Annotated in this window: 56 protein-coding genes and 1 other RNA gene (1 of these 57 running past the window's edge); 21 read left to right on the top strand and 36 right to left on the bottom strand. The window is 48.9% G+C overall.

Annotation, left to right across the window (positions count from 1 at the left end):
• Positions 1 to 31 precede the first annotated feature (31 nt).
• Together ectB and ectA are read right to left on the bottom strand one after the other, a co-directional pair.
• Positions 32 to 1351: a diaminobutyrate--2-oxoglutarate transaminase gene (ectB, locus tag FJM67_RS10495; protein ID WP_140589089.1), complete on the bottom strand. Its 1320-nt coding sequence runs from the start codon at positions 1349 to 1351 to the stop codon at positions 32 to 34.
• A gap of 46 nt (positions 1352 to 1397) precedes the next feature.
• A complete protein-coding gene (gene ectA / locus FJM67_RS10500; RefSeq protein ID WP_140589091.1) occupies positions 1398 to 1880 on the bottom strand; it encodes a diaminobutyrate acetyltransferase in 483 nt (160 codons plus the stop codon).
• Between the two features lie 534 nt (positions 1881 to 2414).
• Here ectA and FJM67_RS10505 point away from each other — a divergent pair.
• Positions 2415 to 3761 carry a sodium-dependent transporter gene (locus tag FJM67_RS10505; RefSeq protein ID WP_140589092.1) on the top strand — a complete coding sequence of 449 codons (1347 nt, stop codon included), beginning with the start codon at positions 2415 to 2417 and terminating at the stop codon, positions 3759 to 3761.
• A 50-nt stretch (positions 3762 to 3811) separates the two neighbouring features.
• Here FJM67_RS10505 and FJM67_RS10510 read toward each other — a convergent pair whose 3' ends face one another.
• Positions 3812 to 4042: a DUF2061 domain-containing protein gene (locus FJM67_RS10510; protein ID WP_140589094.1), complete on the bottom strand. Its 231-nt coding sequence runs from the start codon at positions 4040 to 4042 to the stop codon at positions 3812 to 3814.
• Between the two features lie 178 nt (positions 4043 to 4220).
• On the opposite strand from FJM67_RS10510, the gene FJM67_RS10515 reads away from it, so the two are divergent.
• The 9 genes from FJM67_RS10515 (at position 4221) to FJM67_RS10555 (ending at position 13496) form a co-directional block, all read left to right on the top strand.
• The gene (locus FJM67_RS10515) at positions 4221 to 5198 is read left to right on the top strand and encodes an NAD(P)/FAD-dependent oxidoreductase (protein ID WP_140589096.1); all 978 of its coding nucleotides are present in this window, start codon (positions 4221 to 4223) and stop codon (positions 5196 to 5198) included.
• Positions 5199 to 5216: 18 nt separating this feature from the next.
• Complete coding sequence (locus tag FJM67_RS10520) at positions 5217 to 6194, top strand: YbgA family protein (protein WP_140589098.1); 978 nt, start codon at positions 5217 to 5219, stop codon at positions 6192 to 6194.
• Between the two features lie 5 nt (positions 6195 to 6199).
• Positions 6200 to 7591: a cryptochrome/photolyase family protein gene (locus tag FJM67_RS10525; RefSeq protein WP_140589100.1), complete on the top strand. Its 1392-nt coding sequence runs from the start codon at positions 6200 to 6202 to the stop codon at positions 7589 to 7591.
• A gap of 114 nt (positions 7592 to 7705) precedes the next feature.
• A complete protein-coding gene (locus FJM67_RS10530; protein ID WP_140589101.1) occupies positions 7706 to 8185 on the top strand; it encodes a MarR family winged helix-turn-helix transcriptional regulator in 480 nt (159 codons plus the stop codon).
• A gap of 237 nt (positions 8186 to 8422) precedes the next feature.
• Positions 8423 to 9421: an ABC transporter substrate-binding protein gene (locus FJM67_RS10535; RefSeq protein WP_140589103.1), complete on the top strand. Its 999-nt coding sequence runs from the start codon at positions 8423 to 8425 to the stop codon at positions 9419 to 9421.
• Between the two features lie 82 nt (positions 9422 to 9503).
• Positions 9504 to 10403 carry an ABC transporter permease gene (locus tag FJM67_RS10540; RefSeq protein WP_140589105.1) on the top strand — a complete coding sequence of 300 codons (900 nt, stop codon included), beginning with the start codon at positions 9504 to 9506 and terminating at the stop codon, positions 10401 to 10403.
• Positions 10396 to 11580, top strand: a complete 1185-nt coding sequence (locus FJM67_RS10545; protein WP_140589106.1) for a quaternary amine ABC transporter ATP-binding protein — start codon at positions 10396 to 10398, stop codon at positions 11578 to 11580. Before FJM67_RS10540 ends, FJM67_RS10545 begins: the two co-directional genes overlap by 8 nt.
• A gap of 106 nt (positions 11581 to 11686) precedes the next feature.
• Complete coding sequence (locus tag FJM67_RS10550) at positions 11687 to 12937, top strand: ATP-binding protein (RefSeq protein WP_140589108.1); 1251 nt, start codon at positions 11687 to 11689, stop codon at positions 12935 to 12937.
• 13 nt (positions 12938 to 12950) lie between these two features.
• Positions 12951 to 13496, top strand: coding sequence for a response regulator transcription factor (locus tag FJM67_RS10555; RefSeq protein ID WP_140589110.1), 546 nt, complete (start codon positions 12951 to 12953; stop codon positions 13494 to 13496).
• A gap of 68 nt (positions 13497 to 13564) precedes the next feature.
• Here the strand turns inward: FJM67_RS10555 and dapB are convergent, their stop codons facing one another.
• The 3 genes from dapB to pomA form a co-directional block, all read right to left on the bottom strand.
• Positions 13565 to 14365: a 4-hydroxy-tetrahydrodipicolinate reductase gene (dapB, locus tag FJM67_RS10560; RefSeq protein ID WP_140589112.1), complete on the bottom strand. Its 801-nt coding sequence runs from the start codon at positions 14363 to 14365 to the stop codon at positions 13565 to 13567.
• Between the two features lie 117 nt (positions 14366 to 14482).
• Positions 14483 to 15490 carry a flagellar motor protein MotB gene (locus FJM67_RS10565; RefSeq protein ID WP_140589113.1) on the bottom strand — a complete coding sequence of 336 codons (1008 nt, stop codon included), beginning with the start codon at positions 15488 to 15490 and terminating at the stop codon, positions 14483 to 14485.
• Between the two features lie 57 nt (positions 15491 to 15547).
• Entirely contained in the window at positions 15548 to 16303 is a 756-nt protein-coding gene (pomA, locus tag FJM67_RS10570) for a flagellar motor protein PomA (protein WP_140589115.1), read from the bottom strand.
• A 175-nt stretch (positions 16304 to 16478) separates the two neighbouring features.
• On the opposite strand from pomA, the gene xseB reads away from it, so the two are divergent.
• Genes xseB through dxs form a run of 3 tightly spaced genes read left to right on the top strand, consistent with a single transcriptional unit; the run spans position 16479 to position 19535 of the window.
• Positions 16479 to 16718: an exodeoxyribonuclease VII small subunit gene (gene xseB, locus FJM67_RS10575; RefSeq protein WP_140589117.1), complete on the top strand. Its 240-nt coding sequence runs from the start codon at positions 16479 to 16481 to the stop codon at positions 16716 to 16718.
• Positions 16718 to 17599, top strand: coding sequence for a (2E,6E)-farnesyl diphosphate synthase (gene ispA, locus FJM67_RS10580; protein WP_140589118.1), 882 nt, complete (start codon positions 16718 to 16720; stop codon positions 17597 to 17599). The genes xseB and ispA overlap by 1 nt, the downstream gene beginning before the upstream one ends.
• A gap of 49 nt (positions 17600 to 17648) precedes the next feature.
• The gene (gene dxs, locus FJM67_RS10585) at positions 17649 to 19535 is read left to right on the top strand and encodes a 1-deoxy-D-xylulose-5-phosphate synthase (RefSeq protein ID WP_140589120.1); all 1887 of its coding nucleotides are present in this window, start codon (positions 17649 to 17651) and stop codon (positions 19533 to 19535) included.
• Here dxs and FJM67_RS10590 read toward each other — a convergent pair.
• The 4 genes from FJM67_RS10590 to prfB all read right to left on the bottom strand — a co-directional run bounded on the left by FJM67_RS10590 (position 19532) and on the right by prfB (position 24681).
• Positions 19532 to 20443, bottom strand: a complete 912-nt coding sequence (locus tag FJM67_RS10590; protein WP_328591930.1) for a LysR family transcriptional regulator — start codon at positions 20441 to 20443, stop codon at positions 19532 to 19534. The genes dxs and FJM67_RS10590 overlap by 4 nt on opposite strands.
• Positions 20444 to 20889: 446 nt before the next feature.
• Entirely contained in the window at positions 20890 to 21939 is a 1050-nt protein-coding gene (gene hisC, locus FJM67_RS10595) for a histidinol-phosphate transaminase (RefSeq protein ID WP_140589124.1), read from the bottom strand.
• Between the two features lie 115 nt (positions 21940 to 22054).
• Entirely contained in the window at positions 22055 to 23557 is a 1503-nt protein-coding gene (lysS, locus tag FJM67_RS10600; RefSeq protein ID WP_140589126.1) for a lysine--tRNA ligase, read from the bottom strand.
• 28 nt (positions 23558 to 23585) lie between these two features.
• A protein-coding gene (gene prfB, locus FJM67_RS10605) for a peptide chain release factor 2 (RefSeq protein WP_140589128.1) occupies positions 23586 to 24681 on the bottom strand; the annotation gives its coding sequence in 2 pieces (ribosomal slippage) (positions 23586 to 24608 and positions 24610 to 24681; 1095 coding nt in all).
• Positions 24682 to 24824: 143 nt separating this feature from the next.
• Between prfB and FJM67_RS10610 the strand changes: the two genes are divergently transcribed.
• The 3 genes from FJM67_RS10610 (at position 24825) to FJM67_RS10620 (ending at position 26007) form a co-directional block, all read left to right on the top strand.
• On the top strand, positions 24825 to 25118 hold the full coding sequence (locus FJM67_RS10610; protein WP_140589129.1) for a cell division protein ZapA: 294 nt from the start codon (positions 24825 to 24827) through the stop codon (positions 25116 to 25118).
• A 134-nt stretch (positions 25119 to 25252) separates the two neighbouring features.
• A non-coding RNA gene (gene ssrS, locus FJM67_RS10615) (6S RNA) lies at positions 25253 to 25430 on the top strand.
• Positions 25431 to 25434: 4 nt separating this feature from the next.
• Complete coding sequence (locus tag FJM67_RS10620) at positions 25435 to 26007, top strand: 5-formyltetrahydrofolate cyclo-ligase (RefSeq protein ID WP_140589131.1); 573 nt, start codon at positions 25435 to 25437, stop codon at positions 26005 to 26007.
• A 6-nt stretch (positions 26008 to 26013) separates the two neighbouring features.
• Here the strand turns inward: FJM67_RS10620 and gspM are convergent, their stop codons facing one another.
• From gspM to astE, 21 genes are all read right to left on the bottom strand, one after another.
• Positions 26014 to 26532 (bottom strand): type II secretion system protein GspM, encoded by a 519-nt coding sequence (gspM, locus tag FJM67_RS10625; protein WP_140589133.1) that lies wholly within the window; start codon positions 26530 to 26532, stop codon positions 26014 to 26016.
• Positions 26529 to 27668 (bottom strand): type II secretion system protein GspL, encoded by a 1140-nt coding sequence (gspL, locus tag FJM67_RS10630; RefSeq protein ID WP_140589135.1) that lies wholly within the window; start codon positions 27666 to 27668, stop codon positions 26529 to 26531. The genes gspM and gspL overlap by 4 nt, the downstream gene beginning before the upstream one ends.
• A gap of 11 nt (positions 27669 to 27679) precedes the next feature.
• The gene (gspK, locus tag FJM67_RS10635; RefSeq protein WP_140589137.1) at positions 27680 to 28678 is read right to left on the bottom strand and encodes a type II secretion system minor pseudopilin GspK; all 999 of its coding nucleotides are present in this window, start codon (positions 28676 to 28678) and stop codon (positions 27680 to 27682) included.
• The gene (gene gspJ / locus FJM67_RS10640) at positions 28668 to 29306 is read right to left on the bottom strand and encodes a type II secretion system minor pseudopilin GspJ (RefSeq protein WP_181161477.1); all 639 of its coding nucleotides are present in this window, start codon (positions 29304 to 29306) and stop codon (positions 28668 to 28670) included. The genes gspK and gspJ overlap by 11 nt, the downstream gene beginning before the upstream one ends.
• Entirely contained in the window at positions 29299 to 29700 is a 402-nt protein-coding gene (gene gspI, locus FJM67_RS10645; RefSeq protein WP_181161478.1) for a type II secretion system minor pseudopilin GspI, read from the bottom strand. Before gspI ends, gspJ begins: the two co-directional genes overlap by 8 nt.
• Positions 29681 to 30166, bottom strand: coding sequence for a pilus assembly FimT family protein (locus FJM67_RS10650; RefSeq protein WP_140589142.1), 486 nt, complete (start codon positions 30164 to 30166; stop codon positions 29681 to 29683). The genes gspI and FJM67_RS10650 overlap by 20 nt, the downstream gene beginning before the upstream one ends.
• 8 nt (positions 30167 to 30174) lie before the next feature.
• Complete coding sequence (gspG, locus tag FJM67_RS10655) at positions 30175 to 30645, bottom strand: type II secretion system major pseudopilin GspG (RefSeq protein ID WP_140589144.1); 471 nt, start codon at positions 30643 to 30645, stop codon at positions 30175 to 30177.
• Between the two features lie 37 nt (positions 30646 to 30682).
• Positions 30683 to 31885, bottom strand: coding sequence for a type II secretion system inner membrane protein GspF (gene gspF, locus FJM67_RS10660; RefSeq protein WP_140589145.1), 1203 nt, complete (start codon positions 31883 to 31885; stop codon positions 30683 to 30685).
• Between the two features lie 3 nt (positions 31886 to 31888).
• Positions 31889 to 33385, bottom strand: a complete 1497-nt coding sequence (gene gspE, locus FJM67_RS10665; protein WP_140589147.1) for a type II secretion system ATPase GspE — start codon at positions 33383 to 33385, stop codon at positions 31889 to 31891.
• A 49-nt stretch (positions 33386 to 33434) separates the two neighbouring features.
• On the bottom strand, positions 33435 to 34373 hold the full coding sequence (locus tag FJM67_RS10670) for a hypothetical protein (RefSeq protein WP_140589149.1): 939 nt from the start codon (positions 34371 to 34373) through the stop codon (positions 33435 to 33437).
• A gap of 105 nt (positions 34374 to 34478) precedes the next feature.
• The gene (locus FJM67_RS10675; protein ID WP_140589151.1) at positions 34479 to 36377 is read right to left on the bottom strand and encodes a hypothetical protein; all 1899 of its coding nucleotides are present in this window, start codon (positions 36375 to 36377) and stop codon (positions 34479 to 34481) included.
• A gap of 12 nt (positions 36378 to 36389) precedes the next feature.
• Positions 36390 to 37706 carry a conjugal transfer protein TraF gene (locus tag FJM67_RS10680; RefSeq protein ID WP_140589153.1) on the bottom strand — a complete coding sequence of 439 codons (1317 nt, stop codon included), beginning with the start codon at positions 37704 to 37706 and terminating at the stop codon, positions 36390 to 36392.
• 244 nt (positions 37707 to 37950) lie between these two features.
• A complete protein-coding gene (gene gspD / locus FJM67_RS10685) occupies positions 37951 to 39828 on the bottom strand; it encodes a type II secretion system secretin GspD (RefSeq protein ID WP_140589154.1) in 1878 nt (625 codons plus the stop codon).
• A gap of 15 nt (positions 39829 to 39843) precedes the next feature.
• Complete coding sequence (locus FJM67_RS10690) at positions 39844 to 40782, bottom strand: type II secretion system protein N (protein WP_140589156.1); 939 nt, start codon at positions 40780 to 40782, stop codon at positions 39844 to 39846.
• Between the two features lie 43 nt (positions 40783 to 40825).
• Entirely contained in the window at positions 40826 to 41563 is a 738-nt protein-coding gene (locus FJM67_RS10695) for a hypothetical protein (RefSeq protein WP_140589158.1), read from the bottom strand.
• Between the two features lie 21 nt (positions 41564 to 41584).
• A complete protein-coding gene (kdsB, locus tag FJM67_RS10700) occupies positions 41585 to 42355 on the bottom strand; it encodes a 3-deoxy-manno-octulosonate cytidylyltransferase (protein WP_140589160.1) in 771 nt (256 codons plus the stop codon).
• A gap of 4 nt (positions 42356 to 42359) precedes the next feature.
• Positions 42360 to 42953: a KdsC family phosphatase gene (locus tag FJM67_RS10705; RefSeq protein WP_140589161.1), complete on the bottom strand. Its 594-nt coding sequence runs from the start codon at positions 42951 to 42953 to the stop codon at positions 42360 to 42362.
• A complete protein-coding gene (kdsA, locus tag FJM67_RS10710) occupies positions 42953 to 43810 on the bottom strand; it encodes a 3-deoxy-8-phosphooctulonate synthase (RefSeq protein ID WP_140589166.1) in 858 nt (285 codons plus the stop codon). Before kdsA ends, FJM67_RS10705 begins: the two co-directional genes overlap by 1 nt.
• Before the next feature lie 26 nt (positions 43811 to 43836).
• On the bottom strand, positions 43837 to 44805 hold the full coding sequence (locus tag FJM67_RS10715; RefSeq protein WP_140589168.1) for a KpsF/GutQ family sugar-phosphate isomerase: 969 nt from the start codon (positions 44803 to 44805) through the stop codon (positions 43837 to 43839).
• Between the two features lie 116 nt (positions 44806 to 44921).
• On the bottom strand, positions 44922 to 46022 hold the full coding sequence (znuA, locus tag FJM67_RS10720) for a zinc ABC transporter substrate-binding protein ZnuA (protein WP_140589170.1): 1101 nt from the start codon (positions 46020 to 46022) through the stop codon (positions 44922 to 44924).
• A 101-nt stretch (positions 46023 to 46123) separates the two neighbouring features.
• Entirely contained in the window at positions 46124 to 47137 is a 1014-nt protein-coding gene (gene astE, locus FJM67_RS10725) for a succinylglutamate desuccinylase (RefSeq protein WP_235890036.1), read from the bottom strand.
• A 188-nt stretch (positions 47138 to 47325) separates the two neighbouring features.
• Here astE and FJM67_RS10730 point away from each other — a divergent pair, with 188 nt between their 5' ends.
• From FJM67_RS10730 to glnK, 4 genes are all read left to right on the top strand, one after another.
• A complete protein-coding gene (locus FJM67_RS10730) occupies positions 47326 to 47853 on the top strand; it encodes an NUDIX hydrolase (RefSeq protein WP_140589172.1) in 528 nt (175 codons plus the stop codon).
• Complete coding sequence (locus FJM67_RS10735; protein WP_235890037.1) at positions 47837 to 48619, top strand: DUF2927 domain-containing protein; 783 nt, start codon at positions 47837 to 47839, stop codon at positions 48617 to 48619. Before FJM67_RS10730 ends, FJM67_RS10735 begins: the two co-directional genes overlap by 17 nt.
• 137 nt (positions 48620 to 48756) lie before the next feature.
• The gene (gene hemE / locus FJM67_RS10740; protein ID WP_140589176.1) at positions 48757 to 49872 is read left to right on the top strand and encodes a uroporphyrinogen decarboxylase; all 1116 of its coding nucleotides are present in this window, start codon (positions 48757 to 48759) and stop codon (positions 49870 to 49872) included.
• Positions 49873 to 50056: 184 nt separating this feature from the next.
• Positions 50057 to 50395, top strand: coding sequence for a P-II family nitrogen regulator (gene glnK / locus FJM67_RS10745; RefSeq protein ID WP_140589178.1), 339 nt, complete (start codon positions 50057 to 50059; stop codon positions 50393 to 50395).
• Positions 50396 to 50477: 82 nt separating this feature from the next.
• Here glnK and FJM67_RS10750 read toward each other — a convergent pair whose 3' ends face one another.
• The 5 genes from FJM67_RS10750 to FJM67_RS10770 form a co-directional block, all read right to left on the bottom strand.
• Complete coding sequence (locus FJM67_RS10750; RefSeq protein WP_140589180.1) at positions 50478 to 51188, bottom strand: ABC transporter permease; 711 nt, start codon at positions 51186 to 51188, stop codon at positions 50478 to 50480.
• A gap of 3 nt (positions 51189 to 51191) precedes the next feature.
• Positions 51192 to 51881 (bottom strand): ABC transporter permease, encoded by a 690-nt coding sequence (locus FJM67_RS10755; protein ID WP_219845956.1) that lies wholly within the window; start codon positions 51879 to 51881, stop codon positions 51192 to 51194.
• Positions 51882 to 51932: 51 nt separating this feature from the next.
• Positions 51933 to 52688 carry a transporter substrate-binding domain-containing protein gene (locus tag FJM67_RS10760; protein ID WP_140589184.1) on the bottom strand — a complete coding sequence of 252 codons (756 nt, stop codon included), beginning with the start codon at positions 52686 to 52688 and terminating at the stop codon, positions 51933 to 51935.
• A gap of 87 nt (positions 52689 to 52775) precedes the next feature.
• Positions 52776 to 53543 carry an ABC transporter ATP-binding protein gene (locus FJM67_RS10765; protein ID WP_140589186.1) on the bottom strand — a complete coding sequence of 256 codons (768 nt, stop codon included), beginning with the start codon at positions 53541 to 53543 and terminating at the stop codon, positions 52776 to 52778.
• A 133-nt stretch (positions 53544 to 53676) separates the two neighbouring features.
• Positions 53677 to 54696, bottom strand: coding sequence for a GlxA family transcriptional regulator (locus FJM67_RS10770; RefSeq protein ID WP_140589213.1), 1020 nt, complete (start codon positions 54694 to 54696; stop codon positions 53677 to 53679).
• 296 nt (positions 54697 to 54992) lie between these two features.
• On the opposite strand from FJM67_RS10770, the gene FJM67_RS10775 reads away from it, so the two are divergent.
• Positions 54993 to 57671, top strand: partial view of an NAD-glutamate dehydrogenase gene (locus tag FJM67_RS10775; protein WP_140589188.1) — the 5' portion only. It continues 2148 nt past the right edge of the window; only the first 2679 of its 4827 coding nucleotides appear in the window; its start codon is at positions 54993 to 54995; its stop codon lies off the right edge, out of view.

Genomic DNA, 57671 nt, shown 5'->3' on the forward strand with positions numbered 1-57671 from the left:
GGGTAAGTGCCCGAGCGTAAGCTTGGAGCACTCACAGCCGGGAACACTGTTCGCCCGGCGATATGGAATATTTTTCCATACAACTAGGAACGGTATCTTCACCCTTACACACTAAGCGGATGGCACTTTCGACAATATCCAGACCGTGACGTAATTCGTCATCACTAATCGTGAGCGGACAGAGGAATTTCACCACCTGATCGTCGGCACCAGAGGTTTCAATAATAAGATTATGCTTGAAACACTCTCGGGTAATCTTCGACGCCAGCTCACCACTGATGCAGTTAATACCACGCATCATGCCACGGCCACGCACACTGAAATTGCCCTCGCCTAACTCTGCCGCCATGTCATTCAAACGAGCTTCGATATACGCGCCTTTGCGTTGAATTTCTTTGGCGAAACTATCATCTCGCCAGTAGGTTTCGAGGGCGACTTTGGCGGTGACAAAGGCAAGGTTATTACCACGGAAGGTGCCGTTATGCTCGCCTGGTTTCCATTGGTCTAACTCTGGGCGGAAGAGTACCACAGCAAAAGGTAAGCCATAGCCACTTAAGGATTTGGACATGGTGACAATATCTGGGTTAATTCCAGCCGGTTCAAAGCTAAAAAAGGTACCGGTACGGCCACAACCCGCTTGGATATCGTCCACTATTAATAGGATTTCATGTTTTTTACACACCAATTCGAGGTTTTTCAGCCACGACATGCTAGCAGCGTTGATTCCCCCCTCTCCTTGCACGGTCTCTACTAAGACTGCCGCTGGGTGATCAACACCGCTGGAGGAGTCAGACAGCACTTTATCCAAGTACTCGGTGGTCTCGATACCATCCCCCAAATAACCATCAAATGGCACCCGACTGATACCACCAAGGCCAGTCCCTGCAGCCCCGCGGTGGTGAGAATTACCTGTAGCGGCCAAAGCACCTAAGCTACAACCATGGAAACCGTTAGTGAAGGTGATGATGTTTTCACGGCCAGTGACATTACGCGCCAATTTCATCGCCGCTTCCACCGCATTGGTTCCCGTGGGACCGGTGAACTGCATCACGTATTCCAATCCCCGCGGCTCTAGGATGTATTGCTTGAATGCCTCAAGAAACTCCCCCTTTGCCTTAGTATGCAGATCCAAGCCGTGGGTAATGCCGTCGTCCATGATGTATTCCACCAACTTTTTCTTTAACACTGGATTGTTGTGACCGTAGTTCAAAGTGCCAGCGCCAGCTAGAAAATCCAGATAGCGATTACCTTCTTCATCAAACAGGTAGGAACCCTGAGCTTTGTTAAAAACACGTGGGAAAGCGCGGGCATAGGATTGCACTTCAGATTCAATTTCTTCAAAAATTTTCATAGTAAATTTCTCTCAATCAAATAATGGGGAATAGCGGTAGTGTGGATTAGGACAGTGGCCCGATACGAACTAAGTACTCACTGTCATGGCGGTCGTGAAAGTGGACTTGTCGTTCAAACCAGAGCTCTGAATGTAATGGGGCATTCAAATCTTTGGCTAAGCGCTCGAATAAGCGCCAAGAGGCTTGGTTATCGCGGGTAATGGTGGTTTCTAGATAGCGTACTTCAGGGAGTTGCTCCAATTTATGATGCAGCATGCGTTTGGCGATTCCTTGGCCACGTAGCTGGCTATCTACGGCGACTTGCAACACAAACCAAGTCGGCTCATTACGCTCAGGAACCAGATAGCCGGACACAAACCCCATCAGCCTACCGTCATATTCTGCCGCCACGCCAGTGGTCGAAAAATGACTCGCTTGCAGTAAATTACAATAAACTGAATTGGTATCTAGCGGAGTGCACCGCTTTACTAACTCATTTAATTCCGGGCCATCTGTCGTTTTCGGCGCACGGAAAGACACAGCATCCATTTTATTTCGTCCTCTAATCACTTAACCCTTGTCTCAGTAGCACAGATACAACAAGGAAGATTTAAAAATCAAAACCAAGGCGACAAACCTGACTAAATAGCCAGAAAAAACAGCCAATTAATTAGTTTTATGTCTAAATATATTAAGCGTAGGAGATAATAATTCAAGCATTTATTTTGAGCTGTAATATTTCCTCCTCAAATCAGTAGCATCTATTGCATAAAAATCATCCACCAATAACCCGTCCTATATCAGTTAATTACTCGGGTTTTACTTGCATCAAGCGGGTAAAATTTGCAAAATCGCCGCCGTTTCGAATTGATCCTCTTTTGCACAATCTGTTCTTGATAGGCAAAACAGGTGTTTGTTGTGGGAAGCACATCTGAATAGAGCTCAATTCGACCGCTGTCCAACTTTAAACATACAACCCGTGTAACCGGAGGAATGACGCTAAGCGTTGCTTACCAAGACTCCGCATTTGGTCACTTCCTTATCCAGGAGGTTGGCTTTGTTACACCTAGCTTTGAGATAACTATGCAAGAAAAACAATCAATTCATGGCTCCTGGGCGAGTCGTTGGATCTTTATCCTTGCCGCGACTGGTTCGGCGGTTGGCTTAGGTAACATCTGGAAGTTTCCCTACATCACTGGCGAGAACGGTGGTGGTGCCTTTGTACTGGTTTACTTGATCTGTATCGCCTTTGTTGGCATCCCCATCATGATCGCTGAAGTGTATGTCGGTCGTCGCGCTCGCCAAAGCCCCATTAATGCCCTCGAAACCGTAGCGGAAGAGTCTGGCAGTAGTAAGAGCTGGGGACTTATCGGTTTGATGGGAATGTTAGCCGGTGTCTTTATTTTCTCCTTCTACTCTGTGGTTGCTGGTTGGGTACTACAGTACATCCAGTTAATGGCGTCTGGTGCTTTGAACGGCATCAGTGCAGAAGAGGCTGGCAATACCTTTAACGGCCTACTGGGTAATCCTGGCACCTTACTACTATGGCACACTGCTTTCAGTATCATGGTGATCTTCGTGGTTGCGGCTGGTGTGAATGCCGGTATTGAGCGTGCGACTCGCGTTATGATGCCAGCTCTGTTCGTCATTTTGCTGGTCTTACTTGGTTACGCCATGAGCACCGATGGTTTTGGTCAAGCATGGAGCTTCATGTTTGATTTTGACTTCAGCAAGTTGTCTTGGGATGCTGTTCTCGTTGCTATGGGCCACTCGTTCTTCACCCTTTCTTTGGGTATGGGCACTATCATGGCCTACGGCTCTTACATGCCGAAAAAGGCTTCTATCGGTTCAACCGTGCTGTCTATCGCAGCGTTGGATACCATTGTTGCCTTGATCACCGGTCTCGCGATCTTCCCAATCATTTTCTCTAACGGGATGGATCCAGCAGCAGGACCAGGTTTGATGTTTATCTCCCTACCTGTTGCCTTTGGTCAGATGGCGGGCGGCCAATTCTTTGGCTTCTTGTTCTTCGTATTGGTGGGCGTTGCCGCTTGGACTTCAGCAATCTCTTTGATGGAGCCGACAGTTGCGCACTTGGTTGAGCGCTTTGGTTGGGGCCGAACTAAAGCAACCGTGACTTTGGGTGTGCTTGTTTGGGCGCTAGGTATCGCGTGTCTTGGCTCGTTCAACTTTATGTCTGACTTCCATATCTTTGGCAAAAACACCTTTGACTTCCTTGACTACCTAACTGCTAACATTATGTTGCCTCTAGGCGGTATCTTCATCGCCGTATTTGCGGCTTGGGCTGTCAAAGCGAAATACGCCAAAGAAGAGATTCAAGTCTCTGATACAGCGTTCGCACTATGGCGTTTCGTTACCCGCTTTATTGCGCCGGTAGCCGTTGCCATTGTATTTGTGTTGAACCTGTAATACTCCCTGTGCTTCCCCCAAGACCTTCAGCCAAGTGGCTGAAGGTCTTTTTAACGTAATGCCTGACTCTCTGCTAATCCCATCATCGTATCGGCTAACTGTTGACGATCAGCCTGACTGAAGCGCTGCCAGAATTTTTCGTGGAAGTAATAGGCCACCGTGTTAATAGCAGGTTCCACCATAGCTACCAACCCACCAACCAATACATCTCCTGTAATCAAGTAAGCAACGGAAAAAGCCACAGTAAAGTGCATAGCGGCAAAGGTGATGGTTTTGATCATGATACTTTCCTCCCAAGACAAGTTATAAGTTCATCCTAGGTGGAAGTAGTTGAAATAAAAAATTAATTGATAAAATAGATCCTATAGTAATAAGCAATAAATAGAGCTGATATAGATCTCATCCAATTAACTAATTCAATCGTAAAATCAATAAATTAACCAAACCCATTGAGTCCTTATGCCGTCCCCACATTCTTCTGATATCCCGTTTTATGACTTAGTTATCATTGGCGCTGGCCTGTCTGGTTGTGCGTTCGCCGATCAGCTAAGACACACCTCTCTGTCGATACTAGTGGTCGATAAAAGTCGCGGCACCGGTGGGCGTGCTAGTAGCAAACGTTTGGAACACGGCTCCTGTGAGCTTGGTGCGGTGCAAATAAAGCTGGAACACAAAACCCTTGAAGAGTTAAAGGCAAGGTTACTCGCAAACGGAACGATCGCCCCATGGCAGCAGGGTTTTGTAGGTGTTCCCCGCATGAGTACGGTCTGCCGGGATTTACTTGGGGATACAGCCATACAAACAGGCGCTAGGATTCATCATCTTGAGCGCAATGAGCAAGGTGACTGGCTTATTCGAGATGATAACTACCACCCGATTGCCCGTTGTCGCTATTTAGTACTTGCTACACCAGCCACACAGGCGGCCATGCTACTCGCCACTACGCAAGGTCAAGCCGAGCTGTTACAAGCAGCCTACGACGCCAGTGCGCTGACAGTGCCACAATGGGCGATGTGGTTCACTATGCCGAAAAAAATCCAGCAGCCTGTGCTGCAAGAATTTGCTGATCATAGACTGTTACAACGTCTAGTTTGTGATAGCAGCAAGCCGGGGCGATCCGCCCTTGATGGTGAGCAAATTTGGGTAGCACAAACTAGGGCGGATTGGTCAAAAGCCCACCTCAATAGCCCTCGTGACACCATCAAGCAAGCTATTATCAACGGGGTACAAGATCACTTTGGCACAGAAATATTCGCTGCTGGTGAGCCACACCGCTGGCTTTTAGGGCAGCAAAGCGGCGTTGTTAGCGACCAACCCTATTTAGTCAACGATACAAAAAACCTCTGGTTAATTGGCGATTGGTTGTGTCAAGGTGATGGTGAAGGGGCGTTAGTCAGCGCCACATTCGCAGCACAAGAGTTTCTGGCCAGTCTATAACAGGAAGAGGAATAGCCGATGTACGAAACATTTCATCCTGACCAACTCGATCATAAGATACCGGTGGGCATCAGTGCCTGTCTGCTCGGGGAAAATGTGCGTTTTAATGGCGGACATAGTCGTTCCGTCTACTGTCTAGGACCATTGGCAGACTATTTCGACTACGCTCGCTTTTGCCCGGAGATGGCGGCAGGGTTCGGCACCCCAAGACCTACCCTACGCTTGGAAGGCGATCCAACGGCTCCGCGCCTAGCCTATTCCAATAAACCGGGTACTGACGTTTCCGAACACTTGATTAACGCCAACGCCACTTATCTCGCAGTGATGCCGCCGGTGGATGGCTACATTTTAATGAAGAATTCTCCAAGTTGTGGCCTCTCGCGCATCAAGGTTTACCAAGAGAATGGTCATCCCCATATGCAGCGCGTAGCAGGCTTATTTACCCAAGCCCTGCAACAGCAGTACCCCAACCTACCAGTGGAAGAAGAAGGCCGCTTACACGACCCGAATCTGCGAGAAAATTTTTTGCTGCGGGTATTTGCTCACCATGAGTTTCGCCTTACGGTGATCGAGCAACCTTCCATGAAAACCCTATTGGATTTCCATAGTCGCTATAAATACATAGTGATGGCACACAGCCAAACGGCTTATAAGGCCATTGGGCGGATGCTATCGGGCCAGGATAAGCGTCCCCTAGAGGAGCTTATCGATCTTTACTTCACCACCTTTATGACGGCACTAGGCAAACCAGCAAAACGTAAAAATCACTGCAATGTGCTGATGCATCTAGTTGGCTATTTGAAGAAAACCGTTGAGGGCAATATTCGCAATGAGATTCTCGATGTGATCGAGCAGTATCGCCGTGGCGAAGTAAATCTAGCTACTCCGGTGACCTTGTTGCATCACTACCTGAAGCTCTACGGCAGTGACTATGTACAACAGCAGCGCTATTTTGCCCCCTATCCGCGGGCTCTTGGTATTCGTAATACGGTGTAATGACGATGGCAGCAACACAGTTAGTTTGGTTACGTAATGATCTGCGTTTAGAAGATCACCCAGGGATTTATCAAGCACGGCAGCAGGGCGATATCGCTATCGTTTTCATTGCTACGATGCAGCAGTTGCAAGAACACAACGAAGCGCCCGCGAAATTGGCACTAAAGTCTGCCCTACTGCAGGATATGGCCAAACGCCTCCATGGGCTGGCCATTCCCTTACATGTTCTTGAGGCGGAGCGTTTTAGCCAATGTCCTCAGCTGTTAGTGGACTTGTGCCAACGTCATGGTTACCAACAAGTATGGTGGCAAAATGAATTACCCTTACACGAAGCCAAGCGCGATGCTACGGTAGCACAACAGCTCACTACCGCAGGAGTTGGGTGTCAGCGATTGGCTCCAGATCTGATTGTTTCTGGTCAAGTGCTAAACCAGCAGGGTACGCCCTTTAAGGTTTTCACCCCGTTTTATCGACGCTGGCTGGCTATGCTACAACAGCAATTACAAAATGCTTACCCTGCACCTGAGCCACAAACAGGCGATGTTGAACTGGCACGAATCCCCCAATGGGGTGCGGATTTACGAGAAGATTTATGGCCAACGACCCAGGAATTAATCCAGGCTCGTCTCTGGTCGTTTTGCAAAAAACGAGAAGCCAGCTACGGCGAGCAACGGGATTTACCCGCCACTCCTGGGACGAGCACCCTATCTCCTTATTTAGCACTAGGTGCCATTGGCCCACGCCAATGTCTAGATGCCTTGCGTTATTGCTGCGAAGAATCTGGTCGTGCCTGGCAAGACAGTATCTGGCTCAAAGAAATGGCTTGGCGTGATTTTTATCGGCAGTTAATGGGCTTCTTCCCAGAGTTATCTCGCTTGGAGCCATTCAAGCCGGAAACCAACGCCGTACAGTGGCGCGATGATGAAGCCGGCTTTCAAGCATGGTGCGAAGGCCGTACCGGCTTTCCCATCGTCGATGCTGCCATGCGCCAGTTGAATCAAACCGGCTGGATGCATAATAGACTACGTATGATTGCCGCCAGTTTCTTGACGAAATTGCTACTGATTGACTGGCGCAAGGGCGAAGCTTATTTCATGTCCAAGCTAATCGACGGGGAATTTGCCGCCAATAATGGTGGCTGGCAATGGAGCGCTTCCACTGGCTGTGATGCCGTACCCTATTTCCGTGTATTTAACCCCCTACGCCAATCTGAAAAATTTGACCCAGCAGGAGATTTTATCCGTCGCTTTGTTCCTGAACTGCAAAGATTAGACAGCAAACAAATTCATGACCCGAGTGAGCGGTTACGACAAGTCTGTCAATACCCAACCCCAATTGTGGATTATAAAAGTGCCCGTCAGCGCGCCATCGATGCATTCGCGTCACTTAAGTCATGATTTCGCCTTTCAGCTCGAATCAAAAGAGCTGAAATGATTTGAACACAAGATAGAATTGCCTATAATGCGCGGCAAACCTAATGACTTAACTTTTAACCTGGCTGTCACTTTTTTATGACCGAAACTCCTCATCTACACGACGTACTGGTGCATTTGCGACGTATCATTCGCGCCACTGATCTGCAGTCCAAACGCGTCGTCAAAGCCTGTGGTTTGACTATTCCACAGATTATGGTGTTGCGTTCTATCGAGGAGCTGGGCGATGTTACCGTACGCCGTATTTCCGGCAATGTCTCCCTCAGTCAAGCGACAGTAACCACTATCCTGAACCGTTTAGAGGAGCGCGGCTTAGTCGAGCGGGTTCGCGCACAACGGGATAAACGTATTGTTAATGCACGTTTAACCGAATCTGGACGTGAGATTCTTGCTACCACGCCACCGCTATTACACGAAAAATTCATTACCGAATTTGAAGCCTTAGCGGGCTGGGAACAAACGCAAATCTTGTCTTCGTTACAGCGTGTTGCCGTGATGATGGATGCTGAAAACTTAGATGCAGCACCATTGCTCGATATTAATTCCCCCGATCTATGATCTAAAAACGACATACCTAAAGAGCCCATCTGGGCTCTTTTTTTTGCCCTATCTCCTCTGAAAGCCATACTCAGACTGGGTCTTGCCTTACATTTTGTGACTTATCGCTACAAGAATACTGCTATCTTGTGTAAATTTTTGAGTTATACCTATTTGATAACAAACATTTAGATGTGTAAATTAAATAGAGATAACACATTTGATATCACCTACAACAACGAACAAAAGGAACTCCCCATGCTGAAGAAAACACTTCTCGCCAGCACAATTGCCTTAACGTCACTTTCTGCTGCAGCGGCCGATTGTGGCAAAGTGACTATCGCTGATATGAACTGGAACTCTGCCACACTGATGGCGAATGTGGATGCCTTTATCCTGAAACATGGCTTTGGCTGTGATACAGAAATCGTCCCCGGTGACACCATGCCTACGGGCACCTCTATGATTGAGAAAGGCGAGCCGGACATTGCTCCGGAAATGTGGACGAACTCCATGAAAGCGGCCCTAGAACGGGGCGCAGAGGAAGGTCGTTTGCGTATTGCTGGCAAATCCCTATCAGACGGTGGTGAAGAAGGTTTTTGGGTACCCCAATACCTAGTAGATCAATACCCCGAAATGAAAACCATCGAAGGGGTAATGCAGCATGTTGATCTGTTCTCTCACCCAGAAAATCCTGATATGGCTGGTTTCTACGGCTGTCCAGCCGGATGGAACTGCCAAATCACCGCAGCGAATCTCTTCAAGGCGCTTAAGTTAGATGAAGCAGGCTTTGATCTAGTGGATCCCGGTTCCGGTGCGGGTTTATCAGGCTCTATCGCGAAAGCATACGAACGTGAAGAGGGTTGGTTCGGCTATTACTGGGCGCCAACTGCGGTGTTAGGTAAGTACAAAATGGTGAAAGTTGACTTTGGTAGCGGTGTCGACGAAGAACACTATTTGAACTGCATCTCTAAAGACACTTGTTTAGAGCCCAAAGTGACCATGTATCCGCCTTCCCCGGTGTACTCAGTTACGACCGAGTCTTTCGCTAGCAAAGCGCCCGCTGCCTATGACTACATCACCAAGCGCTCCTTTACTAATGCTGATATGAACAGTCTGCTCGCGTGGATGGAAGAAAACCAAGCCGATGGCGCCTACGCAGCGGAGAACTTCCTCTTCGAACATGAGGACATCTGGAGCCAATGGGTAGATAGCGCTACCCAAGCCAAAATCAGCGCAGCACTAGATAACCTTTAGGTCATCCGTGCCTCCTGACGTATAACGCGTCCCACCGGTGGGACTCCCCACCGGTTGCTTTACCAGTATAGGCGAACATCCTATGGCAGAATCTTCTTGGTTAACTGAATTCCCCGATATGAGCCGGCGTGACCTGCTGGCTATCCGCAAAACACTCGATGGTATGTACCGTGACTTTTCCCGGGAATACGGGGATACCATCGAATCTTTATTTGACCCACTTTTAACTTTTTTAGTCTGGTTTGAAGACTTTCTGATTAGCACCCCGTGGTGGATCATTCTCGCCGCCATTACTGGGATTGTGTACTTGGCTACGCGCTCTTGGAAACTCAGTGTCGGGGTGATTGTCTCGATGCTACTCATCGGCTACTTCGGGATGTGGGAAGACACCATGCGCACCCTGAGTATCATTACGGTGTGTACTTTCCTATCCATTATCCTCGGTATACCTATTGGTATTTTAATGGCACGCTCCGATAGGGCTCAATCTATTGTCACTCCCCTGCTGGATATCATGCAGACTATGCCGGCCTTTGTGTATTTGATTCCGGTCGTTATGCTACTCGGTATCGGCAAAATCCCTGGGGTTATTGCGGTGGTCATTTACGCTATCCCTCCGGTGATCCGCTTAACAAACTTAGGAATTCGCCTAGTCAATAAAGAAACCCTAGAGGCCGCCACTGCCTATGGCGCTACCCCCACGCAACGCCTGTTTGGGGTACAGCTACCCTTGGCGATGCCAACTATCATGGCGGGTATCAACCAAACTATTATGATGGCACTGGCGATGGTGGTGATTGCTTCCATGATCGGTGTGAAAGGCCTCGGCCAACCGGTACTTAAATCCATTACCAACCAGTACTTCACCCTTGGCTTGCTAAATGGTTTAGCCATTGTTGCGCTCGCTATTATTTTTGACCGAGTGTCACAGACCTATGCGAAACGCTCACAACGTCACTTAGAAGGAGGCGATCATGGCTAATACGGAAACTACCCCATTGATTGCTATCGAAGGTTTGTACCAAATCTTCGGCGATGACGCAGCAAAAGTGCTACCCAAGGTAAAAGCAGGTGCGAGTAAAGAAGACATCTTGGCAGAGACGGGCCATACAGTGGGTCTGCAAGACATCAACTTGACCGTAGAACGAGGAGAAATCTTCGTCATTATGGGGCTTTCTGGCTCCGGCAAGTCTACCCTAATTCGTCACTTCAACCGTCTTATCGACCCCACAGCGGGGGAAATCAAGGTAGAAGGTCATGACATTATGACCTTGTCACTAAAGGAATTAACTGAGTTTCGTCGCCACAAAATGTCGATGGTATTTCAACACTTTGGCCTTATGCCCCACCGCACCGTAATTGAAAACGTGGGATACGGCTTGGCGATTAAGGGAATGAAAAGACCAGAGTGGGAACCGAAAGCTATCGAATGGTTACAGACAGTGGGACTTGCTGGGTACGAAGAACAATACCCATCCCAGCTATCCGGCGGCCAACAGCAGCGTGTTGGTTTGGCTCGTGCCCTGTGTACTGACGCCGAGATTTTGCTGATGGATGAAGCTTTTTCCGCCCTTGATCCATTAATTCGCTTTGAAATGCAAACTCAGCTAATCGACCTGCAAGAGAACCTACACAAAACCATTATCTTTATTACTCACGATTTGGATGAAGCCTTACGTTTAGGGGATCGTATCGCCGTTTTGAAAGACGGTAAGCTGGTTCAAGTAGGCAAGCCCGTTGATATCATCCTTAACCCGGCGGATGAATACGTCCGAGCCTTCGCCAAGGACGTGAACCGTGCCAAAGCCCTACGGGTGAAAAACATCATGGCGGAAGCAGTCAATCTATGTGAGGGCGATACTCTGGGAGCAGTGCGCTCGCAAATTAGTGACCCAGAACAGCCGATTATCTGGCTACAGCAAGGTGTCTATCGAGGCGTTCTACCCGTATCAGCCTTGGCCGGAAATGATGAGTCAGCAATTAACGAAGCGGATCTGCTCACCACCGCCGCACTTCCCCACAAAGCGGCTTTGCAAGCTGCCTTACCAGTTATGCTAAGCGAGCACCATTCGCTACCTGTCCTGAATAAGGAGAACAAAGTGGTAGGACTTTTGAGCCATGAGGCGTTAGCCTCGGCATTAACCGTTCCAGAAGTTTAATCTACTTTCTAGGCGTGTTGTGACTTTCCCCCATGACACGCTTCTCTTCTTTTCTCAGTGAGATCTGTTTACCATGCGGTTATCTAATTTTTTCTGAGAGCCCCCCATGGTCAACCCGGCATTGGAACCTCGACATAACTGGCGTTTGCTACTGCAACTGCGCACCATCACCATTGTCGGTCAAGCAGCGGCAGCTTTTGCCTTATTCTCTTTGTTCGAAAATACACCGGCGCTACCTTTTATTGCGGCGATCATCGCCATTTATGCGCTAATCAACGGCTTACTTTGGATCCAACTGCGCAATCCTGAACTGCCGGGACATCGCTCCTACTTTATGCAGTTGCTCTTGGATTTAATGCAGTTTTCCTTCCTGTTTTACTTTGCTGGCGGTATCAACAATCCCTTTGTTTATTATTACTTAGTCCCGATTGCCATCGCCGCGGTAGTGTTACCGATTCGCTACGCTATGGTACTGACCGGGACAACCATTGTTAGTTATAGCCTATTGATTTACTGGCACTTGCCATTACCTAGCTATAATGATCAGATTCTTCAGGTCACCCTTTCCCAATGGGCACGATGGATTAACTTTGTGGTATGTAGTGCGTTTATTTGCTGCTTCCTCAACCATATGGTGACTTACGTGCGCCAGCAACAAGAATGGTTGTCCACCAACCGGGAACAGTTACTACAGGACGAACAAATTCTCGCCATTGCCACCTATGCGGCTGGTACGGCTCATGAATTGGGTACACCGATTACCAGCGCTCAACTTATCTGCGAAGAGCTGCTGGCAGATCTACCGCCGGAATCCACCCAATCTGAAGATGTAAAAGCCATCAGCCAGCAATTGAGTATTTGCTCGCAAACCCTAAGAAAGCTCGCACAAAAAGCTAAGCTCACCGGTGAATGGGAAAGCACCTTCATCAATGTCAGTAACTACATGGACGGTATTATTGATAACTGGCACTTGCTACGCGCTCAGGTTACGTCAGAACTGCATGTACAAAAGGGCAATGCTCCCACCATCAAAGTTGACCCAACGCTGGATCAAGCATTAATTAACCTACTCAATAATGCCGCGGATGCGAACCCCAAACAGATTCGTATTGATCTGTCTTGGACCGCTTCCCATGTCAACATCACCATTTATGATCGGGGCCCCGGCATTCCCCAGCGGGTACTAGAGCGTCTAGGCCAAACCGTGACCACCAGCAAAGATGGTATGGGCATTGGCTTCTTTCTATCTAATGCTTCAGTTGCGCGACTCGGCGGCACGGTCGCCTTGTATCCACTGGAGCTTGGTGGCACCATGACCCAAATTGTTTTACCCATTCATTACGCCAATCAGGTTTAGAAGTAGTCACCTTATGAGCGAACGTTTATTGATCGTCGACGATGACGAAGTACTCACCCGAACTCTAAAGCGGGCCATGGAGCGACGGGGCCTGACCGTAGCGATCGCCCGTAATCGCGCCGAAGTCATCGAGCAATTGAATCAAGCAAGGTTTCGCTATGCCACCTTGGATCTACGCTTGGAGAAAGACTCAGGTTTAAACCTAATAGAACCTATGATCGCCCTGCAACCCCATCTTCATATTGTGGTTCTGACGGGTTATGCCAGCATCCCAACAACGGTTGAAGCGATAAAATTGGGAGCACAAGATTACCTATGCAAACCCGCCTCTGGAGATGAAATCTACGCGGCGCTAACCGGACAACGGGCAGAAGAAATTGAAGTACCAGATCGCCCGCTTTCGGTGGATCAGATGGAGTGGGAACATATTCAACGGGTGATGGCCGAACACGATGGTAATATTTCCGCAACGGCTCGCGCTTTGAATATGCACCGTCGCACCCTACAACGCAAGCTACAAAAGCATGCCCCCGGTATCGCGCCTGATATCAACGAATAATTTCTCCCCCCTTTAAAAACACAAAAGCCGGAACGCGGTTCCGGCTTTTAATGGGATAAGTTCAGAGCTTATTTTAGATCTAGCACATCTTGCATGTCATAAAGGCCCGCTGGTTTACCCGCTAACCAAGCTGCCGCGCGGATTGCCCCTTTCGCAAACGTCATACGACTGCTAGCCTTATGAACAATCTCGATACGCTCACCCTCAGTTGCAAACCACACACTGTGCTCGCCAACCACGTCACCGGCACGGATAGTTTCAAAGCCAATTTCTTTTTGAGTACGTGGGCCAATCTGACCCTCGCGACCATAAACGGCACACTCTTTTAAATCGCGACCTAAGGCTTCGGCAACCACTTCACCCATCCGCAACGCCGTACCAGATGGAGAATCCACTTTGTGACGGTGGTGGGCTTCTACTACTTCCACGTCGTAGTCATCGCCTAAAATCTTTGCGGCGGTAGCCAATAGCTTAAGGGTTAAATTCACACCCACGCTCATATTTGGCGCAAATACGATGGGGGTTTGCTCAGAGGCTGCTTTAAGAGCAGCTTTTTCGTCATCATTTAGGCCAGTGGTACCGACCACATGGGCTTTGCCATGGGCGACACAAAATTGAGCATTTTCAAGGGTCAAAGCCGGCGTGGTGAAGTCGATCAACACATCAAAATCGTCGACACAGTCTTTTAGGTACTCGACTGCCGAGACACCAATTTTACCCACCCCTGCAATTTCACCTGCATCGGCTCCTAACAAAGAGCTGCCAGGTTGCACAATCGCTGCGCCAAGGGTAACGCCCTCGGTTTCTGTTGCTGCTTGTACCAAAAATTTACCCATGCGCCCTGACGCGCCAATCACTGCAATCCGCATGTTAGATATCCTCTTTCTGAATTGTGGGCACCTTACCAAAAAGTACTCATAAACGCACCCAAAGGCCGAAAAAAAGCGGCACTTTGGCCGCTTTTCTATCAGTTTAATGCAACTCGGTTAGAAGATTTCGTCTGGTGCCAATTCAAAACCACCATCGCCATTAGTAAATAGATCTGCTGTATCTTCCGCACCTTGCTCAGGCTGATTAAATACTGGCGTAATCACATTGGTGCGAGCAAAGTCATTTTGACGGATCACAATTTCGACACGGCGGTTATTGGCACGATTGGCGGGGGTATCATTCGGCACTAAGGGTCTAGTATCGGCGAAACCCGTCACCGAAAAGCGGTTTTGATCCAACTGCCCGGTTGAAAATAACTCTTCCGCCACCGCAATAGCACGGGCTGATGACAACTGCCAATTGGATTTGAAACGGGGGCTATCGATTGGAATGTTATCCGTATGCCCCTCGACTGCAATCACCCCTTTAATACCGATTAATACATCGCGCACCATATCGATTACCGGGATAAAGTCATAATTTAACTCCGCCGACCCCGACTCAAATGAGCCCTTATCTTTCAAACGGATAGTAATGGTCTGCTCCTGGGTTTCGACTTCCACCGTACCCTTAGAAATTTCCTCACGCATAACCGAAGCAATCTGTTGAGCATCTTGCTCCGTTTGCTGAATCTGTTTTTCCCGCTCTAGGTCCGCTTGAGATTTATCCACAAAAGTAGACGGTGATGGCTGACCTGCTCCGTCTTGCTCGTTGAGGGAAGCAGTTTCCGGTTTACACTGTACCTCTAAGGTATTCTCTGGTACGTCATCCGCTTTTTGTCGCACCTCATTGATGGGTGTCGGCTCCGGACGACCAGGGCTAAACTCTTGGGCAATGATAGAGGTACCCATTGGAATCGCTTCCGCTGTGACTTGCTTTTGTACACCAAAAGCTTCACGCATGGAGCCAGCTAATTGCTTAAACTTCAATACGTCCATTTCCGCGAAGGACAGCAGCAACACGAAGAAACACATCAGCAACGACATTAAGTCGGCGAATGTCCCCATATACGCCGGGAGGCCCTCCACACATTCGGGGCAGTCGTTTTCGTCTTCGTCACTCATTGGTTATTCACTTCCACTAAAACTGCTGTACTACATGATGACAAGAATGGCAGAGCACTATTCGCGCTCGGTACGTTTGCTTTCGGCAAGATAGGTTTTCAATGATCCATCTAGAACTCTCGGGTTCTGACCGGCCTGAATCGCCAATAATGCGTCTAATATCATCTTTTGGCACAACAGTTCTTCATTGGCACGATTCATAAGTTTCGCTTGCAATGGCAAGCACACCATGTTCGCCAACACGGCACCATAAAGTGTGGTTAACAGCGCTAGGGCCATTGCCGGGCCGATTGCCTTTGGGTCATCCATGTTCGCGAGCATCTGCACCAGACCAACCAGCGTACCTATCATGCCCATGGCGGGTCCAACATCACCGAAGGCTTTAAACACCTTCGCACCAGCATCATGGCGAGCATAGGCTTGGTTCATATCTCGGGACATTTGCGACTTGACCACATTGCTATCATGGCCATCCACTAACATTTGGATACCTTTTGATAAAAATGGATGCCCCACTTCCTTACCCTCTAGGGACAACAAGCCGCCTTTACGAGCCTCATCAGCTAAACCAAAAATTTCATCGATAAGAGTATCTAGTGGAACGCTTTTGAACATAAAGGCTTTCGCTGCAATCTTACCAGCGCCAAGGAACTGCCCCAGTGGGTATTGCATCAATACAACAAAGGTAGAACCAATGATTACGATCAAGATGGACGCAGGGTCGATAAACATCCCTGCCGAACCACCAAGAAAAATCGCTATGATAACGATGGCAAATGAGCCGACCAGACCAAGTAACGTAGCGATATCCACACACGTCTCCTACCAAAAAAGCTATAATGCGTCCGAGTTTGCCTAATTTTAAACGAAGAAACCATCCACCGCTTGATTGAACCCGTATTATTTTACAAGCAAGCGTGACTTCTCTCGTAGATTGTCGCAAATTCTGTTAAAAAATGTAGCATTATATTAGCCAAAGCAGGTATTCATGTCTCGTAAAAGCAGTGTCCGTCAGTTTGAAGACAACATCACTGAGCTGGAAACCATTGTCGCGCAACTGGAATCCAACGAATTGTCCTTAGAAGATGCGCTGAAAGCCTTCGAAAAAGGGATTAAACTCAGCCACGATTGCCAACAGGTACTTACCCAAGCAGAACAAAAAGTGCAGATTCTGCTCGAAAAAAACGATGGGGAGCGCCTCGAACCTTTTGACCCGGAAGCAAACTAGTGAACCTAGAGCAATTTTCGTCGTATGCTCGTAATCGCGTTGATCAGCATTTAGAACATACTCTAAGCCCATACTCCCATGCGGATGGCCTCCATGCTGCCATGCGTTATAGCCTCTTCAATGGCGGCAAACGGGTTCGCCCAATGCTGGTTTATGCCACCGCCTCGTTGTTTGGTGACGCCAACCCGCTGACCGATGCTTGTGCCGCGGCTATCGAAGCCATCCACGCCTACTCCCTAGTGCATGACGACCTTCCAGCCATGGATGATGATGACCTACGACGCGGCAAACCCACTTGTCATATACAGTTTGACGAGGCCACTGCTATCCTTGCGGGAGACGCTCTGCAAACCTTTGCGTTTGAGCTTATCAGTGCCGAAGGCTTAGGGGACGCTACTCTGCAATTACGCTTGGTCAAAGAATTGGCCCAAGCCTCTGGTCGTTTCGGCATGGTCACTGGACAAATGATTGACCTGAGCAATGTGGGGCTTGATATGCTGGTGGCGGATCTGGAAACCATGCATCGCCACAAAACCGGAGCATTGATCCGTGCTAGTGTGCGCATGGGTGCCCTGAGTGTCGGCATGACTAACGAAGATACTTTGACCAAGCTCGACCAATACGCTGCTGCCATTGGACTTGCCTTTCAAGTGCAAGACGATATTTTGGACATTATCAGTGACACGGCCACATTGGGGAAAACCCAATTTGCCGATGAGCATGCCAATAAACCCACCTATCCAAAACTTTTGGGTCTGGAAGGCGCTAAAACCTTGGCACAATCACTTACCGACCAAGCAATTAGCTCAATTGAGACATTTGGTGAGCCCGCACAGCCACTTGTCGAGTTAGCTAACTATATTATTGGGCGCAACCACTGATATACTAGCGCGCTTGAAAAACACAGAATGAGTTGACCTAACGGTGCCAATGTTCGAAACCATACCAACAACCCGCCCGGAAACCCCGCTTCTGGATGCCATTAACGCGCCTGCTGATTTACGGGCTCTGGATAAGCAGCAATTGCCCCAGCTCGTAAGAGAGCTTAGGGAGTTTATGCTGTATAGCGTCGGTCAGACAGGTGGACATTTCGGTGCTGGCCTCGGAGTTGTCGAACTCACCGTTGCTCTGCATTATCTCTACAACACCCCAGAAGATCGCATTGTTTGGGATGTAGGCCACCAAGCGTACCCCCATAAAATTCTTACTGGCCGCCGGGAAGCACTGCTAACAATCCGTCAAGAGAATGGGATTTCTGGTTTTCCAAAACGGGAAGAAAGCGAATACGACACCTTTGGCGTGGGTCACTCTAGTACATCTATCGGTGCTGCCCTAGGCATGTCGTTAGCAGCCCGAGCACTTGGTACTAACCGCAAAGCGGTCGCCGTTATTGGCGATGGGGCTATGTCCGCTGGTATGGCGTTCGAGGCACTCAATCATGCCGGTGACGTAGAAGCCGATATGCTGGTGATTCTAAATGACAACGAAATGTCTATTTCCAAACCGGTTGGCGCTCTATCAAGCTATTTTGCCCGCATCTGGGCCAGTAAAACCTACGCCAACCTACGGGAAGGTGGTCGTAAAGTATTCTCCGGTTTACCGTCGGCGCTAGAATTAGCGCGCAAAGCTGAAGAACACATGAAAGGTATGGTGGCCCCCGGCACCCTGTTTGAAGAACTAGGCTTCAACTATATCGGCCCCATTGATGGCCATGATATGGAGCTACTCCTAACCACTTTGTCGAATCTGAAAGATCGCAAAGGGCCGCAGTTTTTACATGTCATTACTAAAAAAGGTAAAGGCTTTGAGCCTGCTGAAGGGGACCCAATTGGCTATCACGCCATCAATAAAGTGGAGCCTGAATCCGAGCCAGTTACCAAAGAAAAGCAGCCGAGCCTGCCGAAATACAGCAATATTTTTGGTCAGTGGGTATGCGATGCCGCCGAGCAAGATCCGCGCTTAGTCGCTATCACCCCAGCAATGAAAGAAGGCTCAGATTTAATTGCTTTTGCGGAGCGTTTTCCTAAGCGCTACTTCGATGTGGCAATCGCGGAACAGCACGCGGTCACCTTGGCGGCAGGAATGGCTTGTGATGGTTTAAAACCGGTTGTCGCCATTTACTCGACCTTCCTACAACGTGCCTACGACCAGCTAATCCATGATGTGGCTCTACAAAATCTGGACGTATTGTTTGCCATCGACCGTGCCGGATTAGTCGGTGAAGATGGACCCACCCACGCCGGTGCCTATGATTTAAGCTATATGCGCTGCATTCCAAAGATGGTGATTATGACCCCATCGGACGAAGACGAATGCCGCAAGCTACTTCACACCGGCTATGAGTACAAAGGCCCCGCTGCAGTGCGCTATCCACGAGGTACAGGTCGGGGGATCGCTATTGAACCGACCCTCGAAACCATCGAAATTGGTAAATCTCGAATTCTGCGCACCGGTAGTTCTGGCATTGTTATCTGCGGCTTTGGTCGCCCAACCTATGACGCGCTACTGGCCGCGGATAAGCTAGATGCAACCTTGCTTGATATGCGTTTTGTGAAACCCATCGATGAGCAGGCACTACTTTCGCACCGGGACGCTAAGCTGTTTGTCACGGTAGAAGAAAATGCCATTATGGGTGGTGCTGGCTCTGCGGTGAGTGAGTTCTTACTTGCAAATCATATCCAAGTGCCAGTACTCCAGTTAGGTTTACCTGATCGCTATGAAGAGCATGCCAGTCACGGTGCGATGCTAAAACGGGTCGGTCTAGATGCAGATGGTATTCTTAAGGCAATCAAAGGAAAGCTAGAACAGCTAAACTAGTGTTCTAGCAGCCATTTCGCGATCACATCAAATACTTGGCGCAAGCGGGGGTTGGTATGCAACTCCCGATGAGTCACCAGCCATAAAGGTATGGTCATAGGCGGCCCAAAATGCTCAAACGCTTTTACTAAGCCTGTCTGTTCACCAATCTTTTCTGGGAAAAAGCCTAGCCCAGCACCTCGTTTCACTAGCTGCCATTGCAAGCCTTGAAATAGAGTCACAATCGGAAAATTCTGCTGAGTTAATTGCCAACCTTGCACCGCTAGCTGCTCGATTAGCCTCCCGCCTCGCTCAAAGCCAATAATTTCTACCGCGCCAACTTGATCTGGCCTAGCCGGCAAGCCATAGGATTCCACCAGTTCCTTGGTGCCATAAAACCAAATCGGCTCATCGGCAATTTTACGGGTAATCAGATCCGGCTCTTGAGGGCGAAAACTACGCAGTGCAATATCACTTTCACGACGCTTTAAGTCACTAACCTGATTGCTCACCTGCACATCGATTTGCACATGGGGGAGCACCTGACGTAAATGCACCAGCAAATCTGGCAGACGAAACAGGGCGTCAATCTCGCTCACGGACAAAGTCACCGGGGATTCGGTAGCCGTCGTTAGTCCAGCAATGGCCAAAGCCACTTGCTCCGCGTTAGCTGACATAGGACGAGCAAATCTTAGCAAATGCTCACCACTGGCTGTTAATACCAAACCGGTGCTTAGACGTTCGAACAAAGTCACCCCTAAATGCTGCTCTAGGGCGTAGATTTGTCGACTCAAGGTGGGTTGCGTTACGCCCAGCCGCAAGGCTGCTTGCGAAAATGATCCCGCATCGGCACACATTATAAAGGCTTGCAGCCCGTTCCAGTCTAGTGTGTTCAGTGTCTGTCTCCCGGCTATTGGTTTAACAGCTATCCAAGCCTTGCCAGATTAATCAAAATTAACAACATTGGGAGTAGCCCCTCATGCAATTCGGACACTCCTCCGTGTACGGTTGCCATCTTCCCCCGCGCCCAAATAGGATCAGGGCTTACTATAGTATTTCACACGCTTCCTCGGTGGATTTCCTGCGTTTCTTCGGCGCTGACGGTCGAGGTACGAGACAATACGCAAGCCGAAGGAATTGCAGGAAAGCCGCCTGCGCAACCGGGCAACGCGCTGCACCCACACCCCATTTGGACGCTCCTCCGTGTACGGTTGCCATCTTCCCCCGCGCCCAAATGGGATCTGGGCTTACTTTAGTATTTCACACACTTCCACGGTGGATTTCCTGCGTTGCTTCGGCGCTGACGGTCGAGGCACGAGACAATACGCAAGCCGAAGGAATTGCAGGAAAGCCACACCTCTAATTGAAGGACGCGCTACAATGCTGCGATTAGCGCAGCCATTTCCTCGTCAGTACCGATGGTAATGCGCAGATAGTCCCCAATACGAGGCTTTTTACCAAAGTAACGTACCAAAATCCCCTGCTCCTTCAAACTCAAGTATAGGGACTCCGCATCCCGCTCTGGGTGCGTAACAAACACAAAATTCGTCGCAGAGGGCAGTACCACAAAACCAAGCTTTTCAAGCTCCGCCACCGTCCACTCCCGGGTAGCGATGGTTTTATCGCAAATCTCGGCAAGGTACTCAGCATCTTGCACCGCCGCAGTGGCACCGACTAAGGCGATACGGTCAATCGGGTAGGAATTGAACGAGTTCTTCAAGCGCTCCAAACCTTCAATCAAATCTGGGTGCCCTAGCGCGTAACCAACACGAATCCCTGCCAAAGCTCGGGATTTAGACATGGTTTGCACCACCAATAGATTTGGATACTGATTGACCAAAGTGGCGGCACTTTGGGCACCGAAATCCACATAGGCCTCATCCACCAGCACTACCACATCTTGGTTCGCATTGAGGATGTGCTCGATATCACTCAAAGGCAGGGCCTTGCCAGTAGGAGCGTTAGGGTTTGTCACCACGACACCCGATACGTCAAGGTTGTCGTAATCACTTGGCACAATATCAAAGTCATCATTTAACGGAATGATATTCGGCGTGATGCCGTACAGGTTGGCATACACCTTATAGAAACTGTACGTAATATCCGCAAACGCCAAGGGTTTGTCACCGACAAAGTAGCCCATAAAGGCCAACGCCAGCACTTCGTCAGAGCCGTTTCCTACAAATACCTGATTGGCCTGTAGACCATAGGCGTCAGCCAAGGCATTTTTCAGCATCTGACCATTTGGGTCTGGGTATAAACGTAAACGCTCTCCCACTTCGGCCTGCATCGCGGCAATAGCTTTTGGGGAAGGCGGGTAAGGACTCTCGTTGGTATTGAGTTTGATGTACTTCTTATCCTGTGGTTGTTCCCCCGGTACATATGGATCTAGGGAAGCAATTCTATCGGTCCAAAAACGGCTCATGCGCTGCTCCAATAATATGGGGGTCAGACCCCTTTTTCGCTGCATTAAAAACAAAAATAAGGCCTCGAATGAGGCCTTATTGAAACTGATAAAGTTATACCCGAACGCCTCGGTATTAGTCCAGTGGGCGCATATGAGGGAACAACAAAACATCGCGGATCGAAGGTGAGTCCGTGAATAGCATCACCAAACGGTCGATACCAATACCTTCACCTGCAGTTGGCGGTAGGCCATATTCCAACGCATTGATGTAGTCCGCATCGTAGTGCATCGCTTCATCATCACCGGCGTCTTTTTCTTCCACCTGACGACGGAAACGTTCTGCTTGGTCTTCCGAATCGTTAAGCTCCGAGAAACCATTAGCGATTTCACGGCCACCAACGAAGAACTCAAAGCGGTCAGTGATAAATGGATTATCGTCGTTACGACGTGCCAATGGGGATACTTCTGCTGGGTATTCGGTAATGAATGTTGGCTGAATTAACTTACTTTCTGCTGTTTCTTCGAAGATTTCTGTCCAAATCTTGCCCAACCCCCAAATTGGCTGCACATCAATATGCAGTTTCTTCGCTACCGCAGTCGCTTTTTCGATGGTATCCAAATCTTCGGCAGTCAACTCTGGGTTGTATTGTAAGATCGCATCCAACATGCTTAGACGAGCAAACGGCGCACCAAAGTCAAATTCTTCACCTTGGTAAGGCACGATGGTAGTACCCAATACTTGCTCCGCGATGGTTCGCAGCATGTCTTCAGTAAGATCCATCAAGTCTTTGTAATCCGCATAGGCTTGGTAGAATTCAATCATGGTGAATTCTGGGTTATGACGAGTAGAAACCCCTTCGTTACGGAAGTTACGATTGATCTCGAATACCCGCTCAAAGCCACCCACAACCAAACGCTTCAAGTAAAGCTCAGGCGCGATACGCAAGTACATGTCCATATCCATTGCATTGTGATGGGTAATAAATGGACGAGCAGATGCGCCACCTGGGATGGTCTGTAACATCGGCGTTTCTACTTCCATGAAACGGCGATCTTCAAGGAAACGACGAATGGTGGAAATAATTTTCGAACGCACTTCAAAAGTCTTACGAGAGTCCTGATTCACGATCAGATCCACGTAACGCTGACGGTAACGCATTTCCATATCCGCTAGGCCGTGGTGTTTGTCTGGCAGCGGACGCAAAGATTTTGTCAGTAGCTCAACTTGCTGCATATCCACATACAAGTCGCCTTTACCGGATTTGTGCACTGGACCAGTGACACCAATGATGTCACCCAAGTCCCAAGTTTTGATTTCCGCTAGGGTTTCTGGGCTTAGGGCTTGACGGTTAACGTAAGCCTGAATCTGACCACTCATATCCTGCAGCAACATGAAAGCACCACGGTTACGCACGATACGACCGGCAATGCTCACAACGTGGTTTTTCTGTTCTAGCTCTGGCTTTTCTAATGCCGCAAATTCCGCTTGTAGATCACCGGCGTAGGCATTACGACGAAAGGTATTCGGGAACGCATTACGCTCGGCGCGGATAGTATTCAACTTAGCACGACGTTCAGCCACTAAACGGTTGTCTTCAGCGCTTTGCAATTGCTCGGTTTGATTTTCGTTAGACATGTTCTGTTTATACTCTCGTAGTAAGGGCTTACAAACCTTGTTTTAGGCTCGCCACGATAAATTGATCTAGGTTGCCGTCTAGTACGGCGCCAGTATTAGAAGTTTCCACGCCAGTACGCAGGTCTTTAATACGGGAAGAGTCCAATACGTAGGAGCGAATTTGACTGCCCCAGCCGATATCGGACTTGGTTTCTTCCAAGGCCTGAGCCGCTTCGGTGCGCTTCATCATTTCCATCTCGTACAACTTGGCACGTAATTGTTTCATGGCGAAGTCACGGTTAGCGTGTTGGGAGCGCTGACTTTGACATTGCACCACAATGCCAGAAGGTACGTGGGTAATACGAACAGCAGAATCTGTGGTGTTAACGTGCTGACCACCGGCACCAGAAGAGCGGTAGGTATCCACGCGTAGATCCGCTGGATTAATATCAATCTCCACGTTGTCATCGATCTCTGGAGAGACAAACACCGACGAGAAAGAGGTATGGCGGCGGTTGCCGGAGTCAAATGGGGATTTGCGCACCAAACGATGAACCCCAGTTTCGGTGCGTAGCCAGCCAAATGCGTATTCACCTTCAAAGCGCACGGTAGCCGATTTGATGCCCGCCACTTCCCCAGCAGACACCTCAACCAACTCTACTTTAAAGCCTTTATCCTCACCCCAACGTAAATACATGCGCAACAACATGTTGGCCCAATCCTGTGCCTCCGTACCACCAGAGCCCGCTTGAATATCCAGATAAGCGTTGTTTGGATCCATTTCACCGGAAAACATGCGACGAAACTCTAATTCCGCCAGTTGCTTATCAAGATCAGTTAGTTCTAACTCTACTGCATCGACGGAATCTTGGTCGTTTTCTTCTACCGCCATATCCAACAGCTCAGAGCTGTCGGTTACGCCCGCTTCAAGGTTTTCGATGGTGGTGACGACCAATTCCAGAGAAGCCCGTTCTCGGCCAAGTTTTTGGGCGTATTCTGGGTCATTCCAGACGTTCGAGTCTTCTAATTCGCGGTTAACTTCTTCGAGGCGTTCTTTTTTGACTTCATAGTCAAAGATACCCCCTAAGAACACGGGTGCGTTCTGCGAGGTCTTTTATCTTATTAAGGAGGGGATTGATTTCCATATTGGCGTCGATTTGCTATATATTCATGTGGATAAAGAGAATCGCTGATTGTAACGAATTTGGTCGCGTTCTAAAATGATATTTGCTGTTAAATAGCGTTCTTCGCACCCATTCTGATTATTTTGCCCGTTGCTGGAGACACCATGGAAAAACCGACCGTTGCCGTTAACATTCTCGGCCAGTCCTACAAGATCAACTGCCCCAAGGGTCACGAGGCCGAATTGAAGGAAGCAGCCGAGTATCTAGACAGTCAAATGCGGGAAATCCGCGCCAGTGGCCGTATCATTGGTCTTGAAAAAATTGCCATTATCGCGGCTTTAAATATCACCCATGATTTGTTAGACAATCGCCGTTACGCCCGCGCCAATGAGCAGCAATTACGGGAACTGACGTCGCAATTAGACAGTGCGTTGAACCAACAGACGAAAGTTGGATAAGTTTTGCTTAGGATTTGCTGTTAGGGTTGAGACTGGAAATAGCAATAGTCAGTAACAAGAATTTTATTCATAGCTCTAATTGGGATTCCGCCGGTTTCACTATTGTTTACGGCAGTTCTTCGCTATACTGGACTTGTTTCCTGGGTTGTTCGTAGTGGCTTAACGCCCTTGAGCCTATGAGCAAAACCCCGGAAGATATCTGTGAGTTCGGTGTGCATGTCCGTGCGTCGGAAAGCCTAAAGAGCTTCAGTTACTTCCACCTTGAACCACTGGGTTCAAGGCCAAAAGTCAAAACGGCAACTTGGGAAACTCTTTTATGACCTCAGATCGTGCTGCACTCCGTCTGCAATTACGTCAACGCCGCCAAGCTCTCACCGAGCAGCAACAGCAAGACGCCGCCAAGCAGGCGCTACAATCGTTTCAATCTTTGCTAGTAAAATCCCCGCACTCACCTAAGCGAGTGGCTTTGTACCTAAGCAATGATGGTGAGCTATCGCCGGAGTACATCGTCAACTGGTGCTGGGAACAAAATATCAGCCTTTATCTACCCATATTGGATGGTCAAGCCCTGTTGTTTGGCCGCTACACACCCAACTGTGAATGGAAAGCCAATAGCTTTGCTATTCCTGAACCTGTCGATACCGCCCCGTTAACGGGCGCCCATATGGATTGGGTGCTACTACCCTTGGTAGGCTTTGATGTAAACGGTGGCCGTATGGGCATGGGGGGCGGTTTCTATGACCGCACTTTCGAGCATATTGAACGGGACAAAACCCGTTTAATCGGTTTGGCCCATGATTGCCAAGAAGTAGACCAACTACCGGTAGCAAGCTGGGATGTGCCATTAAGCACCATTCTTACTCCAACTCGCTTGGTGGAAATTGATTAAACAGATCTAATCCAAGGTGATGCGTAGGGACACCTGCGCATCCGCAACTCTCTCAATTTGCAGTGAGTAAATACCCACTCGCTCTTGAGCCAATAATTCCAGCCATTTCGCAACGGTAGCAAACGGCACATTATTGGCCCACAGTTGTAATCGGCTATCCCCTTCGACACTAATACGTTCCGCCGCTAGGCCTACCTGACGACTGGTACGACTAACGATGTTGCGTAGTTCGTTTGCTTCTCGATCTACGCTTTGCCAACCGCTCGACTGGGCGTTTCCAGCCAACAAATGACGCTTGCTAATCAATAATTGGTAGTTCTCTTGGGCAGTAGCGAGGCGTTGCTGCGCCTGCTGATAAGCTTGCTGTTGTGGCTGCCAAATACCATAAAAGCCTGCTAATAAAAGTAAGCTAAACCCAGCGACCAGCAATAATATTTGCTCACGGGTACTACGCCGGTGAAAGGCTAACCACAAAGCATACAGACTGGGACTCTGGCGAAATTGATTGGCTAACCATTGTTTCATTGCGCACCTCCTTGCAAGCGAAAGCTACCCCGATATTGCGCTTCTACCCTGACCACTTGCTCCAATTGCACTTGCCATTGGGGCGAAGTTAATACCTGTTGCAACTGCTCTAATTGCTCCCGCTGCGGTGCTTGTATGACAATGCGGTATACCTGATCCCGCAGAGAAACCTGCTCCAATAGGGTAGCACCGGTCACTTTTTGCAACGCTTGTCCAAGATGGGCTAATAAATGATAAGGGGAAACGTCTTGATTCGGACTGTGACTATTAGAGACCTGCTGCAAACGCCCCTGCAATTGGCGACTGAGGTTAACTACTCGCCCCGCTTCCGGAGCGAGCTGCAGAAATAGGCGACTGGCTTGGGCTTCAAGCTGCGCAGTTTCTCGTTCCAATGCTTGAATTTGCTGAGCTTGCCAACCATAAGCGAACCCCAATGCTAAAAGTGCAACGGCCGCCACACCACGCCACTCGGATAAACGTTCCAACCACGCCTGGCGCTGGCTGTATTGCCCAGTTAGCAAATTGAAACGACGCCAGTGCTTATTGGAAGCGAGTCGCTGAGCTACCTGATTTTCATCCCAACACACTCCATTTTCTGCTTGCGACAAAGTGGGCAACGCTAACCATTGCCCCTGAAAATGCTGCATCGGCATATCTAATAGGGTGATGGAGGTGGCTTCGGTTTCTTCCAATAGCAAAGCTTGCGCAGGAAGTAACAAGGCACCCTGGGCACCTATTTCCTGTAAAAACGCCAACCACTGAGCCATATGCGAGTGAGCCGTGGCAACCACCCAAGCCTGTTGTTTATCTTTCGTTGCTTCACTGACCCAATGTAGTTCATCCACTGGTTGACCCACATGGGTTTCCATCAAAAAGGGCACCACATTTTGCAAATGGGCAGCTTGGCCTTTCTGCAGCGGTATTTGCCGTACATGACACCGGTGTGCCGGTGCAAATAGCATCACTTCCAGACTGCCGCGATCCGTCAAGTTCCGCAGTATCAAGGCCAACTGACTCGCTGCAGACCAGTTACCTACTACCGGCTGGGCGACGCCATCCTGCATACGCCAAGCACGTCCTAGCAGTTGACCATCAGGTTGTTCTTGGGTCTGTATCAGAAGCTGAGCAAGGGGCATTCCATGGGTTCCTATGGTTGCTGACGAGTGACATCATCCTCGGCAAGCAACGCCTGAGTGATGGTGTCGAATTGGCCAAAGGCACGGTAGTAAGTCGCTACCAAGCCCGAATCCTGTTTATACAAGGCACTGTGTAAGTAATACTGGCGGTTATTTTGCGTGAGCGTTACCAAAACCTCAACCAATTGTGTGGTGACGGCCCAGTCGGCTTGATCTAACGGCGGATCAAGGTCAGCAAACAGCTCGTCTTTCACCAAATCTTCGGTACTATCAAACCCTACACTGTCTAACTTTGCCTGCAATTTCGTGGATTGTTCTTCATTTAACTGAGGCAACATGGCGCGCCATACCGGTTCTGGCGCTCGATTAATATTCACTCCAACCGCCATGGGTAAACTGCAAATATAAGGGGCCAAGGTGGTAGATAATTCCTCGTCTATACCAAGCAACGCCCATTCTGAAAGTGCCGTCATCGGTGCATCAGCGGTACGATAAGGGGTTTCCAAACCGACATAGTATTCATCTTCACGCCCATTACTGGCACTTAAATCCTGATCTTTATCGAGCCAGTCAGTCAGCCAATATACCCATTCATTACTGACACCAAGCTGCTCTGAAAGGGCAACCAACCGCTGCTGGGTAAGGGGCTGTCGTTCTGGGTCTGCCAAGCCATTCACATCAATACAGCTTTGGCGGTCAATCACTTGAATAACGAGACTGTCCCCTTCTTGTTCCAGGGGAAAAGCTTGCTCGGTAAACAACCAAGGTAGGGTACGATCAATGGGCAGGTTTTTCGCTGCATTCAAATCGAGGCCACTAAGCCAACCTCTCGCCCATGCCTCCCCACCAAGGAGGGTTTCTTGCCATTGGGAAGAGTTTTGCACTCGCTCGACCAAACTGACTTCCCGCTGTACCGAGCTCAGTACTGACACACTAATCCCACTGATCAAGGCAAATACGCTTAGGGCAAGGATTAAGGCCACGCCACGCTGGCTCGACTTAGCTGCCATCGCTGACCTCGTTCACTACTGGCAGGGACGGTAGCTCAAACACCCGCGTCACTTCCCCCAAGCCACTGAGGTTGAGTTTGATGCGCGCGGCTACCGGTGTTCCGACTGGAGCCGATACGCCACCGGGCAACATGGTTGCTTCTGGTGGCCACTCGGCCAGCCAACCGGTGTCTCCCAACACTTCCACCGAGAACCCAGTCACCCCAGCAAAGCGCTGCTCTTTGGCTTGACTATCTTGGTCTCGATCAAGCACCTGCCAAAACCTACGCACCAATTGTTCATCTTGATGTTCATAGATGACCCGTTGCAAACGGGAGCGTTGTTCTTGCAGCGGATTTTCCCAGCCGCTATGGGTCAATGCCAGCATACCATCGGTCACTTGCAAAGCAGGCTGGGATTCACCCAATTCATCCCGAATCGGCCTAGAAAGGGATTGGATCACATCTTGCTCTAACCAAGCCCAAACACGGATCGCTTGCTCAAGTCCTTCAGTTTGAGTTTGGATACTGCCTTGCAGAGATAAGCCGGAGCGCACCATTTGCAACGCGCCGATACCGACAAAACCCAGTATGCCCAACACCACCAACAGCTCCAACAGGGTGAAACCAGCTCGCCTTTGTTTACTCATTGGTGACTCCGCTAGCGGAAGTGAGTTCAGGCACATAGGTCACTAATGTGTAAAGGGGTGTTTGCGCGTCCGTTAAAAACACTTGGATTTCCACCCGATTCAAGTCACCGGTTTGCTTTTCCAGCAAGGCTTGGGTGCGGAATCCCATCCCCCCCTGTTCTACCGTTTCCTTGTCTAAATTCACCGGCTGACCACTGCGCACTGCCAAACGCATCATGGTAGCGCGATCTTGGGCAACCCAAACCGCCAGCACCTTTTGCTTTAAATAGCTGGCTTGGGAGGTGGTGGTTTGGGTAGTTTGCACTAACACCACCCCCACCAAGCTGAGTACGACTAGGGCAATCAGCACTTCCATAAGGGTAAAGCCGCCGCGTTTATTCCAAGGTGAGGCCATTGATGCCATCCCCTACTATGGTGACGCGATAATCGCCAAGACTTAACTGCCAGCTTAGGGGCAAATATTCCCCATTGCTTAAGGTCAGCCATTCAATATGGTTATCACTGATACCAAGGCTTTCCTTGCCCTGTTGCAATAAACGGGACGAAACCGAAATATTGCTTATCACTTGATCCGTCAATGTGAAGGTCGCCCCATCCTGCCATTCGTTATCGATAAAAGTCTGTAGAGCCAGCCGTTGCTGAGTTCGCTTTAAGGCGAGATTTTCCCGCTTGGTCCAAGCGTCATCGATGGCGTTTTGCAGAAATGCCCGTAGGGCCTGCGCTTCCTCTTGCAACTCTTGTGCACCCCGATCCACCCGAATAGTGGGAGCCACCAAACCCAGCAAGCCCCCCAAAATCGCCAGTACCACCAGTAATTCCAATAGGGTAAAACCAGCTTGCCGAGCGGAAGTTCGTGTCATCGGTGTGATTATAGATCGGCTTTAGATAGATCTGCGGCATCGCCATCGCCACCTTCGCGGCCATCGGAACCAAGGGAAAGCAGATCATACTGACCGTCAGCACCGGGGCTAATGTAGAGGAACTCATTGCCCCAAGGATCTTCCGGTAGTTTTTGCATATAGCCACCGTCTTTCCAGTTTTTCGCTTCCGGGAAGCCCGAGGGCTTAGTCACCAAGGCTTGTAAACCTTGGGAGGTAGAAGGGTAATTGCCGTTGTCGAGTTTATATAAATCCAAGGCTGACATAATGTTGCGGATTTGGGTCTTGGCCACGGACACTTTTGCCTCATCCGAGCGCCCAAGAATATTTGGTGCCACCAAGCCGATTAGCGCCCCCAAAATAACCAGCACCACCATCAGCTCTAGTAGAGTGAAGCCCGCTTGAGATTTGCGTTGTGCGTGGGGTTTGCGTTTTGCTAAAACTCGACGAGTTATCGCCATGTGTTTCTCCTTTATCCTTCCCGGACAATACTTCAAGTTAATTTAATAGCTGATTCATATTCATAATCGGCAATAGGATCGCCATCACGATCATCATCACCACGGCACCCATGACCAACAGCATCAATGGCTCGAATAGCCCCACTAATGCGGTTATCCAGTTATTGGTTTCCTCTTCTTGCTGACGGGCCGCCCGGGTCAGCATGGCATCCAACTCGCCGCTGCGTTCACCGCTAATGATCAACTGCAACATCATAGGGGGCAAGAGTTTTGTATCACGCAACGCGGTGCCGAGATCGCCCCCCTCTTTGACTCGATCCCGGGCCTGCATTAAGCGCTGGGCAATGGTGTGGTTGTCTATCACCTGGGCCGCAATCGCCATAGCTTCAACTAAGGGAACACCACTACTGGATAGCATGGCAAGGGTACTGATATAGCGGGTAACTTGACCAGTACGAATCATATTACGCACCAACGGCAGACGTAGCACCAAGGCATCTTTGATTTGCTTAGGCGTTGGGTGGCGCATCAGCATGATATACAGCAACAGAAGCAACCCTAAGCCTAAAACGGTGAGATTGCCGTAAGCTTGTATCCATTTACTGATCGCTAACATGACTTGGGTAATAGTCGGCAACACTGCGCCCTGCTTATCAAATACCGAGACAATATCGGGCATCACTGAGCCAAGCAGAAAGGTCACAATACCAATGGCAACTAGGGTCAAAATCGCCGGATACAGCATGGCCATTTGAATTTTTTGGGCGTTGGCACGGGTGCGCTCGGTGTAATCCGCCAGTTGCATTAACACCCCTTGCAAATGGCCGGACTCTTCGCCGGCTTTAACACTAGCGCGAAACAATACGGGAAAGGCATTCGGATACTGAGCCAATGCTGTCGCCAAACTGTGACCTTCCAACACCTTGGAGCGTACCGCTAACAGCATCGAACGCAAGCGGCGCTTTGTCGTTTGCTCCGCCACACCGGAAAGGGCTTCTTCTATGGGCAAACCCGCATCAATTAAGGTCGCGAGCTGGCGAGTCACCAGAGCTCGATCTTTGACGCTTAAGGAAGGGGAAAATAGGCTGCTGGCGCTGCGCTCTTTACCGCGCTGAAGGGCAATAGGTACCAAGCCTTGATCCCGCAGTTTTTGGCGTAACTGGCGTTCGTTATCCGCCTCAATCACACCCTTGCGCTTTTTGCCCTTGGTATCCAGAGCCGTATATTCAAAAGCAGCCATAAATTAGCGGGATTCCGTAATAGACAGCACAGGGGACGTTTCCCCATGGGTGACTCGTAGCACTTCTTCCAAACTGGTGAGCCCAGCGAGTGCTTTTTCCATACCGTCCTGACGTAGGCTTGGGGCGAACTTTCGTGCCAGTTGTTCCAAGCCTTGTTCACCTGCCTGGTTGTGGATCAGGGTTTGCATTTCTCCATTAATCGGCACCAACTCATACAGGCCTAAACGGCCCCGATAACCTTGCTGGAAGCACTGTTCGCAACCCACTGGCTGGTATAGGGTGAGCGGCTCGGAGATCGGCTTACCCAATAGCTGCTTGGTAGCGTCATCCGCTGCTACCGGTTGTTTGCAATGGTCACAAAGGCGGCGCACCAAACGCTGGGATAACACCCCAATGACGGAAGAAGACAACAAGAATGGCTCGATCCCCATATCTTGTAATCGGGTGATGGCACCGACGGCACTATTAGTGTGTAGGGTAGAGAGCACCAAGTGCCCAGTAAGGGACGCCTGCACCGCGATATCTGCCGTTTCGCGATCCCGGATTTCCCCGATCATCACCACGTCTGGGTCTTGACGTAGAATGGCCCGCAAACCACGGGCGAAGGTCATATCCGCCTTAGTATTTACCTGGGTCTGGCCAATGCCCTCGATATGGTATTCCACTGGGTCTTCGACCGTCATAATGTTGCGCTTGCCATCATTGAGATAACCTAATGACGCATACAAGGAGGTAGTCTTACCGGAACCGGTGGGGCCAGTGACGAGCAAAATCCCATGGGGACGAGAAATCAATGAACGCAGTAGTTCACGGTCCCGCTCATTCATACCCAAATGAGTCAAATCTAGGCGCCCGGCTTGTTTTGATAGCAAACGCATCACGATACGTTCACCGTGGGTGGAAGGTAGGGTAGAAACCCGCACATCAATTTCCTGCCCAGAAATACGCAGCACAATACGACCATCTTGGGGGATACGTTTTTCCGCGATATCCAACTTGGCCATGACCTTAATACGGGAGACCAGCATAGGAGCCAGCGCCCGTTTTGGGGCGATCACTTCCCGCAATACCCCATCCACCCGAAAACGCACCACCAACCGGCGCTCAAAGGTTTCGATATGAATATCGGAAGCCCCCTCCTTAACCGCTTCGCTCAGGATAGCGTTGATCAAGCGAATAATCGGGGCGTCTCCCTCGCTTTCGAGTAGGTCTTCATTTTCCGGAATGGCATCGGCAGCACTGGCAAGATCCAGCTCATCCCCCAGCCCTTGGGCTGCGGCTAGGGTTTGCTCCCCCTCACGCTGATAAAAACGCACCATCTCCCCATCGAAATCTGCATCTGATAGGGCTTGAAATGACGGCAATAGGGGGGCGACCCGCTGCGCCTCGGCCAAGGCTGCAACAGAAGCTGACTCACGGTGCGCCACTACCCAACCTTGGTCAGATTGGAATAACAACACACCGTGCTCTTTGACAAACGCATAAGTTAAAGCGGACAAACAAACATCCCTATGTCTGCAATGGAATCGATTTAGGCGAGGCCCAGAATCAGAAATTCCAGTACCCGTTTACACCCACGTTCCAGTATTGTACTTCGTTTTCGGGGATAATGGCGTAGCGATAACGATTTAACTCACTCACATAGTCACCGCGAATTCTCATCTCATTTCGCAAGCGGTAGAAGTAGTTGGCTTTTGCTAATAGCCCAAGGTTTTCGGTGAAACGCCAGCCATAGCCAACATACGCGCCTACGTCGAATCCTTCAAACGAAGAGGAAAAGGACAGCCCTGAGTTGGATGTATTCACCACATCATAAAATAAAGGTAGTCCAATGGTTGCCCCCCACTGCCAGCGAGGCCCAACTTCAGATGATTTGAAACGGGTATCATAGCGATAACCAACTTGAGCTAAGGCACTGGTGAAGGTTTCCGTATAGTTAACGACCTTAAACTCGTCTTGAAGACCATATTTAGAGATATAATCCGCCTCATTAAGAGCTGTATTTTCCCCTTTCCAGCGGGCAGAGTTAAACGTTCCAGCGTCCGCCCCTTTCGAGAAGCCATTACGATCCATCAAGGTACGACGATAAGCACCACCAATAACAAGCTGATGTCCACCTTCAAATAGATAGCCAAATAGGATGTCTAGCGAGTTATGGTTAGAGGTAACTTGGTTTTTCTGATGCTCACCAGAACCATTGGCAGAACTAAACTGCCAGGATTCGGCATCCGTAGACGCGTATAACGTACTAACCGTATTGATATAAAATCCGGTCCGCTCGCCTACTGCCGTATAGCCACCAGAGTAGTTAAACACCTGAAAGTTGGTGGGAGTGGTTTCAAACTTAATACCGCCAGTAACAGTACCACTTTCCTTATAAGCAAATTGACCAGCCGCGACACCAAGATAGGTATAGGGCTCGTTGTTTATTTCGGCAAAAGCAACTGAACTGGATAGTAGAGCAATAGGGAGTAGTATTTTTTTCATTATGGATACCTAGATAATTAGGGGCTTAACGAATCTTCTTAATTTCACTAATGGCCTTCAAAACAGAAAGACCGCCCTGAGGCGGTCTCAATTATTAACGAGATTCTAATTATTAAAGTCTGACGCAGTGAATACAGTACTTGGCAAGTTACTCAACAACGTTTTGCTATCCGCTAAAAGAACATCATCACATTCGCTCTTCTTAGTTGGCACAGTTTGCCCTGTCGGTAAGGCTCTAAGCCCCCATTGCTCGAAAGAGGAATTAGCGCCAGTGGCTACAGAAAGGTGATCTGAGTACCAAACCGCATCTTGATCAAACTCATCTGACTTAAAGGTAAACCGTCCAAAAGTATTTGTGTTGGCATCACCAAATCCAAGGAAATATTTACCATTATCCGTATCGCTACTAGGAGAAACTTTCCCTGTAGCTTGAATCTGGAAATCACCGTACTGGCTAGTAATATCAACAACACCAAGCCCCGGAATAGCTGTCCAACCAGCAGTTAGGTGACCAACTCGGTTTTTATCTTCCGTCTTGGTTTGGCTCGGATCTGAGAAGGCATAACATACTGCAACTTCACCAGATTGATCACCAGCCTTGCCTTTGAAAAATAGAATAGCACGACCTACTTTATCGTCGGCAGTATTAGTAGGGGTATTGAGGTAATCATCACTGCCGGACATAGATAAATAGTGAGTGACCCAAATTCCAGGATCAGCTTCTTCTACCGCAGCGTCAGATACTGCCGTCGCAATATCGGTACTTGCCGTTTCAAGTTTCTTAACCAATGTATCAACAACTACAACACTTTTAGTAGTGTCTGCCTGTTGAGTTTTAATTTGGGTTACTAACGTATCAGCATTGCCACTAACATTACTGATTACATTATTAGAATTTGTTTTCTGAGTAGATGTAGCGTTGGGATCAAGGGCTAAAGCCACAGCTCTATCAATAGTAGCCTGAGCTGTTTGTGCTGCCCGTAAAGTTTCTGCAATACCGCTTGTACTTATCTGGTCGATGAGTTTATTTGATGCCTGAAGGCCATCCCGTAATGTAGTCGCTTCGCTACTAGCGGATGAAACCCCCACTCGACTAAAAACAGTTTCAAGATCTGCAGGCGGCAAATCAACGACAGACGTTGTTGTTGTCGCACTTGAAATTCGAGAAGAAAGCGAACCAAGAACTGTATCTAACGTTGGAGTATTTGTAGAGGTCGTTGCCCGAGTGACAATATTTGCCGCTAGGTTCATGGTTGTCTGACCAGCTAGTTGTAATTTAGCTCGTTCTTGAGTGACGCTCCATGAAGTAGAAGTCGAGTCTACCGGCGGGACAAGTTGGGAAGTCAATAGAGAATTTTGATCAGGCGTACCAGAACCGACTAGAGCATTCTGAACTGTTTGAGCAGGATTTGTCACCGGATCTGTGGTCGCTCCAATACGCTGCGCGGCAGACCATAACATGGTTGTGGAAGGAGTCATAGTTGAGTAGGCAACTTGATAAGACGTTGATACTGGCGGTCTTAGTATCGGATAAATCCATCTATAGTAATCACCCCGAGTATCAAAAACGCCAGAAGTTGAGAGACTGCCGTTGTACGCAGGATATACCACACTGGTTAACATGCCACGGAACTTCTGCCCAGTCGAAACTTCTGTCCCCCCAGTTAAGCGAACTAGAGAGTAACCAGTGAGTGCATTAGAATTAAGACAGTAACGCTCATTCGCCGTAGTGCCGCTGCAATAGTTAACGCCTTTCTCATAGTTATATGAATAGTAACCATCGGCATCGGTATAGGCTTTCGGCTCACCTGACTCCCATTTGCCATCTTGATTCATATCAATCCATACAAAACCATTTGCGATACGACCATCAATTACCAGACCAGTAAAAGATGTTGAAGATGAAGAACCTGAGTCCTGAGAGCTGTCATCACCACCACAAGCAACCAGCGCCAAGGTTGCAATAGCAACAGAGGAAGCTAATAAAGTCTTTTGAAATTTCATGTTTTCGTCCCCTTAAAATGCAGATTCGATACCGGCTGACAAGAATAAACTACGTGGCGCACTGCTGCCGTCAATGTCTACTGATTCTAATCCGTAGGCCATATCTAGGTTCAAGCGTTTAAATAAGGTAGCACCCATAGTAAGGTAACTTAATTCAGAGCCAGCTAGGTTTTTGCGGTAACCCACCCGGAAGCCTGGTATCCAAGCGTTTTCGCCATAATATGAAGCAGATGCTACTGCCCATTGATATTGATCGCCAACAAAATCCGAAACAGCCATAAAGTCGTAGCTGCCAGCAAGCGTCCACTGACGGTTATCTAGGTAAACGGCTGCATCAGCGGTGAATTGACGTTCTAGTACATGGGTTTCCTGTAATGCGATACGACCTTGACCAGCAAGCTCACGGGTTACGAGGCAGTTGTTGTACTTCGCGCCAGTAAGCCCAGTACAAGTCTGATCAAGAGAGCCGTAGTCAAATTCTGGCTCGTTCAAATTTGCTGCAGTAAAGCCAACTTGATAGTTATTAGCCGTCCAGATAGCACCTAGATCAAGTGCCGCGGAGGTCGTGGTAGTTTGGTTGTCAGAAAGAGCATCTGAAAATACGTCATCAGAATCATCTTTATCTGCTCCAGAGAAAGCGAACAGGGCTTTACCTAAAGTAATTGCGTGAACGTTGACTTTAGCGCCGGCAATTAACATACCATAAGAATTTGCCCATACATCTTTGGAATAACCGAAGCCAAATGACAAATCCATACCATTTTTGACATAAACTGCTGAGTTGGTATCAACTTTATATTCACCATTGGCAAGTACTAGATCTACATCATCATCCAAGAATCGACCTTGCCCCAAGGCTGATAAAGAAGCATCAAGGGTAAAGGCACCATAAGTTGGGTGTTTGAAAATTAGTGGCATCATAGGCAATTGCCCTGATGTCATAAGCTTACCGTTAGCGTTCTCTCCTAGACTAGCGATAATATCGTTAAGCTCGTCTTTTAACGCATCTGCACCGGATGGGTCGTTTACGTTGTCAAGCTCATTGTCAATTTTGTCATTAAGCTGATCGATCTTATCAACTAGCGAATCCACCTGCCCAAACTCATAACCAAATCCACCTGGCCCAAAGATGCCAAAGCGGAAGCGGTCGCCTTCTTCGGTATTCACCATTAGGAAAGGTGCTGCTGGGTTGTTAAGGGAGGTAGACAAAGCGCGGACGTTGGCGCTGGTGCCTAGGGTGAAGCTGGAGCCAATGGGTTGGAACACAGGGGAAGCCGCATAGCTGGCGCCGCACGCGATGCTCCCTGCAACTAATAGCAATTTTTTCATGCTGAAACCTCTTGATAGAAAAGCTTACGTGGGCGATGCCAACGTTTTATCGTTATCGACACATTGCCAATTAAGTTTACACAATGCATCAGAAGTTGTGCGTTATTTTTACAATAATCTATAGATGGGAAAGTTTAAAGGGAAAAGCATGACAACTTGCTGACATTTTTCAGATATTTTGCAAGTAAATCTGGTTTTGTCGCAATCAGTGCCATAGCAAAGGGCTTTGCTATGGCACTGTCATCTAGGGTTGAGTCTGGGGAGTTAAGAAGCGGCTTTCTAGGCTATCTGGACGGGCACTACCCAGCGGCTGGGTGAGCTCTAAGCTACGGAAAGCGCTGAATTTATCTGCGGTGACGCGATCCGCATCAAGTTGGCTACGGATGATGGTCGGGCGGATAAAGACTAATAGGTTTTTCTTTTGGTTATCGTAGGAAGTGCTACGGAACAGGGCACCAAGCAGTGGGATATCCCCAAGTAGTGGTACTTTTTGCTGGATCTCAACAATGTTGTCTTCGATCAACCCACCCAGCACCACGGTGCTTTGGTTGGCGGCAATAACCGTGGTTTCGATTTCCCGTTTGGTGGTGATGGTGCCTAAGGAGCTGGCTTCTGGAGAGGCCGCTTCCACTATTTGTAGTACTTCCATACGTACTTCGTCACCGGCATTAATATGGGGGGTCACCTCTAGGGTCAGACCCACATCTTCCCGTTTGGTGGTGACAAAGGCATTGCTACTGCTGTCCGCGTAGCCGCCAGTTTGGAACGGACGGGTTTCCCCTACGAGGATTTTGGCTTTTTGGTTATCCATGGTGAGCACTTTCGGAGTAGAAAGTAGGTTGGCGTTGGAGTTACTTTGAATCGCCTGCAAGATTCCCGCTAGATTTAAATCCCCATTGTCATTAAAACTGGCTACCCCTAGGGTCAGACCATTACTTAGAGCCGGTGTACCGGTAGCCACTCCGGCAGCGATATCGTTAATGCTGCTACCAGCGGCGGAGAAGTTGGTGCCTACTACTGGGGTATCCGATCCTGAGGTGTCACCAAAGAGCCATTGGAAGCCCAACGACTCGGAGCCTTCCATTTTTACTTCTACGATAACCGCTTCTACCAATACTTGGGCCCGGGGAATATCCAACTCTTGTAAGATGGATTGAATCTCCGCCATAGTATTAGGCTCGGCACTTACCACGATAGCGTTCATACTTTCATCCGCTTGCACAAAGGTATTGGTGGGGCGCGAAGTGCCCTCTTCATTGCCTTTGCCAACCAGACCATTAACTAATTCAGCGGTTTTCACCGCATCAGCGTAGCGTAGTGGTAGCACTTTTAAACGGCTGGATTTACGGGCTGGTTGGTCGAGTTGTTTAACTAGGGCCTGTATTTGCGCGAGTTCCGCTTCTTTGCCTTTCACCACAAGGCGATTGGTACGCTCATCGGCGATAATTTTGGTGGTACTAGCGGCACCGTTGCCTTTAGCGGCACCGGCACCAACCAGTTCATTGATCAGGTCCAGAATATCCCCAGCCCAAGCGTGTTCTAGGCTGATCACTTGAATTTTACCCTCCACCGTGTTGTCCAAACGCTCGATTAGGGATTCTAGTTCGCGAATATTGGCAGCGTGATCGCTAATAATGAGGGCGTTTACTTCATTGACCGATGCCAAGTGTCCGTATTGGGGAATGAGGGGGCGCAAGATGGGAACCAGTTCAGACGCCACCGCGTTTTTGATGGCAATCACCCTGGTGACCAGCAGTTCACCGGCGCTTAAGCCATCTTTGTCGTAGGCCAAACCGCCTTGCTTGGCCACGTTTTGCGGTAAAATTTTAATGCCTTCGGGGGATTCGATCGCAGCATAGCCATGGACCGTCAGCACCGACAGAAATAACCGAAATACCGCATCTTCGTTTAAGTCGGCATTGGAGATAACGGTTACCTTCCCCTTTACCCGAGGATCGACGATAAAGCTTTTCCCAGTCATCTCGGCAACTTGCTGGATAAAGATACCAATATCCGCTTGCTGCAAGTTCACTTGCCAAGTCTGCGCCCAAGCCAATGTGGGTATTAAACAGCCCAGAATGAGGGTTCGTTTACAGTGTTTCCAAAGTTGCGCCAATTGCATCGCTAATCCCTGTGGTTATCGTATGGGGTAGTTCACATAAAAGCGCCGCTCTCCACGACGCATCTCGATCCGCGCTACCCCTTGGGAGCGCATCAAATCAGCCAAACTCATATCCTGCTGAATGTTACCAACAGTTTGCCCGTTGACGGAAAGAATTTCATCCCCCACACGCAAGCCAATGCGTGTTAAGGGGCTACCGGGGGTCACTTTGTAGGAGCTGCCAGTGGCTTCTAGCCCCGTAGTTGCCAATAGGTTTTGTGGGTCTTGTTGAAATCGCTGTTCATATTTATCGATCATCTGTCCAACGCTGAGTTGGTTAATGTCATCGATTAGTGGATGGGAAGGCCCGTTATTATTGCGGCGGGATTCTTGCTCCCCAGATAACTGCTGATAGGTAGCCCGAGCGCTGCCAGGTAATACTGCAGCGGTGGTTGCACTAACGGGCGCTGCTTGCGGTAAATTTTCTAGGGCGTCATCGCTAGAGACCAATGTTTGCACTTGGTTACGCTCAAAGAACAGGGTTTCGTTGCGCTCGCCACGCTTCAGCACCACATGATCCTTGTAGACTTCTAGCAGGGTTACACCGCGCACCACGTCGTCTCCTGCTCGATAAAGCTTTTCATCCTGGCGCGCTTCGGCAATGACTGCCATACCCTGCGTTGGGTCAGATGCAGGAAACACCCCACGCAACTCTAACTTCAATGTGGTTTCTTTTACCGGCTCAGTGGGTTTACTCGCGACCGTAGGCGCCTGGCCAAATAGACTCGGTGCTATTTCTGGTGTGGCCGTACTGACTGTCTGGACCGAGTTCACAGGGATGATTGGAGCCGTTTGTTGCACGTCAGTAACCGCTGTCATCACCATAATGGAGGACAACCAAGCCACCGAGGTGACCGCAGAAAAGACCAGCAGACTTTTGGCGCTACCGACGATGCCAGTCACGAATTGACTCATTGGTGGCGACTCCCTGCATTAATTTGAACTGACTGATCCATAACTAGAACCCCAATGGCTGAACCATCATAAAGGCGGGATATTCCCGCGAACCGCGCCAATTTTGCCCTACCGCCTCAACCATGTCCGGCATTACGGTGATTTCCAACTCTTGCGACGCGAGCCATTTCGCACCGGCAAGCAAATCTCCGGTGGCACTCAGCAAAACGAATTGGGGACGCTGTTCCGTTAGTCGGGCTTGAATCTGCCAACCTGAAAATTGGGCTTGTTTCTGAACCCGCCCCATCGGGTAACGCACTTCCCCTTGCTGCCATTGCCCAAAGCCGCGCAAGGCGCTAGGGGCATTTTCTGTCCATGGCCAATCCAGATAAAAACGCTCGATTATTATAGGTTGTCCGCTGAGCGAAATCCCTTGGCTTCGGGTCACGCCGTCAAAGGTGTCAGCATCGATGCGTGCCTTGTCTATCCATAGCTTCGCACTGTCGGTGTGAGCTTGTAGCGCGCCAAAAGCTTGAAATTTGTCGTGATACAGTTCCCATTTTAGTGGCTGTAGCAGGCTTTCTGCACGCCATTGCACTACTACAGCACCGCTTAAATTGGGCAGGATAAGTTTAGCTTGCCCTTGCCACAGACGGCCATCCAGCTCTAGCAAGCGGACTTGCGGTGGCAACTGGGGCTGGATAGATGGCAGCCACCAGTTAAGGGGAGCGGAGACCAAAGCCCCAACAGCAAACACCAAGGCAAACCAAAGTGACCAGAGGACAAGGGCGGTTTTTCTCATGAATTCCGTTTCTCCATAGGTTTAAGCACCTAAATGACGACGTAGAGCGTCTAGGTCTTCTGGGGTATCTACGCCGTGGGGCGGCATACCTGCGGCGATACCTACTTGTACGGGCACCCCTTGATGCAAAAAGCGTAATTGCTCCAGCTTTTCCCATTTTTCTAGTGGGGACATGGGCATAGAAGCATAACGAGCGAGCAATTGTGCCCGGTATACATAAAGGCCAATGTGTCGATAGGCTGGGTAATCGGCCGCGATAGTTTGCGCGCCATTGGCGAAGCCGTCACGATCCCAAGGAATGGTTGCCCGGCTAAAATAGAGGGCTCGACCTTTTTCGTCTCGCACCACTTTCACCACATTGGGATTAAAAATATCTACTGAACGTTGAATCGGGCAAGCCAAGGTAGACATCTGAGCATCTGGATCTGACGCTAGCGCGGCAACCGCTTGATGAATCAGTTCGATGGGCAGCAAAGGCTCATCACCTTGTACATTGACGATAATCTCATCACCAAACCAGCCCTTGCTAGCAGCCACTTCCGCCAAACGTTCGGTGCCATTTTCATGGTCATCTCGAGTCATCACCACAGTCGCGCCAAATCCTTTGGCGGCATCATAGATAGCCTGATGATCGGTGGCGATGGTGACAGATTGCGCCCCCGCCGTGAGAGCTAACTCATATACCCACTGCACCACAGGTTTGCCATTTAAATCTGCCAAAAGCTTTTGTGGAAAGCGCGAAGAGGCATACCGGGCCGGTACAACGATGTGAAATTCAGGTAAATCTGTCATCCGTTTATCCCTTGGTGGGTAATTCAAATTCTGGGCGCTTCGCCAATTCGTAAGCGGCTTCCAACTTCATACGCGTAGCGAGCACGAGATCGGCGACTTCTCGGGCCACACCTTGGCCGCCACTACGAGTCAGCACAATATCACAATGGCGTTGCAGCAATACATGGGCGTCGGCTGGGCAAATCGAAATACCCACTTTCGGCATCACTTGTAGGTCGATCACATCGTCCCCCACGTAGGCGACTTGTTCCGGCTCGAGATCCAATTTCGCCATCAATTCGTCGAAAGCAGTCCCTTTATTGCTACACCCAAAATAGGCATTGGCAATACCCAGCTCGGCCACCCGCTTGCGCACTGGGGCAGAATCTTTCGCAGTAATAACGGCAACTTCGATGCCCCATTTGGGGAGCAGTTTCATAGCCACGCCATCTTTGACATTAAAACGCTTGATGGTTTCCCCTTCACCGGTGTAAAGCAAACCGCCGTCGGTTAACACCCCATCCACATCAAAAATGACCAGTTTCAGAAACGGCAATTTTTTCATTAATAGATGGCCGTTAACCAAGGAGTGGTAGTGTTTTAAGTATTCCGCATCCATTAGGCACTGGTATCCAAGGTGTCGAAGGTTTTCACCAAATCATCAAGCTGTTTGATCTGCTTAAGGAAAGGTTCCAGTTTGGCTAATGGTAGTGCGCAGGGGCCATCGCACTTGGCATTATTTGGGTCTGGATGAGTTTCTAGAAACATACTCGAAAGCGCTAAAGACATCCCAGCGCGCGCCAGTTCGGTTACTTGGGCGCGACGACCATCGGCAGAATCTTCACGACCGCCGGGGCGCTGTAGGGAGTGGGTCACATCAAACATTACTGGGTAGTCGAATTTTTTCATTTCGCCAAAGCCCAGCATATCAACCACTAGGTTGTTGTAGCCGAACATGGAGCCACGTTCACACAGCATCAGTTTGTCATTGCCCGCTTCCTGACATTTATTCAGGATGTGTTTCATTTCATGGGGGGCAAGGAACTGGGCTTTTTTGATATTGATCACAGCACCGGTTGCCGCCATCGCCGCCACGAGATCCGTCTGACGGGATAGAAATGCGGGTAGCTGAATCACATCAGCGACTTCGGCTACGGGTTGGCATTGGTAAACTTCGTGAACATCTGTGATCACAGGAACGCCAAAGGTGTCCTTGATCTCTTGCAGGATTTTCAAGCCCTCTTCCATACCGGGGCCACGGAATGAGTTAATAGAAGACCGGTTTGCTTTATCAAATGAGCCCTTAAAAACATAAGGAATGCCAAGTTTCTCGGTCACTTTGACGTGTTCTTCCGCTACCTGCATGGCAAGGTCCCGGGACTCAAGCACGTTCATACCACTGAACAATACAAATGGTAGGTGGTTTGCGACTTCGATATTCGCACCAATTTTGATTACTTTGCTGGTTTCAGCCATGTTTGATCCTATGGGTTCAATTCAGGTTAACGGTCGTAGATTTCTAAAATGCCGACCACGTGATGGGCATCATCCACCGCAACCAGTAGGGTTATTTTATCCCGTAGCATACGTTCTTCCGCTTCTACGATCATCACATCCTGATGGATAGTTTTCGGGTTAGCCGTCATCAGCTCAGCCATGGTTTTACTCATCATACCGGCCGCATCCTTGAGCATGGCGCGGCGCAAGTCACCGTCGGTAAAAATACCCAGCAGTTTGCTTTGATCTTGCACCAATACCACCCCCATGCGACCTTGGGTCATGACACCGATGGCTTCATGTAGGGACGCGGTTGGCGCACACACCGGCAGGTTATCCTTGTGCATTATGTCTCGCACACGGGTTAATAGCTTGCGACCAAGACTACCACCCGGGTGGAAACGTGCAAAATCATGGGGCTGGAAGTTTCTTTCTTCCATTAGAGCAACGGCTAGAGCGTCACCCATGGCAATGGTCATGGTAGTCGAGGTGGTGGGGGCAAGATTATTGGGACACACTTCCCGATCTACGGCAATATCGAGCACACAATGGCAATGCTGGGCCAGCGTAGATTGATCATTGCCGACGATGGCGATGCAAGTATTACCAAAGCTTTTAAGAGAAGGCAGTAGACGAATCACTTCTTCGGTTTCACCAGAGTAACTAATCAAAATCAGCACATCTTCCGGTTGAATCATGCCTAAATCGCCGTGGAAGGCTTCGCCGGGGTGAACAAAAAATGACGGAGTGCCAGTAGAGGCCAGGGTTGCCGCAATTTTCTTACCAACGATTCCAGACTTGCCCATACCACAAACGATGGTGCGGCCTTTACTCGCTAGGATTAGTTCGACGGCACGGGAAAAGTCCCCATTGATGCGCTCCGCGAGGTTGGCCAGTGCTTGGGCTTGAGTCGCCAAAGTGCGCTTGGCACTGGCTTGTAAACGTGCGGGTAATGACGTGTCGCTTGCGGTCATAATTGCCAATCCTTTATTGATCTTGGCAGGCATTATACAGACCAGAGAAAAGAACGCCTACCAGCGAACTGCATGGTAGGCGCAAAACAAACAGGAGCTTGATATCTCAACAGGTATTAACGTAGACAGCCGGTAAACTGCCCCGCTAATGCGCGAATAAACTCGTTGTAGCTATTGGGACCAACTGCAATATTGCTTCCCAATGGGTCAAGTACAGCGGTACGCACATCCGTCCCTTCAATTAAGGTTTCGACAATAGCAGGTTTGAACTGGGGTTCACTGAACACGCACTGCACCTGATGTTCGTGGATTTGTTCGCGAATTTTCGCCACGGTTTGGGCACCGGGCTTACGCTCAGGGCTAACGGTGATGGCACCGGCATTATTCAGGCCATAGTGACCTTCAAAGTAGCCATAAGCATCGTGGAAGACAACGTAAGGCACGTCTTTCACGTCGGTAAAATCGGCACGAATATCCGCTTCCGTTTGCGCAAGATTATCTAGGAAAACGCGAAGATTTTCTTGGTACTCACCAGCGTTGGCTGGGTCGATTTCACTAAGCTCTTGGGCAACCGCTTGGGCTAACACTTGGGCATTAAACGGATCCAACCAGATATGCGGGTCAGTGCCGGTGTGGTCGTGCCCTTCATGTCCGTCTGCTTCCCCATGTTCTTCATGTCCATGTTCATCGTGGTGTTCCTCATGATCGTGCTCATCACGGTGCTCTTCATGATCATGACCGTCATGGTGTTCTTCATGATCATGACCATCGCGGTGTTCTTCATGATCATGACCATCGTGGTGTTCTTCATGATCGTGACCATCGTGATGCTCTTTATGATCGTGATCTCCATGATCGTGATCTCCATGATCATGGTCGTGGTCATCACCGAACTCTTGCAGGGCGACGCCCGGTAACTCCATCCACTCCAACTGGTGCACATTGCTAAGGTTTGAAAGGGGTTTCAACATAAAGTTTTCCAATGCTTCACCAGTCCAAACCACTAAATCCGCCTTACCCAGATTACGAATATCCGATGGGCGCAAGGCAAAATCATGGGGAGAAGCATTGTTATTCACGAGTTGTTCAATACGAACATTGTCGCCGCCAACAGCGCTGACGATCATTGAGACGGGGTGAATAGAAGTCACCACGGTAGGTTGAGCAAACGCCAGCATGGGAGCTACACCACATGCCGAAAGAAGTAGTCGACGCATAAAAATTCCTGCCATAAAAAAAACATGTTATAACGTAACAATACTGCTTTTATAAGAAGGTCTCAAGCCCCTGTACGACAGATTCTTGAAACCTTACGGCGTTACCACGCTTTATTAAGCTGCTGCCAGTTCGCTTTGCGCACCACCATTCCAGCTCTTTGACCGATAGGCAAATTGGTATTTGGGAAGACAATGGCGTCGCCGTCTTGCTCGATGGCATACTCCCCTGCACTAGACGACGCCAAGACGAAGCCCTGCTTAAAGCCGGTGAAGTTTTTCTCGTCAGAAGCAATATGTAGCTGATAGTCGTCGGCATCTTTTACCAACACCTTCACCACAGAAAAAATGTGCAACTGTTCTTGCCTTGCTTGCAGCAAACCACCAGCAGTTACTAGGGTGCGCAGGCAGGTGTCCATTTTCTGCAGCCGCTTTAAGTTATTTTCCCCAAACGGACGCACTTTACCCAATTCTAGGGTAAAGGCGTGAGCATTGTGATGCTTGTAACTGTGGTAAGAAAAGGTTGTGGAGGGTTGGTGTGACAACAGCACCGCTTCAATTCCCGCTGCCGCCAGAAAACCAAATTGACGCACTTGATACTGGGCTTCGCCCACATAAGGATGTACCGCGAAGCGCTCAAAACGGGAACCGCGAATCGCCGTATGCAAATCGTAATGGAAGTTCTCAAAACTCGGCTCGGCATCATAAAAAGCGGTCAGTTGTTCCGTCAGCACTTGAGCTCGGTCTACTTCCATACCTTCGTACCTGTCGTAAGCTCCATCGAACAAACGATTCAAGTTCACATCCACAAAACGCTCCCCACGAATAATGGCATGGGGATGACCAATGATAACCAGCAGCCTTACGCCCAAGGTTATGGCACCGCTGAGAATATCTTTAACCAGTCTATTCACCAGCTCAATGGGCGCGGTTTCGTTTCCGTGAATGCCCACAGACAGCACCAAATTCACCGGTTTAGGATGACGCGGCTCCAAGCGTAACACGCCAACTTGCTCCAAGTGAGCGCGACCACTCGGGAACAAAAAAGTGCTCGGGGAAATTTGATCAGGTTGTTCTAAGGTATAACGAAGAAAATCGAAATCGGGTGCTTTCATCATGGGGAACAGAATCGGTTAGGGAAGGTCTAGTTTAAAGCAAGATATTGTAAGGCGTGATGCTTTAAAAAACAGACGTAATCATTGCAAAAGTATCGGTCGTTTTTAAGTAATTCTCTGGTTTTTGCTGTGTTAGGTTTTCATGTTCCGTGAACACCCGTTAAAATGACTTTTTACTCTGAGAGATTGCAATGGCCAGCTGCGACGAAATCATCACCTTGGTGAACGAACAAAACCAAGTCATCGGCGAAGTTGAACGCAGCGCTATGCGCTTTGGAGTCGATATCCATCGAGTGTCTTTCATTCTCGTATTTCTTGGCGAACAGCATCTGCTGGTACAAAAGCGCACCGATAATAAAGCCTTTTGCCCCGGTTATTATGGGGTGACTACTGGGGGCGTGGTTGCCGCCGGAGAGAGCTATGAATACTGTGCCGAGCGAGAATTAGAGGAAGAAATTGGCGTTGCGTTACCCCTGAATGACCATGGACTATTCTTTACCGAAGGTGAGGGCTACCGTATTTGGGGTAAGGTATTTAGCTGCTACTACTGCCCAAGACAGCATGGTGAGCTTACTTTGCAACCTAGCGAGGTCGCTTCGGTACATGAGATGTCAATTAAGGAAATTCTCCATAATCCGAAGGGCTTGCCATTTGTCCCTGACGCCATGGCGGCGTTGCACCACTATTTGGAAACTGTTGCCTGTGAAAGTTTGGTTTAGCGCTGTCCTACTTCTATTTAGCTGCATTAGCCAAGGTGCTGACAAAGCTCACTGGCAAGATCCACAATACATCGCCGATAGTTTTATTCGCATTGCCCTACAACGGGAATATAAAGAAACCAGTAACCCAAAACTGGTGCGCTGGCGGCAGCCGATTCGACTGTTTTTCCAAAGCGATGCCGGAGACTCACAATTACAAAAAGAACTACTGAGTGTTCATGCCCAGCACCTTTCCCACATTACTGGGGTGCCGATTGACTTCAGTACAGACGCCAAAAACAGCAATTTGTTTGTGATTTTCACCAATTACAATCAAATGGAAAATAAGGTACGTCAGTATATTGGCGATCCAGAGCGGATTCGTAAGGCCTTAGACGAGGCCATTTGTCTTGGTAACTTTGCCTTAAACCAACGTTCAGAAATTACCCGTGGTGTAATCATTATCCCGGTGGATTACGCCCGCCAGAAGGCCAAGTTTTTGGACTGTATTGTGGAAGAAATTACCCAATTATTAGGGCTACCTAACGACTCAGATCAGGTCTACCCATCGATCTTTAACGATGTCAGTGTCGATGCTTACCTGTCACCCTTGGATTATCTGCTACTGAAAATGCTCTACTCCCCGCGCTTGAAAAACGGCATGTCGGTGCAACAGGTGGTACGTACGCTACCCGCTATCCTGTCGGATTTAAAAGCCCAAGGGGAAATCGAGAACGCCGTCCAACGGGTGCAAATCTATAGCCTGAAGCGCTATTTAGGGGATTAATGCCCTATCCCAACCCTAGAAATGGGCAAAACTTGATGGTTTTCTTAACCCGAGTCATAAATTCTGGTTATTCGTCTGTTTTTTTCATCAAGTTGAGTACAATGCCAAGCTGAATTTACGAGATGCGGAGTCACTGAATGTTTCCTGAATTGAAGAATGATCGTTTTTTACGTGCGCTGCTAAAGCAACCTGTGGATATGACACCGGTATGGATGATGCGCCAAGCTGGTCGCTACCTACCTGAGTACCGTGCTAGCCGTGCGAGCGCTGGGGATTTTTTGAGCCTATGTAAAAACGATGCCTTCGCCTGTGAAGTGACTTTGCAACCGCTAGATCGTTATGAATTGGATGCGGCGATTCTGTTCTCTGACATTCTCACCGTACCCGATGCCATGGGACTTGGCCTATACTTTGAAACTGGGGAAGGCCCAAAATTCAAACACGCCGTACGCACTAAGGCCGATGTAGACGCTTTACCAATCGCTTCCGTGACGGATCTTGATTACGTCATGAAAGCGGTTACTACGATCCGTCACGCTTTGAATGGTCGCGTGCCGCTAATTGGATTTTCTGGCAGCCCATGGACGCTGGCCACTTACATGGTGGAAGGCGGCTCTAGCAAAGACTTCCGCCACATCAAAGGCATGATGTATCGGGAGCCTGAAACCCTGCACGCACTACTACATAAGCTTGCTATTTCTGTGACTGACTACCTCAACGGCCAAATTAAAGCCGGCGCTCAGGCAGTACAGATTTTCGACACTTGGGGTGGCGTGTTGAGCGGCCCTATGTACCAGCAGTTCTCTTTGATGTACATGAAGCAGATTTTGGACGGTTTGATTCGTGAACACGAAGGTCGCAAAATTCCAGTGATCCTATTCACCAAAAATGGCGGACAGTGGCTAGAAAATATCGCTGCCACAGGTACGGACGCCGTTGGCCTTGATTGGACCACGGATATAGCAGAAGCCCGTGCTCGCATCGGTGACCGAGTCGCCCTACAGGGCAACCTAGATCCATGCGTACTCTATGCTGGCAAAGAAGTGATCGAGCGTGAGGTCGCTGCTGTGCTAGCTGGTTTTGGTCAAGGTTCGGGGCACGTATTCAACTTGGGACACGGCATTCACCAATTCGTCGATCCAGAACATCCTAAATATCTGATTGATGCGGTACACGAACTAAGCCGCCCTTATCATGAAGAGCAGTTCGACGATTTGGACGCGTTAAACGACCTAGAAACTCTAGATCGTTAAACCCATCCAAAACCGCAAAAGCCGAGCACCTAGCTCGGCTTTTTGTTGTAGCGCTTTGCACTATCAATGACTTAACCGACGCCATTTCATTCTGTTTTAGCAGCCATTTGAGTTCTGATAGTGGCGACTAAGGTCATACAATGGTAACGTAAGCGCAGATCGTTTTTTTACTTGGAGAACGTAAATGAAGTTAGTTACAGCGATTATCAAGCCATTTAAGTTGGATGAAGTTCGTGAAGCCCTTTCTGAAATTGGCATCAACGGTATCACAGTTACTGAAGTAAAAGGGTTTGGCCGTCAACGTGGTCACACTGAGTTGTACCGCGGCGCCGAGTACGTAGTGGACTTTTTGCCAAAGGTAAAATTGGAACTGGCTGTAGACGATAACCAAGTGGATGGCGCTATCGAAGCCATTCAAAACAGCGCGAATACCGGCAAGATCGGCGACGGCAAAATCTTCGTTTCTGCATTGGAACAGGTTATCCGTATTCGTACCGGCGAAACGGGTGCTGATGCCCTGTAACACCTTCGACTAGATACAAAAATGCCGCCTCGCTGGTTCAGCAGCAGGCGGCATTTTTATGTCACCATTTTTCCACCAAGAATTAACCTTTATCCGGCACCTTGATAGATAAGGTTCCCAAGTAGCGGTTTTGACGCTGTTCAATTAGCTTGAACAGATAAATCACCACAATACTGATCGCGAGATAAATCGCACCCGCAGCCAGAAATATTTCAATGGGTGTATAAGTCCGGGCAATGATAGTACGCGCCATGCCGGTCAGATCCAACAGGGTAATGGTACTTGCAAGAGCACTACCCTTAAGCATCAGGATAATTTCATTACCATAGGCTGGTAACACAATACCAAACGCACGGGGCAATAGTATGCGACGATACATCTGCGCTTTGGTCATCCCCACCACCATACAGGCTTCCACTTCCCCCCGTGGAATGGCTTGAATCGCACCTCGGAAAATCTCTGCGGTATAAGCTGAGGTGTTCAAGGTGAAGGCAATCACCGCACACCAGTAAGGCTCTCGCAAGATGGGCCAGAACATACTTTCTCGTACCACCTCAAATTGAGAGGCGCCGTAGTACACCAAGAATATCTGTACCAACAGGGGTGTGCCACGGAAGAAGAAAATATAGGCAAACGGCAATGAGTTGATCCAGCGATTCTTCGACACGCGTGCCAAGGCGATGGGTAAAGCGACTATGCCCCCTAACACGACGGACAACACGACTAACTGTAGGGTGATCCAAGTACCGCTGAGTAGGCGCGGAAAGTATTCAATAACAACTGAAAAATCCATGACTTACCCCCGGTGTAGACCGCGATTGGCGCGTTTTTCGAAATAGCTTACTACCACCATGGAAACGACGGTCAAAGCAAGGTACATAAAGGCTGCCGCTAAATAGAACAGAAACGGCTCCTTGGTATTATTCACGGCAATATTGGCCTTACGCATAATATCGTCCAATCCCACTACCGATACCAAGGCGGTATCTTTTAGCAATACGAGGAATAGGTTGCCAATACCGGGCAAGGCGATACGCCAAACCTGTGGCAAAATGATGCGGTAGAATTTGCGCATAGAGCCCATACCTAACGCAATGGCCGCTTCATGCTGGCCTTTAGGAATGGACTGTAGGGCGCCCCGAAACACTTCCGTGGCATAGGCGCCAAAAGTCAACCCCAGAGCAGTCACACCAGCCGCAAATGGGCCAATTTCGATGTATTCCTCATAGCCGAACCAACCAGCAATGCCCATCAGGACGGTGGTGGCACCAAAGTAGATAATCAATACCGTTAGCAGCTCTGGTATACCGCGAATAAGGGTGGTATAGCCGTTAGCAAGCCACTGCAATAGGCGAAAGCGCGACAACTTTGCCGACGCCCCTAACAATCCCAGAATCAATCCCACCAGCAGTGACGACATGGCCAGCTCAACGGTTACCTGGGCACCCAACAATAGCTGGCTACCATATCCGTGAAGATCAATCATAATCTTTACTCTGACTGACAGGCACGCTCTAAGAGCGTGCCTGAACGTGGATTAATAGATAGAGAATGGGAAGTACTTGGCGTTAATTTCAGCATAGGTGCCGTCAGCCAAGATTTCGTCCAACGCTTTGTTGAATTTATCTTTTAACTTGTCGCCCTTACGTACCGCAATGCCGATTTCATCTTCTTTCTTGAAGGCTTCGCCTTTGAATTCAAACTTGTCGCCGTTACCAGAAGTTTTCAACCAGTCGTAAGTAGGAAGCTCATCAGACAACACCACATCCAAACGTCCTGCAACCAAATCTAGGTAAACGTTGTCTTGGGTATCATAGAATTTCAACTCTGCCGTACTCATCAAGTTGTCTTCTAGGTACTGTGCAGCCAAGGTCGCGCGCTGAGCGCCAATAACCTTACCGTTTAGGTTGTTAAGGTCGATGTTAGAACCTTTTGGCGCCAAGTAACGCAAACCACCGGAATAGTATTTGTTTGAGAAATCAACAGCACGTAGACGCTCTTCGGTGATCGACATGGACGCGATGATGGCGTCGAATTTACGAACTTTCAAACCTGGAATCAGGCCATCCCAGTCTTGGGTAACCACTTCACAGTCTGCTGCCATTTTTTCACATAGGGCCCAAGCGATATCTACGTCAAAACCTTGTGGCTTGCCGTTCTCATCGATGTAGTTGAATGGTGCCCAAGCGCCTTCAGTGGCGATGCGAACTTTATCTGCTGCTTGCGCTGGCAATGCCGCCAATGTAGCACCCATTAATAAAGCGGAACCTAGTGCGATATTTTTCAATTTCATGTTTCTACCCTTCTTGTTGGTATGGAATAGATATATTGAACGTTTCATTGGGGCGTGACCCGCCCTCTATTGCAACTTACCCAACACTTAGAAAGTGCTGGATAAAAACTCTCGGCAGCGGGCAGAGTCTGGCGCACCAAATACCTTTTCTGGTGTACCTTTTTCTTCCACTAACCCCTGATGCAGGAATACCACTTCGCTAGAAACTTCGCGGGCGAAGTTCATCTCGTGGGTCACAATCAGCATGGTACGACCTTCTTCGGCAAGATTACGCATTACCCCGAGCACTTCACCTACCAACTCTGGGTCTAAAGCGGACGTAGGCTCGTCAAACAAAATGACCTGGGGATCCATTGCTAACGTGCGGGCAATCGCCACACGCTGCTGCTGTCCGCCGGAAAGTTGATTGGGGTACATGTGCTTTTTATCGGCAATACCGACTTTATGAAGTAGGTGCTCCGCATAGTCAGCGACTTCTTGCTTGGGACGTTTCAGAACATGTAATGGCCCTTCCATCACATTTTCCAAAATCGTCATATGAGGCCACAAATTGAAACTTTGAAATACGAACCCGATCCGCTGACGCATACGAGTCAGCTGTTTTTGATCCGCTGCTTCTAAGTCATGGGCACCGGGTTGTAGTTTGAGCTGCTCGCCATTGAAATGGATTTGCCCACGAGTGGGGTTTTCTAACAAATTGATACAGCGCAGAAAGGTACTCTTACCGGAGCCGCTGGAACCTAGGATAGATATCACGTCGCCGTCGTGGGCTTCTAGGGAGATACCTTTCAACACTTCATGGTCGCCGAAGGTTTTATGGATATCCATCAACTGCAGCGCAGGTGCTTTAGACATGTTAGTTACCTTTTAACTTGGTGATGCATTGACGCCTGTTAGACGTTTTTCTAGTTCTTATGCTTCTATGAGCTTTTGGCACAGTAGCGACGAAGATTCAAAAATCACGCCAAGGGTACTGTGTATTGTAAAACTATTTTCGCCAGAGTTGGCGTTTTTTCCTATCCGTGTGGACAAGATTGTTCACATTTATTGATAAATTCTTACGCTCTTCCCTCGGAGTGATGCCAAAGAACCCCTTGTAAGTGGTACTGAAATGGGGCGCCGAAGTAAAACCACAGGTTTGCCCCACTTCCAAAATACTCTTGTCAGTCTGCTGCAACAACTGCTTGGCATGTTGTAAGCGCAATTCCAAATAGTAGCGGGAAGGCACCGTATCAAGATTACGTTTGAATAGACGCTCCAGATGACGGCGCGATATTCCCACGTGGTAGGCAATATCATCTGACGACAAGGGTTCGGCAATATTGGCTTCCATCAACTGCACCGCTTCAACCAATTTGGGCTGTCCGGTGCCAATACGCGCTTGCAGTGGAATCCGTTGTGGATCTTCATGGGTGCGGATACGCTCACAAACAAACTGTTCGGAAATGGCTGCTGCCAGATTCATACCATGCTGTTTCCCAATCAGGAATAGCATCATATCCATGGCTGCCGTGCCGCCACTGCAGGTAAAACGATCTCGGTCTACTTCAAATAGATGGCTTGAAACCACTATCCCCGGAAACTCATCCCTAAGATTGGCAATACTCCACCAATGGATAGTCGCGCGGTAGCCATTCAGCAATCCGGCCCGGGCCAGTACGTAACTCCCAGTACAAATACCCGCCAAGCAGATACCAGTGCGAGCCTGTCTTTGCAGCCATTTTTCTAACGCTGGATCATCAACTTGCACCACCGGAGAGGCCCCGCAGACAAAAATGGCATCCAAATCATCAGGAGCATCCTGCAACTCATAGTCCACTTGGGTCGCCACACCAGAATTCGAAAGTACTTCTTTCGTATTTTGACCTATAGTGCAAAAACGATATAGCTCTTTACCACTGACCCAATTAGCCATGTGCAGGGTCTCCGCTGCGGAGGAGAACCCTAGCAAAGAGTAGTTGGGTAAGAGTAAAAAACCATATTTTAAGGCTTTTCGGCTCGCCTGCATGATTTCTCTTGATGCGAATTCGGTGTTGTGCAAATTATTATCCTACGATCAAAGCACTAAAAAGGGTTTTGTTTCGTTTAGAATGGATATCAAAGGGTTTTCCGGTTTCGATCAAGCATTTTTTCTACAGCGCGACCGCATGACAGAATTAAATGTCGCAATCTGGAAATTTCCTTTCTACCCAAAGAGTCAAGTTTTCATAATAATCGATAACTGGTCATTGGGTAGTGTTTTTTTCGACCTATAATTACAAGACGAGCTTTCACCGCTAACACCACTCATGAGGATGAGTAAAAATGACTAACACAAGAAAAAGCGAGCTTATAGAACGTATCAAGTCAGAGATGACCGAGCATTGCAATGCCACGGAATGTGCTGACCTACACAACCTGACTGACCTTTACTTCAGTGACTTACTGATTGAAGACATGGCTGCCGAGTCCATCGATAACCTTTATGGCACCGTCATCTGCCTATGGGACTATGTACAACAGCGCAAAACCGGTGAAGCCAAGGTTCGTGTTTACAACCCCAACTATGAAGAGCATAGCTGGCAATCAGTACATACGGTTATTGAAATTGTGACCGACGATATGCCCTTCTTGGTCTCTTCTTTCAACATGGCGCTAGTGCGCCTAGGCCATACCATTCATTTTACTGCCCACCCAGTAGTTCCTGTTAAGCGTTCCGCCAATGGTGAATTGGAAGCCATTTTGACCAAACAGGAAGGCAATACCTGCGAAGCCATGATTCGCTTTGAAATCGACCGCCTATCTGATGTGGAAGAAATGGAACGCATCCGCGCAGAAATTTTAAATACGCTTGCCGATGCCCGTTTGTGTGTACGTGATTGGCCAACCATGAAAGCCAAGCTAAACACCATCATCGCTGAATGTGAAAAAGTGGCACACCTAAAAAATGATGAAGGTCACCAAGAAAACTTGGACTTCCTACGTTGGGTGGAAGGCGATCATTTCACTTTCGTTGGTTTCCGCGCTTACGACTTGGTTGAAGAAGGCAATGAAACGCACCTGAAATTTGTTGAAGGCTCTGGCCTTGGCACATTCAGTGAGGAAGGTTTACACAAAACCGTTAAGCGTGACATCGTGCTTACGCCGAAACTTGCCAAGCTCGCGGTAGATCCATCCAATGCTTTGGTACTGACTAAATCTACGGCCATTTCCACCATTCACCGCCCAGTACATTTGGATTACTTGGGTATCAAACGCTTTGATAAGAAAGGCAAAGTCATTGGTGAATGGCGCTTCTTCGGTTTGTACTCTTCTGCGGCTTATGTTGCCCGCTTGCAGGACGTGCCTTTACTACGCAAAAAGCTAGACCACATCATCACCCGCGCCAATGTGGATCCAAACAGCCACAAGGGTAAAAACCTTAAACACATCCTGAACAGCTACCCACGGGATGAAATGCTGCAAGCACCAGTGGATGAATTGTTTACCACGATTGAAGGTATTTTGGCGATTCAAGAGCGCCGTCAACTGCGCGTATTCCTACGCAAAGACATTTACGGTCGTTTCCTCAATGCCCTAGTCTACGTGCCTCGTGACCGCTACAACACAGAACTGCGGATCAAGATGCAGGAAATTCTGCTAGATGCGTGCAATGGTACCAGCTCAGAATTTAACGTGCAGTTCTCCCAGCAGGTATTGGCACGGGTTAACTTCACTATCCAAATCGCTGACCCACAAAATACCCCTGTGATCGATGTGGAAGACGTACAGCGTAAAATGCAGGAAGCCATGTTGTCTTGGGAAGACAAATTGCTTTCCGCGTTACACACTAGCCAAGGTGAAGAAACCGGTAACAAGCTATTCAATGCCTACGCCCCATACTTCCCTGCCGCTTACGTGGAAGACTTCTCGCCGAACTCTGCCGTGCTGGATATCGAGCGTTTAAATCAACTTGCCGGTGAAGGGGATATCAGTACCCATCTATACCGTCAGGTTGGTCAGGCGAAAAACCATTACTTCTTCAAGGTCTACGGTGCTGGCACCACATTGGTGTTATCCGACGTATTGCCAATCTTGGAATATATGGGCTTACGGGTACTAGAAGCCCGCCCATACGAACTAGATCAAAATGGCGACGGCCAAGCCAATACTTGGGTGGTGGAATTTGCCATCAGCGTTAGCCCGAATGTGAATCTAGAGAAAAAAGAACAGCGTGAAACCTTCCAAGAAGCGTTCAACCAAGTATTCCAACGTCGCGTAGAAAACGATCGCTTCAACGCGCTGGTTCTTGAAGCCGGCCTAACTTGGCGTCAAGTCACCATGTTACGGGCAGTGACCAAGTACTTGATGCAACTACAAGTGCCTTTCTCCCTGCCATACATGCAGCAAACTTTGGAGAAAAACGCCAATATCGCGTGCCTATTGGTAGAGCTGTTTGAATTGCGTTTTGACCCTGCTTTGGAAAGCAAGCGCGACAGCAAAATTGAAAAGCTACTGGAAAAAATCGAAGCAGCCTTTGATAACGTTGCCAATCTGGATGAAGACCGCATTCTGAAACACTACTTGTCAGTGATTCAGGCCATGCTACGTACTAACTTCTACCAAGTTAGCGAAACGGGCGATGTGAAAGATTATGTTTCTTTCAAACTTGACCCAACCCAAATCCCAGCCGTGCCACTACCTCGTCCGAAGTTTGAAATCTTCGTTTATGCCCCTTGGGTAGAAGGCGTACACATGCGTGGCGGTAAAGTTGCCCGAGGTGGTTTGCGCTGGTCTGACCGTATGGAAGACTTCCGTACCGAAGTACTAGGCCTAGTAAAAGCACAAATGGTAAAAAACGCCGTTATTGTGCCTTCTGGTGCCAAAGGCGGATTTGTTGCCAAACAACTGAAGAAAAATGCTTCCCGTGAAGACGTACAGGCCGAAGTAGTACGTTGCTACACCACCTTTATTAGCGGTTTGCTAGACATCACCGATAACTTGGTACAAAACGAAATCGTAGCG

The organism is Maribrevibacterium harenarium, from assembly GCF_006385675.1.
Lineage (GTDB): Bacteria > Pseudomonadota > Gammaproteobacteria > Pseudomonadales > Marinomonadaceae > Marinomonas > Marinomonas harenarium.

Coding starts and splice junctions, on each gene's coding strand:
- FJM67_RS10620 (WP_140589131.1), top strand. CDS start 25,435: ATGACCTCAGATCGTGCTGCACTCCGTCTGCAATTACGTCAACGCCGC.
- astE (WP_235890036.1), bottom strand. CDS start 47,137: ATGATGAAAGCACCCGATTTCGATTTTCTTCGTTATACCTTAGAACAA.
- lysS (WP_140589126.1), bottom strand. CDS start 23,557: ATGTCTAACGAAAATCAAACCGAGCAATTGCAAAGCGCTGAAGACAAC.
- FJM67_RS10515 (WP_140589096.1), top strand. CDS start 4,221: ATGCCGTCCCCACATTCTTCTGATATCCCGTTTTATGACTTAGTTATC.
- FJM67_RS10650 (WP_140589142.1), bottom strand. CDS start 30,166: ATGACACGAACTTCCGCTCGGCAAGCTGGTTTTACCCTATTGGAATTA.
- gspK (WP_140589137.1), bottom strand. CDS start 28,678: ATGGCAGCTAAGTCGAGCCAGCGTGGCGTGGCCTTAATCCTTGCCCTA.
- FJM67_RS10675 (WP_140589151.1), bottom strand. CDS start 36,377: ATGAAATTTCAAAAGACTTTATTAGCTTCCTCTGTTGCTATTGCAACC.
- FJM67_RS10730 (WP_140589172.1), top strand. CDS start 47,326: ATGGCCAGCTGCGACGAAATCATCACCTTGGTGAACGAACAAAACCAA.
- FJM67_RS10670 (WP_140589149.1), bottom strand. CDS start 34,373: ATGAAAAAAATACTACTCCCTATTGCTCTACTATCCAGTTCAGTTGCT.
- FJM67_RS10750 (WP_140589180.1), bottom strand. CDS start 51,188: ATGGATTTTTCAGTTGTTATTGAATACTTTCCGCGCCTACTCAGCGGT.
- dxs (WP_140589120.1), top strand. CDS start 17,649: ATGTTCGAAACCATACCAACAACCCGCCCGGAAACCCCGCTTCTGGAT.
- FJM67_RS10715 (WP_140589168.1), bottom strand. CDS start 44,805: ATGACCGCAAGCGACACGTCATTACCCGCACGTTTACAAGCCAGTGCC.
- FJM67_RS10535 (WP_140589103.1), top strand. CDS start 8,423: ATGCTGAAGAAAACACTTCTCGCCAGCACAATTGCCTTAACGTCACTT.
- FJM67_RS10695 (WP_140589158.1), bottom strand. CDS start 41,563: ATGAGAAAAACCGCCCTTGTCCTCTGGTCACTTTGGTTTGCCTTGGTG.
- FJM67_RS10520 (WP_140589098.1), top strand. CDS start 5,217: ATGTACGAAACATTTCATCCTGACCAACTCGATCATAAGATACCGGTG.
- gspL (WP_140589135.1), bottom strand. CDS start 27,668: ATGCCCCTTGCTCAGCTTCTGATACAGACCCAAGAACAACCTGATGGT.
- FJM67_RS10555 (WP_140589110.1), top strand. CDS start 12,951: ATGAGCGAACGTTTATTGATCGTCGACGATGACGAAGTACTCACCCGA.
- dapB (WP_140589112.1), bottom strand. CDS start 14,365: ATGCGGATTGCAGTGATTGGCGCGTCAGGGCGCATGGGTAAATTTTTG.
- FJM67_RS10765 (WP_140589186.1), bottom strand. CDS start 53,543: ATGTCTAAAGCACCTGCGCTGCAGTTGATGGATATCCATAAAACCTTC.
- FJM67_RS10705 (WP_140589161.1), bottom strand. CDS start 42,953: ATGGATGCGGAATACTTAAAACACTACCACTCCTTGGTTAACGGCCAT.
- gspM (WP_140589133.1), bottom strand. CDS start 26,532: ATGAAACAATGGTTAGCCAATCAATTTCGCCAGAGTCCCAGTCTGTAT.
- hemE (WP_140589176.1), top strand. CDS start 48,757: ATGTTTCCTGAATTGAAGAATGATCGTTTTTTACGTGCGCTGCTAAAG.
- FJM67_RS10530 (WP_140589101.1), top strand. CDS start 7,706: ATGACCGAAACTCCTCATCTACACGACGTACTGGTGCATTTGCGACGT.
- FJM67_RS10755 (WP_219845956.1), bottom strand. CDS start 51,881: ATGATTGATCTTCACGGATATGGTAGCCAGCTATTGTTGGGTGCCCAG.
- FJM67_RS10680 (WP_140589153.1), bottom strand. CDS start 37,706: ATGAAAAAATTGCTATTAGTTGCAGGGAGCATCGCGTGCGGCGCCAGC.
- hisC (WP_140589124.1), bottom strand. CDS start 21,939: ATGAGCCGTTTTTGGACCGATAGAATTGCTTCCCTAGATCCATATGTA.
- kdsB (WP_140589160.1), bottom strand. CDS start 42,355: ATGACAGATTTACCTGAATTTCACATCGTTGTACCGGCCCGGTATGCC.
- FJM67_RS10760 (WP_140589184.1), bottom strand. CDS start 52,688: ATGAAATTGAAAAATATCGCACTAGGTTCCGCTTTATTAATGGGTGCT.
- FJM67_RS10540 (WP_140589105.1), top strand. CDS start 9,504: ATGGCAGAATCTTCTTGGTTAACTGAATTCCCCGATATGAGCCGGCGT.
- FJM67_RS10510 (WP_140589094.1), bottom strand. CDS start 4,042: ATGATCAAAACCATCACCTTTGCCGCTATGCACTTTACTGTGGCTTTT.
- FJM67_RS10565 (WP_140589113.1), bottom strand. CDS start 15,490: ATGAGTGACGAAGACGAAAACGACTGCCCCGAATGTGTGGAGGGCCTC.
- FJM67_RS10690 (WP_140589156.1), bottom strand. CDS start 40,782: ATGAGTCAATTCGTGACTGGCATCGTCGGTAGCGCCAAAAGTCTGCTG.
- gspG (WP_140589144.1), bottom strand. CDS start 30,645: ATGGCGATAACTCGTCGAGTTTTAGCAAAACGCAAACCCCACGCACAA.
- FJM67_RS10545 (WP_140589106.1), top strand. CDS start 10,396: ATGGCTAATACGGAAACTACCCCATTGATTGCTATCGAAGGTTTGTAC.
- FJM67_RS10550 (WP_140589108.1), top strand. CDS start 11,687: ATGGTCAACCCGGCATTGGAACCTCGACATAACTGGCGTTTGCTACTG.
- znuA (WP_140589170.1), bottom strand. CDS start 46,022: ATGCGTCGACTACTTCTTTCGGCATGTGGTGTAGCTCCCATGCTGGCG.
- kdsA (WP_140589166.1), bottom strand. CDS start 43,810: ATGGCTGAAACCAGCAAAGTAATCAAAATTGGTGCGAATATCGAAGTC.
- FJM67_RS10770 (WP_140589213.1), bottom strand. CDS start 54,696: ATGCAGGCGAGCCGAAAAGCCTTAAAATATGGTTTTTTACTCTTACCC.
- gspD (WP_140589154.1), bottom strand. CDS start 39,828: ATGCAATTGGCGCAACTTTGGAAACACTGTAAACGAACCCTCATTCTG.
- gspF (WP_140589145.1), bottom strand. CDS start 31,885: ATGGCTGCTTTTGAATATACGGCTCTGGATACCAAGGGCAAAAAGCGC.
- FJM67_RS10505 (WP_140589092.1), top strand. CDS start 2,415: ATGCAAGAAAAACAATCAATTCATGGCTCCTGGGCGAGTCGTTGGATC.
- FJM67_RS10610 (WP_140589129.1), top strand. CDS start 24,825: ATGGAAAAACCGACCGTTGCCGTTAACATTCTCGGCCAGTCCTACAAG.
- gspI (WP_181161478.1), bottom strand. CDS start 29,700: ATGGCCTCACCTTGGAATAAACGCGGCGGCTTTACCCTTATGGAAGTG.
- xseB (WP_140589117.1), top strand. CDS start 16,479: ATGTCTCGTAAAAGCAGTGTCCGTCAGTTTGAAGACAACATCACTGAG.
- ectB (WP_140589089.1), bottom strand. CDS start 1,351: ATGAAAATTTTTGAAGAAATTGAATCTGAAGTGCAATCCTATGCCCGC.
- ectA (WP_140589091.1), bottom strand. CDS start 1,880: ATGGATGCTGTGTCTTTCCGTGCGCCGAAAACGACAGATGGCCCGGAA.
- gspJ (WP_181161477.1), bottom strand. CDS start 29,306: ATGAGTAAACAAAGGCGAGCTGGTTTCACCCTGTTGGAGCTGTTGGTG.
- FJM67_RS10525 (WP_140589100.1), top strand. CDS start 6,200: ATGGCAGCAACACAGTTAGTTTGGTTACGTAATGATCTGCGTTTAGAA.
- glnK (WP_140589178.1), top strand. CDS start 50,057: ATGAAGTTAGTTACAGCGATTATCAAGCCATTTAAGTTGGATGAAGTT.